We start from the raw sequence: 54929 nt of genomic DNA, 5'->3' as shown, positions 1-54929 counted from the left end.
GGCCGGGGGCTGGAGGGCCGATGCGGGCCGTGGCGCGGGAGGTTCGTCCTTCCGCGCCATGTCGATTGCGGTCACTGTCAAGGCAATCGCGACGAACACCACGGCCCCGAGCCGGGCCAGCATCTTGCCGTCCATGGCGAGCCTCCCGGTCAGTTGTTACCGTTGAACATCTGCGCGTTGCCCGGCTGGTAGCCGGTGCCCGGCGTCAGGAACCGCTCGCGCTGGATGCGGCCCTGTTCGGCGGCAGTCGCGCGCTCTGCCTCGGTCAGCGCATCGGCGCGGCCATTCGCCGAGATGACCGCGATCAGGTCGGAAAGCTGTTGCGACTGGAGCGCGAGAAGCTGATTGCCGGCCTGCGTGGCTTGCAGCGCGCCGGTTGCGCCCTGACTCTGGCCGACCAGCGCGGCCATCTCGGCACGGTTGCCGTCGATATTGCCGACCGCGCCCGCCTGAACGCGCATCGCGTCCTGCAAGCCGCCGACCGTGTTCTCCCAGCGGCTACGTGCATCGGCGACAAGCTGGGCGTCGGTCGTCGAAAGCGAGACGTTGCCATATTGCTGCTGGAACGCTTGGTCGATCTGGCCGACCTCGAAAGCGATGTTCTGCGCTTGGCCCAAAAGCTGTTGCGTGCGCTGGACGTTCTGCTGGAGCTGCTGGAGCGATGAATATGGCAGGCTCGCCAGATTGCGGGCCTGATTGATGAGCATCTGCGCCTCGTTCTGGAGGCTGGTGATCTGGTTGTTGATCTGCTCCAGCGTGCGCGCTGCCGTGAGCACGTTCTGCGCATAGTTGCTCGGGTCATAGACGATGCGGCCGAAGCCGAATTGCGCATGGGCCGGGCTTGCCAGCATGGGCGAAAGCGCGACGGGCACGGCGAGCGCCAGCGTAAGGGCCGAGGCACCGACGATCTTGGAATAGGTCATAGAAGAATCTCCTGTGTGGGGTGGTTATCGAGCCGGGCCGGCACGGCGGATTCCGGCCGGTCGGCGAGATTGGTGAGGTTGGGGATCAGGTCGGCCGCCCAATCGACGCCGCGCGCCTGTAGCCATGCGGCGAGGAAGCCATCGCGGCCGTGTTCGGCGACGATCTGCGCGATGAGCGTCTGGTCGGATTTGGCGGATGCGGCGCAGAGCGCGAGGCCGACTTCGGACAGGCCAAGCTCGAACAGGCGATTGCCCCTGCGGCTTTGGCAGTAGTAATCCCGTTTGGGCGTGGCCCTTGCGAGGATTTCGATCTGGCGGTCATTGAGGCCGAAGCGGCGATAGATGGCCGTGATCTGCGGTTCGATGGCCCGCTCGTTCGGCAGCAAGAGCCGCGTCGGACAGCTCTCGATAATCGCGGGCGCGATGTTGCTGCCGTCAATGTCGGACAGGCTTTGCGTGGCGAAGATGACGCTGGCGTTTTTCTTGCGCAGCGTTTTCAGCCATTCGCGGAGCTGGCCGGCAAAACCTTCATCGTCGAGCGCGAGCCAGCCTTCATCTATGATGAGAAGCGTGGGTCGGCCGTCGAGCCGGTCGCCGATGCGATGGAACAGGTAGGACAGCACGGCCGGGGCCGCGCCGGTCCCGACAAGCCCCTCGATCTCGAACGCCTGCACGTCCGCCGAGCCGAGGTGTTCCGCCTCGGCGTCGAGCAGCCGGCCATAGGCACCGCCGACGCAGAACGGTCGAAGCGCCTGTTTCAGATCGTTGGATTGCAGCAGCACCGCAAGGCCGGTGATGGTGCGTTCCTCGACCGGGGCCGAGGCCAGCGAAGTCAGCGCCGTCCAAAGATATTCCTTCACCTCGGGCGTGATGGCGACGCCTTCGCGCATGAGGATGGCGGCGATCCAGTCAGCCGCCCATGCGCGTTCATAGGTGTCATGGATGCGGGCGAGCGGCTGGAGTGAAACGAACGCCTCGTCCCCTTCTGTCAGCCCGCCGCCGAGGTCGTGCCAGTCGCCGCCCATGGCGAGCGCGGCGGCGCGGATCGAGCCGCCGAAGTCGAAGGCGAAGATTTGGCTGCGTTCATAGCGGCGGAACTGCAAGGCCATGAGGGCGAGCAGCACGGATTTGCCCGCGCCGGTCGGGCCGACGACTAGGGTATGGCCGACATCGCCGACATGGAGACTTAGCCGGAACGGGGTTGAGCCTTCGGTCTTTCCAAAGAGCAAAGGGGGCGCACCGAAATGCTCGTCCCGTTCCGGCCCCGCCCACACCGCCGAAAGCGGGATCATGTGGGCGAGATTCAAAGTGCTGATGGGCGGCTGGCGGACATTCGCGTAGGCGTGTCCGGGCAGGCTGCCAAGCCATGCGTCAACTGCGTTGAGGGTCTCGGCCATGGCGATGAAGTCGCGGCCCTGAACGATCTTCTCGATCAGGCGCAGCTTCTCTTGCGCCACGCGCGGGTCGGCATCCCAAACGGTGACGGTCGCCGTGACATAGGCCATGCCCGCCACGTCCGCGCCGAGTTCCTGCAACGCCATGTCGGCGTCGAGCGCCTTGTTGGCGGCGTCGGTGTCCACAAGCGCGGACGCCTCGTTGGTCATCACCTCTTTCAAGATCGCCGCTACGGACTTGCGCTTGGCAAACCACTGGCGACGGATGCGGGTCAGCAGCCGGGTCGCATCGGTCTTGTCGAGCAGGATCGCGCGCGTGCTCCACCTGTAGGAGAACGGCAGCCGGTTCATTTCGTCGAGCAGGCCCGGCGTCGTCGCGGTGGGGAAGCCCACGATGGTCAGGACGCGCAGATGTGCATCGCCAAGGCGCGGCTCCAGCCCGCCGGTCAAAGGCTGGTCGGCGAGCAGCGCGTCGAGGTGCATCGGCACCTCGGGCACGCGCACGCGATGGCGGTTGGTCGAGATGGTGGAATGAAGATAGGTCAACGTCGCACCGTCATCCATCCAACGGCATTCGGGCATGAAGCCGTCGAGCAAGGCCAGCACGCGGTCGGTACGGTCGATGAAGCCGCGCAGCAGTTCCCACGGGTCCACGCCCGCTTTCTCCCGGCCCTCGTAGAGCCATGCCTCAGTGCGGGCGGCTTCCTCGGCCGGGGGCAGCCAGAGGAAGGTCAGGAAGTAGCCGGACACGAAATGCGCGCCCGCTTCCTCGAAACCGGCCTTGCGCTCGGCATCGACCAGCGCCGACGCGGGATCGGGAAAGGTGCTGTCGGGATAGGTCGCGGCCTCGCTGCGCTGCGCCTCAACGAAGATGCTCCAGCCGGAGCCGAGGCGGCGCACGGCATTGTTGATGCGGCCGGCGACGGCGACTAGCTCGGCGGCGACGGCGGAATCCAGATCGGGACCGCGAAACTTCGCCGTCCTCTGAAAACTGCCGTCCTTGTTCAAGACGACGCCCGAGCCGACCAGCGTGGCCCATGGGAGATAGTCGGCGAGCCGGGATGCGGTGCGGCGGTATTCGGTAAGGTTCATCATGGCCGCGCCCTCACACCGCCAGAAAAGCCGGGATGCGGATATGTCGCCGCCCGACCTCGACGAATTGGGGGTCGCGCTTCGCCGCCCACACGGCCGCGAAATGCCCGATGGCCCATAGCGCGATGCCCACCAGCCAGAGGCGCAGGCCGAGGCCCACGGCCCCGGCCAGCGTTCCGTTCATGATGGCGATGGCGCGCGGTGCGCCGCCGAGCAGGATATGCTCGGTCAACGCCCGGTGGACCGGGATCGAGAATCCCGGCACCGCGTCGAGCTGTTCGAGGCCGCCCGCCATCAAACGAGCGCCCCGCCGCCGAACGAGAAGAACGACAGGAAGAAGCTCGACGCCGCGAAGGCGATGCTGAGGCCGAACACGATCTGGATCAGCCTGCGGAACCCGCCGCTGGTATCGCCGAAAGCCAACGTGAGGCCGGTGGCGATGATGATGATGACGGCGACGATCTTGGCAACCGGCCCCTCGATGGACTGAAGGATTTGCTGAAGCGGCTGCTCCCACGGCATCGACGATCCCGACGCATGGGCGGCCGGGGCGAGCATGAGACTGATGGCAAGGATGGATGCGGCGGTCGCCATGCGGCGATAGCCGCGCGAAATCGTGCGGATCATGAAGATTCTCCTGTGTTGGTGGGGATTGCCGAAGGGATGGGATGCGTGATGCGGTAGTCGCCGTCCGGCCCCAGCCCTTCGACGCGGGCAAGCTCGGCAAGCCGGCGCGCGGAACCACGCCCGGAAAGGACGGCAACAAGGTCGATTGTCTCGGCGATCAGGGCGCGCGGGACGGTGACGACAGCCTCTTGAATGAGCTGTTCAAGGCGACGGAGCGCGCCGATGCCGGTGCCGGCATGGATGGTGCCGATCCCGCCCGGATGGCCGGTGCCCCACGCTTTCAGAAGGTCGAGGGCTTCCGATCCGCGCACCTCGCCAATGGGGATGCGATCCGGGCGCAGGCGTAGCGAGGAACGGACCAGATCGGAAAGCGTTGCCACGCCGTCTTTCGTCCGCATGGCGACAAGGTTCGGCGCGGCGCATTGCAGCTCGCGCGTGTCCTCGATGATGACGACGCGATCCGCCGTCTTCGCCACCTCGGCGAGCAGCGCATTGGTCAACGTGGTCTTGCCGGTGCTGGTGCCGCCCGCCACGAGGATGTTGGCGCGGGAAGAAACGGCCGCGCATAGCGTCGCGGCCTGATCGGCGGACATGATGCCCGCCGCCACATAGTCGTCGAGGCTGAACACCGCGACTGCGGGCTTGCGGATGGCGAAGGTCGGGGCGGCGACCACCGGCGGCAACAGGCCCTCGAACCGCTCCCCGTTCTCCGGCAACTCGGCCGAGACGCGCGGGCTGCGGGCGTGAACCTCCGCGCCGACATGATGCGCGACCAGCCGCACGATGCGTTCGCCATCGGCGGCGGACAGCCGTTCGCCCGTATCGGAAAGCCCTTCGGACAGCCGGTCCACCCAAAGGCGGCCGTCCGGGTTCAACATCACCTCGGCCACGGCCGGGTCTTCGAGCAGCCGGGCAATGACGGGGCCGAGCGCGGTGCGCAACATGCGCGCGCCGCGCTGGACCGCTTCCTGCCTGTGGTGGTTGGTGGTCATGTCGGCCCCGCTTCTTCATGGGGCGCGACATGCGATCCCCGGATCGGGGTCGATTAAAAAAGCCCGGAATTGGGCTGGTTCAACAAGTATCTAGCTGCGTGCGGTGATCGGCGGCGAACGGCGGCAAATAGGATGGGTCCGAATACTTACTCTTGATCGCCGTTGCTCTCGGACTCGTCCGGCAACGGATCGTCGGGAAGTGAGTCGAGGTCACGCGACAGCTCTTTGAGGAACCTGTCGCCCGTCGCCAGACGCCGGCCGATATTTTGCATGAAGCCCTCGAACCGCTCCGCGCCTTTGGCGCGGGCAGCGGATTGTGCGGCTCCCGTGAGCGGCGGCGTGATGGTCATCCAGAAATGGATGAACTGCGCGACTGTCTCGCCGAGAACGGCGAGATCTAGGTCGAGCGTGTCGATCTGCCGGCCGAGCTTGTCCAATCGGCGCGACATGGCGGCTTCAAGCTGGTCGGCGGAATCGCCGGACAGGTAGGACATGACAGCCGCCTCCACGATGGCGGATTTCGAGACATTGCGGCGCAGGGCCACCGAGCGGCGCAGCGCCATCGCTTCGATCTGCGGAATGAGCGCGGGGTCGAAATAGAGATTCAGGCGGGTTCTGGTTGCCATGGGCGTGTCCTCAAAGGTCGATTCCATCATCGGGGTTCAGCGCCACCTGCCGCGCCACCATCCTCATGCGCTGGCGCATGGCGCGGGCCTTGGCCGCGTCAACGTCTGGCTCGTCGCCCAGGAACTCGAACTCCTGTTCGGGCGATGGCGGCGGGGTGACGATTTCCTCTTGGCTTGGCAATTCCGGCTCGCGGCGGATGCCGGCATTGGCCGGGTCGCCCTCGGCCTCGTCTGCGGCGGCCGTCGCGGAACGGCTATCCGCCGCGACCACGCGGCCGGACCAGTCATCGGCGGATGGGCTGGGCGCCAGCGGAGCGGCGACCAGATCGGGCGGGGTCAGGATGCGTTCCTGAAACCGCGCATCCTCGAAATAGCGGGCTTTGGTCGCGCGGATCGGCGGCGTGCCGGCGACCATCACGATTTCGTCCGTGGGCGGAAGCTGCATGATCTCGCCCGGCGTGAGCAGCGGCCGCGCCGTCTCCTGCCGTGACACCATCAAGTGACCTAACCACGGGGCTAGGCGGTGCCCTGCGTAGTTGGTGGAGTCGCGCAGCTCGGTCGCGGTGCCTAGTGCGTCTGAAACACGCTTCGCCGTCCTTTCGTCGTTCGTGGCGAAGCTGACGCGGACATGGCAGTTGTCGAGGATCGCGTTGTTCGGCCCATAGGCGCGCTCGATCTGGTTGAGGCTCTGTGCGATCAGGAAGCCTTTGATTCCATACCCCGCCATGAAGGCGAGCGCCGATTCAAAGAAGTCGAGGCGACCGAGTGCTGGAAACTCGTCCAGCATCAACAGCAGCCGATGGCGCTTGCCGGAGGTGGTCAATTCCTCGGTCAACCGCCTGCCGATCTGGTTGAGGATCAGGCGAATAAGCGGCTTGGTGCGGTTTATGTCGGATGGCGGCACGACCAGATAGAGCGTGACGGGCTGGCGGCTGCCGACCAGATCGGCAATGCGCCAGTCGCACCGCGCCGTCACCCGCGCCACCACGGGATCGCGGTAGAGGCCGAGAAACGACATGGCGGTGGAGAGCACGCCCGACCGTTCGTTCTCGGATTTGTTCAACAGCTCGCGCGCCGACGATGCGATGACGGGATGAACGCCGCTCGGCCCAAGATGCGGCGTGTCCATCATCGCGCGCAAGGTCGCCTCGACCGGGCGGCGCGGGTCGGACAGGAAGTTGGCGACGCCCGCCAAGGTCTTGTCCTTCTCCGCATAGAGAACATGCAGGATCGCGCCGACCAGCAAGCTATGGCTGGTCTTTTCCCAATGGTTGCGCTTGTCGAGACTGCCTTCGGGATCGACCAGAATATCCGCGATGTTCTGCACGTCGCGGACTTCCCATTCCCCTTGCCGGACCTCCAGCAGCGGGTTGTAGGCGGATGATACAGCATTGGTCGGATCGAACAGCAGCACGCGGCCATGCTTCGCGCGAAAGCCCGCTGTCAGCGTCCAGTTCTCGCCTTTTATGTCGTGGACAATGCAGCTTCCCGGCCATGTCAGCAGCGTCGGTACCACCAGCCCGACACCTTTGCCGCTGCGAGTCGGGGCGAAGCACAACACATGCTCCGGCCCGTCATGGCGCAGATAGTGCCGGTCGTATCTGCCGAGCACCACGCCATCGGGGCCGAGCAGACCGGCGGCGCGGATTTCGCGATCCTCCGCCCATCGCGCCGAACCATAGGTGGCGACGTTGCGCGCCTCCCGTGCCCGGATGATCGACATGAGGATGGCGGCGGCGATGGCGATGAAACCGCCGGACGCCGCGATGATGGCTCCTTCGACGAAGATTGCGGGCGCATAGGCGTCAAACGAAAACCACCACCAGAAGAAGGCCGGCGGATAATAGACCGGCCAGCCCGCCAGCTCGAACCACGGATTGCCAAGCTGGAGCTGGAAGCGGAGGCGGAACGCCGTCCATTGCGTCGCTGCCCACACCATCACCAGAACGATGGCGAAGACGACAGCGATCTGACCCCAAAGGATTCGGCCTCCGCGCAATGCAGCCTCCAGTCGGCAAAAGAGACGGAGCCGAACAGAGAGTAGTCAGAATCGGGATGGGCAACAGGAAAGAGGATGCCGGAGGGCTGCCGGATACTATCGGCGGCAAATAGGACGGGTTCCCTTCACGTTATCCGGCCGAGTGGTCGCCATCGCGCAACTGGCCGGGCGAATCGCCGAAACGCCTCATATTGTTTGCAAGGTTGAGCAGGTTTTTCAGCGCGGCGCTGCGATTGAACGGCAACCAGACAGCGGTAAAGGCAACCGGCTCTGGTTCATCCGCAAAAGGTAGGAAGACGATTCCGGTCGTCGGCAGCAGCGCCGTGGCCGCGCCGACGATGGTGATGCCGAAACCCTGTCCGACCATGGACAACATTGTTCCACGCTCCACATCGAAGCGCAGGATCGACGGCGCAGGCCAGCGTCCGGCATGGCGCAGCACGATATGGTCGTGGACTTGCGGGCCAGTGCCGCCATAGCGGACAAGGAAGGTCTCGCCGGCCAGATCGGCCCATGTGATAGCCGCCTGCCCGGCAAGGCGATGCTGTTCCGGCAGCACCGCCACCAGCGGTTCAGTCCAGATCGGGCGGGCATGGCAGTCGGGCAATTCAAGCTTGCCGGCGACGAACGCCACGTCGAGCCGGTCGGCGCGAAGCTGCATCACCGCGTCGCGGGCCGTGCCTTCGATCATCTCGATCTCGATGCCGGGATGGTCTTCCCGGTATTGTGCGATCAGATCAGCATGGAAGCTGCCGGGGATCAGGGCATGGATACCGATGCGCAGACGACCCCATTTCCCTGCCGCCGTCATGCCTGCGGTCTTCACCGCATGGTCGAGCTGATCGACGCCGGCCGCTATCCGCTCGACGAAGTGGCGTCCGGCCTCAGTCAGTCGCACGCCCCGAGCATGCCGCTCGAACAGAAGGATGCCAAGGTCTTCCTCCAGCGCCTTTACGCGCGCGCTGACGCTGGATTGCGCCACGCCGAGCGCATTGGCCGCGTGGCGGAAGTTCAGATACTCAGCGACGGCAAGCGTCTGGATCAGCGATGCGAGGGGGATACGCGATCCGAGCGTGGTCGGCACGCCCCATGGGCAACCATTCATCGGTGCTGATCGCCGCCGTCGCATCGCTCAAATGCCACTACAGTGCTTCATTGCACGCCGTAGCGGACGCAGTTGCTTGGCTTCCTTAGAATGACGCATTGGATTGCCCCTCCCTCTATGTCGCCTACTACGCACAAGTGACTTGCATGATGGAAGTTACACCATTATGGATGTGTCATGCAACGAACAAGCTTTCTGTCATTAGAGTGTCCCGCAGCCCGAGCGCTGGAAAGCGTCGGTGACTGGTGGAGCATCTTGATCCTGCGGGACGCCTTCCAAGGGTTGAGCAAATTCGATGAATTCGAGAAGAATCTCGGTATTTCCGCGAACATTTTGGCGAGGCGATTGAAACATCTCACAGCCGAAGGGTTGTTTGAAAGGCAACGATACAATGATCATCCGCCTCGATTTGAATACGTCCTTACCGACAAAGGGCGAGATTTCTATCCGGTAGCAATCGCCCTGTTCGCATGGGGAAACCGGAACCTTGCGCCCAATGAAATAGCCATGCGCCTTGGCGACAGGGAAACTGGTAGGGAACGAAACGCCATCATAGTCGATGCGGATACTGGAGAAAAAATCACTCCTGAAAACACGGTTCTTCTAGCAGGCCCAGCGGCAACGGAAGAAACGATGCGCGTCATAAACCGCGTGAAGCGGATAAGCTCAGAAAAAGGAGCGGAATAATCCAATGCGTCGAATTGTTGTGACCGGCATGGGTTTAGTCGGCCCTCTTGGTTCCGGGGCTGAAATAAGCTGGAACAGACTCCTTGATGGAAAATCAGGCATTAGAACATTGCCTGATGAAATTTCCAGCAATCTACCAGTGAAAATCGGGGGACTCGTTCCTAGCCTGATTGAAGATTCCGAAGCCGGTTTCGATCCCGATTTGATCGTTGACACAAAGGATCAACGAAAAATGGATCGCTTCATTCTGTTTGCACTTGCGGCCGCAAAGGAGGCTCTTGAAACGGCGGGATGGCATCCCGCGAGCGACTACGAATTTGAGCGCACAGCAACGATTATTGCTTCTGGTATAGGCGGGTTTCCCGCTATCGCTTCGGCAGTTCGCATAACCGACACTCGGGGGCCACGGAGGCTATCACCGTTTACCGTACCATCGTTTCTTGCCAACCTCGCGGCGGGACAGGTTACCATCAGGTATGGATTTACAGGCCCAATTGGCACGCCTGTAACCGCCTGCGCTGCCAGCGTTCAGGCCATCGGCGACGCCGCGCGGCTGATACGCTCCAACGAAGCCGACATCGCTCTGTGCGGCGGGGCAGAAGCGTGCATTGATACGGTTAGTCTCGGGGCATTTGCTGCCGCGCGAGCACTATCCATGGGGTACAATACTACGCCGGAAATGGCGTCGAGGCCGTTCGACACCGAGCGCGATGGTTTCGTAATGTCCGAAGGGGCGGGTCTGATCGTCATAGAGGAATTGGAACATGCCCTGGCTCGGGGTGCCACGCCCATAGCCGAATTGGTGGGATACGGCACAAGCGCTGATGCACACCATATGACTGCCGGTCCAGAGGACGGTCGAGGTGCGGCCCGTGCGATGAAAATCGCGCTCCAGAGTGCCGGGTTGAAGCCAATCGATATTCAACATTTGAACGCTCATTCCACCTCCACTCCCGTAGGAGATCGAGGAGAAATTGCCGCGATAAAATCCGTGTTTGGCAATCATGATGTGGCCGTAAGCGCCACGAAATCGGCGACGGGGCACCTACTTGGTGCCGCAGGTGGTATTGAGGCAATCTTCACGATACTCGCCCTACGGGATCAAATCGCTCCCCCCACGAGAAACTTAGAAAACCCCGATCCTGTTGCCGCAGGTATCGACCTAGTTCACCGATCTGCGCGGCCCGTTCTCATGGAACATGCCATTTCCAACGGATTCGGCTTTGGCGGCGTTAATGCAAGTGTCGCTTTCCGGCGATGGCAATAACAGTCCCGGACGGTGCTTCCGCGACCACTTCGGCTCACGCCCTCGCTATCCGTGGCGGTACTGAATTCGTGCAGACCTGCCGGCCCATGTCGCTGGCGACCGTGAGCAGGTTGCGCAGCGCGGCGCTGCGGTTGGACGGCGACCAGACAGCCGAGAAGGCGACCGGCTCGGGCTCATCGGCGAAGGGCAGGAAGACAATGCCGGTTGTCGGCAACAGCGCCGAGGCGGCCCCGACGATGGTGATGCCGAAGCCCTGTCCGACCATGGACAGCAGCGCGCCGCGCCCCACGTCGAAGCGCAGGATCGACGGCGCGGGCCAGCGTCCGGCATGGCGCAGCACGATATGGCTATGAACCTGCGGGCCGGTGCCGCCATGCCGAACAAGGAACGTCTCGCCCGCCAGATCGGCCCATGTAACGGCCGACCGCTCGGCGAGCGGATGCTGCTCCGGTAACACCGCCAAGAGCGGTTCGGTCCATATGCGGCGGGAATGGCAGTCGGGCAACTCGGGCGTGCCGGCGACGAACACCACGTCCAGCCGGTCGGCGCGAAGCTGCATCACCGCTTCGCGGGCTGTGCCTTCGGTCATTTCGACTTCAACGCCGGGGTGGTCTTCGCGGTATTGGCCGATCAGCTTTGCGAGGAAGCTGCGAGGGATCAGGGCATGGATACCGATGCGAAGCCGGCCGCTTTCTCCGGCTGCCGCCATGCCGGCGGTCTTCACCGCATGGTCGAGTTGGTCGATGCCTGCGGCTATCCGCTCGACGAAGTGGCGTCCAGCCTCGGTCAACCGAACACCCCGCGCATGGCGCTCGAACAGAAGGATGCCAAGGTCTTCTTCCAGCGCCTTCACGCGGGCGCTGACGCTGGATTGCGCCACGCCGAGCGCATTGGCGGCGTGGCGGAAGTTCAGATATTCGGCGACGGCGAGAGTGTGAACTAAGGTCATCATCGGCACTCGCCCCGAGAGGAGATGATGGCTCAACGGATTTAATCCGTCATTCCTCGTAAGTCTACGCATACCAATTCGCCATGACTCAATCACAATGAAGTTGCGAAAGGTCTGAGTAGTATTGGCAGACATATTAAATAGAGGATCGCGCCGACAATCCAAACCCAACCGTTCCATGCTCCTATGGTGGCAGAATAGAGTGCCGTGAAGCCAAGCGGTCCCGCGATAGAGCTTAGATTGGTGAGGCTTGTAAGCGTTCCCTGTAAAGCTCCTTGCTTGTTACTGCTGACATTGTTTGAAAGCATTGCCTGCAAGGCCGGCATGCCAACACCTCCGGCGGCAAGCAGCAACAAAATCGGGAACACCATCCATCCCTGCGTGGCAAAAGCCAGAAGAATGAAGCCAGTCGCATCCGCAGCCATGCCAAAGAGTAGCGTGCGCCGCTCTCCAAGCCGGCTTGAAAGCGGGCCGGTAACAAACGCTTGGAAGATCGCATGTGTTGCTCCAAATGCCGCAAGCGACAAACCAACAGTCGTGGTGTCCCACTGAAAACGGTCCTCGCCATAGATGACCCATAGGGCCGCAGGCACTTGGCCGATCAGTTGAATAATGAAGAAGACTGCGAAAAGCGCAGCTAGCCCGCGCAATGCATCATCCAGCCGGAACAGAACGAATGGTTTGATGCGAACCGGCTTTCCGGTCCCGCCATGGCTGTGATGAGTCTCCTTGAGAAAAATGCAGGCAAGCAGGAACGCGAAGCCGTTGAGAAGGGCAGCGGCGATAAACGGAGCATGGGCAGAAATACCACCGAGCATGCCACCAAGTGCTGGCCCGGCAATCATGCCTGCTCCATAACAGGCCCCCATGTAGCCGAACCAGCGTGCGCGAGAACCTTCCCCCGTCGAATCGGCAATGGTTGAGGCAGCTACGGCTCCGGTTGCTCCCGTGACGCCAGAAACGAGTCGGCCGATATAGAGAACCCATAAGACCGGCGCTGATGCCATAATCGTGTAATCGACTGCGGCCCCCGCAAGAGAAGCCAGAAGCACCGGACGCCGGCCGTAAGCATCTGAAAATTTTCCAAGCACGGGCGCGAAGACGACCTGCATCAACGCATAGAGTGACAGCAAAGCACCATAGTGACCAGCGACCTGTTCCGCCGGCACAAGCTCGCGCAGAAGCGTCGGAAGGACCGGCATGATGAGGCCGAGTCCCATGGCGTCGAGACTGACGATCAGCAGGGCGATGATGGCAGAGCTGCGCACCTGAAACTCCAGCGCCGCTCAATGCGAGCGACTTTATCAATGATAAGAACATAGACATAGAAATTATCGTTGATAAATTGTCAAGCACTGGCAGAGGAACGTGAATGACCAAACTGGACAAAGGCACCGTGATCGCAGCGGCGCTGGAGCTGCTGAACGAGGTTGGCATGGACAACCTGACGACGCGAAAGCTCGCTGAACGCCTCAAGGTTCAGCAGCCTGCGCTTTACTGGCATTTCCAGAGCAAGCGCGCGCTGCTTGACGCACTTGCGGAGGCGATGTTGACGGAACGCCACACCCGCTCGCTACCCGAAGAGAACGAAGACTGGCGGCTATTCCTGAAAGAGAACGCCCAGAGTTTCAGAACGGCGTTGCTCTATTATCGCGACGGGGCGCGCATCCATGCCGGCACTCGACCGACAGAACCGAATTTTGGCACTGCCGAGACACAAATACGCTTTCTCTGCGCGGCGGGCTTTGGTCCGAAGCACGCTGTTTGGGCGCTCCGGGCGGTCAGTCACTATGTGGTCGGTTCCGTTCTCGAGCAGCAGGCATCTGATGCCGATGAGAGAATGTCGGACAGATCAGATGTGTCCGGGCAGGCAGCATCGTCCTTCCTGCACGATCTGTTTCACGAGTTGGAAACAGAAGGCATAGATGCTGCGTTCAACTTCGGACTTGACAGCCTCATCACCGGTTTCGAGCGGCTACGTTCATCTACAACAGATTAGAGGCTTATCCCCCTCTGCCGCGCGAGTTGCCACGATTCCGATCCGCCCTGCACGACGCCCATGACCTCGCGGCCGAGCTGGCGGTCGATGACCGGCCGCCAGCGGTGCCCTCCGTGATTTCGATGTCGAGATTGGGATGGTCCTTCCGATACTGGCCGACCAGCTCTGCAAGGAAGCTGCCCGGAATCAGGGCATAGACACCGATGCGTAGCCGGCCGCATTCGCCTTGCGCTGTCATGTCGGCGGTCTTGACGGCGTGATCGAGCTGATCGACGCCCACCGCGACCAGCTCCATGAAATGTCTGCCTGCATCCGTTAGCCGGACGCATCGCGCATGGCGCTCGAACAGCAGGACACCAAGATTTTCTCCAGCGCCTTCACGCGCGCGCTGACGCTCGACTGACTGACGCCGAGCGCGTTGGCCGCGTGCCGAAAATTCAGATGCTCGGCAACGGCCATGAACTGAACAAGGGAAATGAGCGGTATCCTGCCGGACAGGATACCGCCATTCATGAAGCTGCGATGACGGGTGCGCCGCATGGGTGCCGACCGTCCTGCCAGTCGCCGGTCAGACGACCGGCGACCTCTCGGCGTGAACGTCACGGAATCGAAGTAGCGCAAGACCCGTCGAAACTAGCATCGCCATCGTCGTGGCGTAACAGATCACGGGCCAAGCCGTATCTCCGTTCAACAGCGTTACCGCTAGTGTCCCGACGATGCTGACGATCAGGCTTTGGACGCAGAAATAGAAGGCGACTGCCGATCCTGCGATGTCGTCGAACTGTGCGAGAGCACCATTGGCGGTGACGGACACCGTGAAGACAATACCGACTGCCATTACCCACATTGGCAGGATGAAGCTGAGGAACGATGGTGAGCCGAAAAATTCACCGATTCCCAACAGAATCGCCCCGCAAACGAGCAACGCCATCCCACGCGCCGCGCATCCCGCAATGCCCCATCTGGCTACAAAGGACTTCGCGAAACGGGTTGTCACAATCATGGCGAGTGCGACAGTGGCGAAAGCCAAACTGAACCCGATTTCGGAATAATCGGCTTGGCCTATGAGCACTCGGGGGGCTGTCGAGAAGAAGACGAAGAAGGTGCCCATGCCAGCGCTAAAGCCGACCGTGTAAACCCAAAAGGTTGGACTCACGAAGATAGGCAAAACGGAACGGCGTGTGTTTACTTCATCCGAGGGGCGGGTTTCGTGCCATCTGAAACCGGCGTTCAAGAGTGCAGGCAACGCAAGTGCAGCCAGCGTGACGAATATCGCCCGCCATCCGAAAAACTCGCCGATCAGTGCTCCGGCGATGGGGCCAAGGGCGGGCACGAAGGCCAGCATCGAACTGAAAAGACCGTAGATGACGACACCCTCGGGGCGGCTGGCATAAACGTCGCGAACCGTCGCGAACGTCGCTACCAACGCCGCCGACGCGCCGACCGCTTGTAGCAGGCGAAAAGCGACGAAGGCTGCGGCCGTTGACGACCATGCCGCTCCGAGAGAAGCGACGATGAAAAGCGCCCCACCCGCAAGCAAGATCGGCCGTCGCCCGATGCGATCCGATATTGGGCCAAAGATCACCTGTCCCACGCCGAGCATGACCATGTAGAGGCTCAACGTGAGCTGGATCATGGATGGCGTCGTGTTTAGGATGCCGGGCATCGCTGGGACGACGGGGAGATAAATATCCATCGCCAGTGACGCGAGGATGTCGAAGGGAGCCATCAGCAGCAGGGCTGCCGGCAACGTATAGGCCCACGCGGGGCGTGTGATAGTCATGACGAATCAACCGCTCGATTAAAGATTCCGGGCGGCGTCTGCTCGTCAACAATCAGATTGGGATTGATCTTACAGAACGCCGCAACAACAGTGCTTGTTGTTGCGGCTTACTTGTCTGCTGACTTAGCGTTTCCCATGCTGATAGCTCCACACTTGGCAATACGAATATCTATCTCCTATCCGAATAGCGCCGGTGTCGCAACGCCGTTTCAGGTGCTCTAAAGTCCCAACCCCCTTTGCCGCCCTAGCTGCCACAACACCGATCCGCCCTGCACGACGCCCATGACCTCGCGGCCGAGCTGGCGGTCGATGACTGGCCGCCAAGGGACAAGGGTGAACTCATGAGATTGCTCGACCACCGCGAACTTGCCGCTCGATAGCTGCACGGTGCCGGTGAACTTGCCGCTGACGTTCTCGCCGTCCGTGGCGGCGCGGAACGGCAGCCCCTTCCTTTCGGCCATCTCCGCGCCGACGCGGGCGACCTCCCGCTCGCGCAAGGTGGCGAGAAGGCTGCGCCGATAGAAGATGCGGCCGTTCCGCGCTCGGGCAGCGTCGCCCTCTTCGATGTGATGCTCGCGGCGCTGGTCCATCGCCTCACGCACTTGCTGTCCGAAGCCGGCCGGCGCAAGATCGTCCGTTTCGCTATGGACCAATCGCCGGTCCAGCCAGGTCGCGCCATCCGATCCGACCTGCTTGCCTAGATCGAACGGGGACAGGACGCGAACGCTGGCCTGCCGGTCGCGGCCGGCGTCATGGACGGCGGCGCGGCTGACCAGATCATCGGGAATGCGCCATTGATCTGCGTCGATGCGTTCGACGATCCCGGCCCGGCGTAGCGCCTCCAGTCGGCGGACATGGGCATCGACATAGCCCTCATAGTCGCCGCTCGGAACGCGGCCCTCAAACTTCGCCTGCTCCAGATGGCGGCTCGGCCGATAGATGCCGTCCTCGGCGATGGCTGTGATGGAGCGGTCGGACGGTCGGGCCGTGGCCTCGGCCGGGCCGACCTCAATGACGCTGCCGATGCGGACATCCTCCAGCCGCTCGGGCGCGATGCCGGCGATGTGGTGCGTGCGGCCGTCGATCCCGTCCACCACAACGGTCAGGTTCTCCCCCAGCTCGTCGGACAGGTGCTTGTCCACGACGCGACCGACGATAGGCGTCTCGGGCGCTCCGTCATGGATTTGGAAGCTCATGGGATCGCGTTCGCCTCCCTGCGGGCCGAGCGCCTTCTGCATGGTGCGGATAATGTCGCCACGCTCGCCTAGCTCGCGCAGGGCAGGCTCCATGTCCTTGCTCAATTCCCAAACGGCGGGCGCGTGCTCGGTCGCCAGCCCCATCTTCTCCAGCTTGCCGAGCCTGCGCAAACGCAGCGTCCGCTCGAACTGCCGCTTCGGCTCCGCCGGTTCATGGCGCAGGTCGAGGAAACGGGCATCGGCTTCCTCGACCATGGCGCGGTCGATGCGGGTGAAACGGTCTTGGTCGATTTCGGCGGACAGCTTGCGGGTCTGCTCGATCTCGGTGACGGGGCCGAGTTCCAGACTGGCAAGCTCGCTGGCGCGTTCGCGCAGGCCAGCGGACAGATAGTCGCCATTGATGACTAGATCCCCGCCCGTATCGTCGCGGCCGTTGACAATGACATGCACATGGGAATGGCCGGTGTTGTAGTGATTGACGGCGACCCAATCGAGTTTCGTGCCGAGGTCGGCTTCCACCTGTTTCATGAAATCGCGGGTGTAGGCCGTGAGGTCCGACAACTCCGCGCCGTCCTCGGGCGAGACGATGAATCTGAACTGGTGGCGGTCGTCCTTGCCGCGATCAAGGAAGGCGTCGCCATCGGCGCGGTCCTCGGTCGCCGAATAGAGCCTGCCGCGCTCGCCATCGCGTGACGTGCCGTCGCGCTGGACATAGCGCAGATGTGCGCGGGCGCGGCCGCCCTTCCATGCGGCCCGGATGCTGCGCTGCTTGACGATCACGCGGCGGCTGCCCGGCTGGCGATGATGCCAGTGGCCGGAGATGTTCCGGGCGCGCACGAAGCTCGTGCCACGCCCGCGCTTCACGCCCTTGCCGCTGGCGACCATGGCGCGGGACCGCCCCGGCGATGACGGGCGAGCGGATGACGGCATGGAAGGATCGCGGGAGGCTGCCGCCTGATGCTGGCGGGTGATCTTCTTGACCTGCGTGAAAAAGCTCTTGGTCTTGCCGGCCTTCGGCGTGTCGGATCGGATGCGGCCGGGCTTCGGACGGAAGCGGTTTTCGTCGTCGGCGCTCACGGGCGCGACTCCTGACGAAACCGCCGAAAAACGGCCGATATCGGCCTATGGTGCCGCTCGAAACCCTGCAAAGCCAAGGCTTTGCGCGAAATCGCGGCACGCGGCCCCTCAAAACCATGGTGCCGGAACCGGCAACCTAACCAGTGTGCAGACAACAATAATTTCCAGAAGCGGCCCGATATGGTGCCGTCTTCTTTAATCTTGCCCTCCGCCCTTTCTGCCTTTCTGCCCCACCTGCCGGGAATCCAGCCGGGCGCAAACCTGCCCGACTGGATGCCGAAAACAGCGCCGCCGAGCGCGGGAACGCCGCCCTCATGGCGTTCCCCCGTCGCTGGCGCTCGCCACGAAAATGCTGCCGTCCTGCGGCTCCGCACGGGCGGGGTCGTGCGCCGGAACGGCAGCGCGGCCGTCGCCAGATTGCGCCTCGGACGGCGGCGCACTGGCAGCCCGCGTGTCGGCCGGGCGCATGACGAATAGTGGTGCCTCGCGCCAATCGGGCGGCGGTGCCGGTGGTTGCAACGGCGCATCCGATGGAGCCGCGCCGCCAAGGATCGGGGCGAGCGCGGCGACATAGGCGCGTGTCTCGGCGGGAAGCGGTCGGCCCGTCGCGCGGTGCTCGTCGTAGCGGCCGGGACCGGCATTATAGGCCGCAAGCATCGCGCCGACATTGCCGTAGCGGTCGAACATCTCGCGCAGATAGGCCGTGCCTGCCATGATGTTGTCGCGCGGGTCGTAGGGATCGCGGCCGAGGCCACAGCGGACGCGCTGGCCCGCCCATGTGTCGGGCATCACCTGCATCAATCCCATCGCGCCGGCCATTGAGACCGCGCGCACATCGCCCGCGCTCTCGGCGCGCAGCACGGCGCGAATCCAGTGCTCGGGGATGCCGAAACGCTGCGACGCCTCGGCGATGTGCGCCGCATAGGGATGGGCGACAGCCGGGCGCTCAACCGACGCGGATTGCGCGACAGCGACGCCCGATCCGGTGCAGACGGAAAGCGCCCCCGCCAGCAGCAGGACGGCATAATGCCATACCGGCCTGTCTCCGCTTCGCCGCCAGCCTGCCAGCGTGCTCGCTGCGGTCAAGGGCAAGGCGTAAGCGCCGGCCGATGACCGCCCCTGACCTTCGCTGCGCGCGCCGGCCGTCTGGTCGCCGAGCGGGACGAAGGGATGAGACGGCTTTTCCGCGAACAAAGGGATGCCGATCTTTGACCGGATGGCGGGCCGGACGCGCGCGGCCTTCATTCCTCGTCCTCGATCTTCCGGGGGTGCTTCCAGCGCAGGGTCCAGACCGAAGGATCGTCATTGGACTGGAACAGTTTGGCGCGGATCGGAGACGGGAAGATCGGCCCTTCCAGTCTCATAGAGACGAACTCGCCAGCGTTTTCGCTGGAGTCTTTCCATGCCGGGCCGGCGTCCGGGCCATCCTCGCTATCGAGACGCACGCGATAGTCGGGCGCGTTCTTCACATCGCTCGGTTTGGCCGGGACGATGAACAGCTTCTCGTGGAGGCCGAACGAATGAAGCTCTCCCGCATAGCCGGTTTCGGTGCGCGTGAAGGTGCCTATCTCTGCCATGAAAATCTCCTGCGGTTGGTTCTCGGGGGTGGTTTCAGTGCGTCTGCGCGCGCCATTCGTAGCGGCCGACGCCTTCCTCATCGGTCCAGAGCGGGACCGCTCGGCCGATGACGGAAGCTGCGGGGGTGCGTCCGAAATAGCGGCCGTCGAGGCTGTCGCGGACGTCCCAGTTCATGAGGAAAAGCTGGTCGTCGCCGATAACGCGGCAGCCCTGCCAGACAGGCAGATCGCGGCCGAGGCTGTCGCGCTCCAGCGCCTCGCCCATCTCGATCCCGTCAACGGTGATCGTGCGGCCGATGCGGCAGACCCGCTGCCCCGGCAGGCCGAGGACGCGCTTCAAGAGCGGGACGCCTCGCGCGATATAGCCGCGCTCGGCCATGAAGGCGGCGAGTGGTTCGGGCGGCATGACGGCGACCAGCTCGGGCACGTCGAGCGCGTCGGCCGGCTCGACGGTGTAGAAGCCGATGGGCGCGCTGGCCGTGGCGTTCCAGATGAGTTTCGCAGGCCAATCGACCATGCCTCCGGTGGCGACGCCGATGACGGCCAGCGCCGTCGCCGTGAGAGTGCGGCGGCGCGTCATGGGTCGATCCTTCGGCGATGAAGCCAAGCGGCGTGTCGCTCGGGGGTGTAGGCGTGCGGCTCCAGATTGGCGGTCAAACGGTTGTGGACGTGCCGCCAGTGGTCCGGCGAGGCGTCGGCCGGATCGAGGCCGAGTGCATCCACGGCGTCGATGGCTGCAAGCGCGCGCTGCACCTTGGGCCAGCTATCGAGGCGCAACAGGATTTCGCCACCGGGGCGCACAAACGGCAATGTCTGGAACGGCTCGCCCCGACCGATGGCGCGCACAATGTCGATGCGGGAAACGACCGTGCCATGCTCGCCAGATGCCCATCGGACGAAGGTGAAGACGCTGCCCGGCGCGAAGCCGACGACGCTGCGGCGGCGGTCGATGATCTGTTCGTAGCTCTTGCGGCCGAAGCGTATCCAGTGCTCGACCTTGCGTTTCTCGAAGGTCAGCTCGACCAATGTTGTGAAGGGCGCAGGCCCGTCCGGCAGCGGACGGCCGTGCGCGCTGCGATGGGCGCGACGGGTCATTGTTCGTCTCCGGTGATGTGCTGGGGGCCGCTCGGGCGCAGCGCGTCGAGCGCGGCCATCATGGCTCGCTCCTCCGGGCAGAACCGGCACCACGCTTCACCTGCGCGCGCGTCAAAGAAAAAGAGTTAGATTCTCTGTTAGATAAGTTAGCGGTCGGATTCCGCTTTTCAGGCCAAAGCGTTAGCTGCGGTTCGTGCGCCTGATCTGCCGATAGTGATGCGCCTGATGTGCCGATACCCCGTGCGCCTGATGTGCCGATGGTATTAACAGGGTTATCAACAGTGCCTGTTGATAAGTTTTCGGGGCGGATACGCAGCAGCTCGCGGCCGTCTCCCCGCTCGATCTGGAGGCGATAACCGGGGAGCGGCTGGCGGGCCGCTATCCGGCGCAGGTCCAGCGCGAAGTCGGACGGCCGCGCGAGACTGCCGGATTTCTGATGAAGGTGCGCGACCTCGAAAATCCAGCCGTGGCGCTGGTGCCCGGCGTGCTTTCGAGCGACGCGGTAAAGCCATCGCTCGATGCCGCCAGTCAGCCGGAAATAGGCCGGGTCTATGGTCAGGACCAGCGAATGGTCGATGACGCTATTGTAGAACCATTCGGGCAGGACGAACTCCATGCCCTCGACGCGGCCGGCGCGCGTCGTCATTTCCTCCCACTCGTTGATCCATGAGAATTGCCGGCGACGCCAATGCGGGCCGTTGCGGATCGTGGTGGCAATGACGGTCGATTGCAGCCGCGCCAGCGCGGCTTTCAGAAGCCGGTATTGGTGATTGCCGGTCGGCCGCCCGATGGCGCGCAACAGATGATAAGGCGTGAACCGGACGAAGCGCGAGGTGGTGAGGCCGTTGTTTTCGGCCGCGACGATCTGCGAGGCCGCCCATATCAGCACATCGGCATCCCAGATGGTCGCCATGCCGTGCTCGGGCATCCCGAACACTTGCACCTCTATGTCGGCGGCCTTGTAGAGAATCGGCTTGGTGCGCGGGGTCTTCGCCAGCGAGAAAAACGGCCGTTCCATCAAATCGCGCTGGTCGCGGGGCGGCGCGTCGCCCGTTGCGACCACGAAGGGGTCGAGGCGGCTGCGCTCGCTGTCCTCGGCCGGCCGCGCGGGGTCGTGATCGTCCTCGCGCAGCATCTAGCAGTCGCCCCGTTCTTCGGGCGTGAGCGGACGCGCGGGAAAAACGGTGCCGGCGGTCTTGTCGCGGGTGGATTTGCGCTCGCCCGTCGCGCTCCAGTCTTCCAGATCGCGGACGGTGTAGAGGACGCGGCCGCCGACCTTGCGATAGGTCGGCCCGGTGCCATAGGTGCGATGTTTCTCAAGGGTTCGGACGGATATGCCGAGGAAGCGCGCGGCTTCCTTGGTGCGCAACAGGCGCGGCGGCAGGCCCGCAAGCGGGTTGGGCATGGATCACCTCCAGTCGGAATTGGGCTGCCGGGGACGGCAGCGGACTGTGGCGAACCTTGGCGAGGGATCGGCGGCGCGTAGCGTGCCGCATTTGCGCCTATGCGCTGGCGGCACCCCCCTTCGGGGCGGTGCGCGGCCAATAGATGAGGGATTTCAGCGGCTCATCGCCTGCCGCGCTGAATAGGCGAAGACATTCGCACGCGGTTCGGCTAAGAATGTGGATGGAGCAGACGCGCTGCTCTGGGGCGTCGAAACCCCTCTGTTACCGGTTGGTGCCGGCCGTGACGGCACCAAACTCCTTGACCTTATGGTCGGGGAGCCTGTGGCGTATACAACAGGCTTTCCGAGCTAAAGGCCATGGGGCCGTGTAACAGCGGTTTCGAACTCCCCGATCACCAAGAGTCAGAGAGAATCGTTTGCGGGGGCGCACCGCAGACACAGCCTCTCGGATGCGGGGAATGACTATGAAGGTGCCCGTCGAACTCGATCCCGATGTGGACGATGAAGCGCCGACCGGCGACGCCATAACCGCCTATGACGAACGGCACTACGTTACCTATCTGCGCCTTCTCGATGCCAAGGCCGAGGACGCGGACTGGAAGGAAGTCGCGCGGATCGTGCTGCACCGTGATCCGGTGGTCGAGGAACTTCGGACGCGCCGTTGCTGGCAAAGTCATCTCGAACGTGCGCAATGGCTGTCGCGCGAGGGCTATCGGAAGATTCTGGAACAGGCGGCAGCCAACAAGGCGTGAGGTCAACAGCCGAGAACGATCAACGCTTGTCGGGCTTGATCGGATAGTGGAGCAGGAGGCGATAGCCCCCGCGCATCATCTTGATGCCGTGCGCGACCAGGCGGCGAGCTTTGTTCTTGCGCGGATCGCTCTCAAAATCCTCCTTGGTGCCACGAAAGCCGAGCAGGACTTCAGCGATGGTGCGATAGCTTTCGCCGCGCAACCGCGCGTCGAGCGCGCGCAGGGACAGGATGTGCCATTGCCGGAGCTGGGTGGGGATCGCCCGGAAGTCGGGACCGGGCGCACGGCCGTTGAGGGATCGCCAGAAACGGCGGACCGCGTGAACGCGCAGCTCAAGAAATGAATCCATCGGCAGCGTAGCGGCATAAAAAGCGCCCGCGCCCGGCGTTGCCTCGGGCAGCCAAAATTGGTGTTTGACGCCATCCACCTGCCAGATGCCGTGCCAGCCATCGGCAGCGCGGCGCAGGTCGAGGCCGTAGAGATGCGCCAGCGTCAATATTGGTTCGGTGTCGTCGTCCTTGTGATCGACCGGCGACAACATCACGGCTTGCGGTTGAAGGCGCGGATTCCAGATCGGCGATTGCCGATCATGCGGCGCGTCGGGATCGCAGGGGAAATCGCAAACCCCAGCGATGCGCGAACTCTTCAAGCTCGCGGGCAGCCGCCCCTCCGGTCAATGCGATGGTCTGGCAGTCCCGACGATATTCGTCGTTACGGCGCAGGTATTCCCAAGCGAAACCAGCGGCAGGGATGTGCTTTGTGTGCCCGTATGCCGCCGGAGATCGCCAATCGATGCTGAGCATGGCGTCACCTCCCCAAGCCGGGATGCTGAGCAGCGCCCGGCAAAAAGAGGTTCAAGGATCACTGCAGATATAGAAGCCGCTCAAAGCAGATACCTTGAGCGGCTAACCCGAACATCTTTTAGTATTTTTGGCTTGGCGACAGCCGGTGATTCCGCGACGCCTGCCCGTATGAGCACGGACAGGCAGTCATGTTCTCATCTGCTGGAAAACACATGCACCTCGCCGTGCGCCGTCTCGATGGTGAACAAGTCGCCGCTCATATCTGCGTCGCGCGCCATCGCTTCCCAATTGACATAGTAGCGCAGCGCCTCAGGGATGGTGATGCTCTCGGAGGTCAACTCCTCCATGTAATCGGCGAGGCTGGCGAACTGACCATGATAGCAGTCCTCCAAGGTGGATTCGGCTTGGTCCATGTCGCCGCTGAACTGCTCCAGCAGGCCCGCGCCAAGTGCGCCATGCTCTGCGATGAAAGCAGCCATCCGTGCCACGCTGTCGATGCCGGCATATTCGGAGATGCTGACGCCCTCGAAACCCTCATAGTCATGAATGGCGTATTCCTCCGCATCCTCGACGGGGGAACGGGCAAGTATCGCGGCAATCTCGTCCCTGATCTGGCCTGCGTCCTGATCCGCGTCGATCCACGCTCCATGCAGATAGCCGTTGTTGTAGGCGGCAAGGCAGGCAACATAGATGCGGGGGTTGCTGTCGGCTGGGCTGGTCATGTCTCTGTTCCTCGGGTCTGAAGGTCAGCGAAGCGGAACGCCGCGCCTGACCTTCTGGCCGTCGCCGAGACTGGGGTAGCAACGAGCAAGGGCGGCCGGGGTGGAGGGGGATCACCCGGTCTGCACAAGCGAAGCGCGGAAGGCTGGGGATACCGCCCCGGACGGTTTCACTTACCTTGCTGGCGCGAGGGCAAGGCCCTTAGCAAATTTGTTGATGGTCACGCGGCGGCAGCCGCGCCGGCCCGGAGGCGAATGGGCTTCCACATTGCGCTGTAGCTGTAGAGAGCCGGAGGGCAGTCAATGACAATGCCCCGACACGGAAGCGTGGAGGGATGGACATGCCAGAGCATATAGCCCGACAGGCGCGTATCCTTGCCGATCACGACACGATGGCGGTGGTCACCGCGACGAAAGACACGGCCAGCCGCCATGCCGACGCGCAAGGCGGTTTCCGCCGTCATCGCGCCTTCGTTGGCTTTGCCACGAATACCGTCTGTGCCGAAATATTTGCGCACCATAAGGTCGATTATCCTGTCGTCGGGTCGCCCTCAAAGGGGACATGCCTGCTGAACCGCGAATATAGAGAAATATCCCGAATGTGCAGTTAACGAATTCTTGCGGTTTCTTTCAGCGCCGCCAATACCGCCAGCCCGTCGCGCAAGGGGCGCGGCTCGTGTGTGCGGATGAAGTCAGCTCCACCTGCGGCGGCGGCAAGCTCTGCAGCGAGTGTCGCGGCCCCGACATCCCCCGGACCACGGCCTGTGAGCGCGCGCAGAAAGGATTTGCGCGAAACAGACAGAAGCACCGGCAAATCGAAGCGCAGCCGCAATTCATCGAACCGCGCCAGCACCGAGAGCGAGGTTTCGGGAGCAGCCCCCAGAAAAAACCCCATGCCGGGATCAAGGACAAGGCGGTTGCGTTTGATACCGGCACCCGTCAGCGCCGCGATGCGCGCGTCAAAGAACGCCGCAATGTGATCCATGATGTCGCCAGCGGGTGCCTCGCGCCGATCTGCCTGCCCGTCTTGCACCGAATGCATAACGACGAGTTTGGCAGATGATTTCGCCAATTGCGGATAGAACGCAGCGTCTGGAAAACCGCGAATATCATTGAGATAGGCCACACCACGCGACAAGGCATAGGCTTGCGTCGCGGGTTGATAACTGTCGAGCGAGACGGGAATGCCATCTGCCTTGAGCGCGTCCAGCACCGGCGCGATACGCGCGATTTCTGTGTCGGACGAAACAGGCGCGGCGTCGGGATTGCTGGATGCCGGACCGAGGTCGATCACATCTGCCCCCTCGGCCATCAGCTTACGCGCCTGCGCAATGGCTGCGTCTGGCGCCAGATACCGGCCTCCATCGGAGAAACTGTCCGAGGTTATGTTGACGATGCCGAAAATGATGAGCGATTTATTCATGGGGGCTTCTATAATAATAATAATCGAGCATGAGTCTCATCCTGCATTCCCCAAGTGGCGTGTCGTTTGAGGTGAAGATCGCCTGTATCCGAGCGCTAGACAAGGATTTTCTGCCGCAAGCGGCACCTGCGGTCGCGCAGACTGCTGGATCTGGACGGATCAGACCGCGAAGCCGCTGTTTCCTTGCCCAGGGGCGGCGTTTTTCAGCGCAGCGGACAGATCTGTCCAGCCGCTTTCGTTCAGTTTGAGCGTGGATCGCGATCATGCGCATAGCGGTGGCGCTCGCAATCGGCGGATAGCGGCGAGGATGGCGCGTACCATCGTGCCGGTGACAGCGACCTCGGCCAGCTGGAAGGTGATGGTGCGGGCGTGACGGACCACACGTGCCCCGATCTTGATCAGCTTCAGTTGCAGGCTGGTCAACGACCAGTCGGCCATGGCCTCGGGCAGCTCGATGCAGTGCAAGAAGGTGGCCAGGTTGTACGCCAGGGCGTGCAGTTGCAGCCGCACCTCATTGTCGCGGAACTTCCGGCACGACAGCCGCGTCCAGCGAAAGGCGTATTTGCCCTCTTTGATGTGCTGCTCGGCGGTGCCGCGCTGGTTGTAGAACCGCACCACCCAGTCCGGCTCCATCGGCAGGTTGGTGACGATGAAGCCGACACGCGGGAACAGTTCGCCCGGATGCCATTCGATCTTGGCGATCACCCGGCGTTCCTTGTCCCAGGACGCCGCCTGATACTCGAATTCCTCGAAGAACCGCTTGACCTTGGTCAGTGACGGCCGCCCGACAGGGCGCGTTAGCCGATGCGCGATCTTGTCCTTGAGGACCGCGTTTGCGGGCAGCCGGATGGCGTAGAAGAACCGCGCTTCTTCCAATCGCTCATAGATCGCCGGGATCGCGTAGGCAGCATCGGCCCGGAAGAACCTGCCACCAAGGTCGCGCTCCGCGTAGCGCGCAATGACGGGGTCGAGAACATCACGCCAGCCATCGGCGCTGTGGACGTTGCCATGGCGCAGGGCGCAGCGTTCCAGCATCCCGAACTGGTTGAACAGAAAGTTGGGGTGATAGCAGCTACAGTCGAAATGGCCATTCCAGGCGGACCCTTCCTGGTCGCCATGGGTCGGGCTGACCGAGCTGTCCATGTCCAGAACGATGTACTTCAGCCCGTTACGGTCATGGAACCGGTCGATCCATTGCCCGTTCAGGTCGGCCAGCGCGGCACGGTTCCCGGCCAGAGCCAGCGTCTCGGTCTCGAACCGTCCCATCTGCGATGCCGAGGCCGCTTGTGCATCGACCGCTCTGCCGCCGACAACTTGGCGCATGACCGGATCGCAGGCGAGACGGTTGGCGTCGTTGACATCCTCGTATCCGGCCAGCCGCCCAAAGACTGATTGCCGGAACAGGCCGTCGAGCCGATGGACCGTGTTCTTGCCAGAGCGAGTATCGCGCAGCGCCGCTGACGCCAAATCGGACAACCCGAGCGCGTCATCAAGCTCGCGCATCACCAGAAGGCCGCCGTCGGAACTGAGCTGCGTGCCGCGAAATTCCAGCCGCACGCGAGGGTCGAAATCCACACGATCTGCCCGTTGCAAGCCCGCACCCTCTGGGTGATCCATGAAACGCGCCCCTCGCAGCCTTCAACACCATGTTTTATATAGGAAATATAATGGTCAGGACAGCGAAATCAGCGCCTTACTTGGGAAATGTGGGGCCAGAATATTCTGGCATTTCTAGGGCACTGTCGCGATGGCGCTTGCTTCTCCGTGCAGGACGCAACAATAATATTTGCGACGATGACGGGAGGGGCATGATGAATCACGACGATTTCCCTGCGCTATTTCTAGACGCAGACAACGCTTCCAATATGTATCAAAGAACGTTTCTGCGGCTAATTCGTGGCGAATACATTGCGTTGTTTTTTGCAGCGATATTTTCCATGAGCTTCATGAATGATATCATCTACTACGTGCTTTACGCGGGAGTTTTCGTTGTTGGATTAGTCATCCTCATTGCTCGCGCGCACAGTAAACCGGAGCAGTGGTGGTATAGATGCCGCGCATTAGCTGAAAGCGTCAAAACATTGACTTGGCGGTATATGATGCACGCCGCACCTTTCGAGGGAGAAGATGCACAAGCAAGGACGCAGTTTCGAGGCCAACTGAATACAATTTTTCGCGAAAACATAGAAACCGCGAAACGCATCACGGACGATTGGTCTGGAAATGACCAAATCACCCGGGCCATGGACGCCGTGCGAGTTAAAACCCGCGAAGACAGAATGGCGTATTATCTAAAGAATCGTGTCGAGGATCAGCGGAGCTGGTATAGGCGGAAATCCAAGGCCAATCGCAATGCTTCCCGGATGTGGGTATGGATAAGTGGTGCCTGTTACGTCATCGCGGGTTCGATGGCCTTAAGTCGTATCGCTTTGCCAAGTTGGCAATATTGGCCAATCGAGCCGCTCATTGTCGTCGCAGCTTCCATCGTAGGCTGGATGCAAATTAAAAAGTTTAATGAGCTATCTGCCGCTTACACAGTAACCGCACATGAAATCGGCTTGATTAAAGCACTAACAGACGACATGAGATCTGATGAACAGTTCTCGGAATTTGTGAATGATGCGGAAAAAGCATTTTCAAGAGAACATACCTTGTGGCTTGCAAGGCAATCGGACTGAGGGGGAATAAATGTCTGGCGCTGCTTATGTCGTATTTGACGGCGACAATGATAAATGGGCGTATGCCTACATGAACGGCTGGAAGGCCAATAGAAATATAGATTTCACGTATCAAAATGCGCACGATCTGGACACAATGACAGGCCGCGCACAAGATGAGCAATACGTCAAATCGAAGCTGCGCGAGAGGATGAGGCATTCGTCTGCTGTTGTTGTCTTGGTAGGTGAAAAAACAAAAAATCTATACAAGTATGTGCGATGGGAATTGGAGCTTGCCCTTGAGCTTGGCCTGCCGATCATTGCGGCAAATTTGAATGAAACAAATCGACAAGATAGCAACAGATGTCCCGCAATCATTCGCGACAAGGGCTGTGTCGTTCACATCCCATATAAGCTTTCTGCATTGAAGCACGCGATGGCTAACTGGCCGAGCGAGTTTAGCCGGCTCAGCTATACCGATAGAAACGGTGGCGCTAGGCATTATACTCAGTTCGATGCAAGCTGATTGGATGAGGCAGGCCCCTACAAGAAGCGCGGAAGCTAGGCCCATTCCAAATTGCTTGGGGGAGCAATGTTTAATCTCTTGATGTTCAACGTCGATTGGCCCTCGGGCAGAGTCACCGTCCCTATGGGGCGGATGTTTGAATACACGGATGACCACATCACCGAGCAGTTTCGCGAAGGCGGCAACCCTCTTCTAGATCGTCTCACCGCTTTGCCGTGCTTGTTCTGCGAAGAAGGCACGACCGACGAAACCGCTTATATCGGTCAGATCAACCGTGCGCGCATTGTCGGCAGGGATGTGTCTCTTGAAGTCGGCTTCGACGCGGAGGTGCCACCGCTTCAGAACAGCATGATTCACGCGAACCGTGCAGAGTTGCACATGCCCCACGAATTCGAGTTTTCACGAAATCACTGGGCGGTGAAGGACGTTGACCTCTATAGATTCTTACTCCGCAACGTGCGCCCCCGCCGCCAGCGCCCGGCCGTGTTTCAAATCCCCGAACATGAAAACATCGAGCCTGCCTTAGCATCAGTGATGATGCCGTTCGATGCGGGCTTCAATGATGTTTATGCTGCCATCCAACTTGGCGCTGGCAATGCTGGCCTTCGTTGCAGGCGGGCGGACGACATTTGGGAGAACCCGGCAATCATTCAGGACGTGGTCTCCCTCATCGACCGTTCGCGCGTCGTCGTATGCGACTGCACCGGCAGAAACCCAAACGTGTTCTATGAGGCGGGCATTGCGCACACGCTTGGGCGTGAGGTGATTCTCATCACGCAGAGCGAGCACGACATTCCGTTCGATCTGCGGCACCTTCGCCATGTCCGTTACCTTAACAATGCCGAAGGGCGCGGTGCTCTAGCTGCTACGTTGCAAAGCAAGATGCAGACCATCCTCGGACACTAGATGAAAATCGATGGATAAGTTTGTCGAGAGCTATCCTAGATGGTAGCGATTTGAAGCTGGGGGTGTTGCAAGATGGCGTTCGATTTTTCTGTGCCTTTGCCGCTTGGGGAAGCAATTAACTTCAGTGTCGACGTTGGGCAGGCATTATATGTGCTTGGAGCGAATGGCACAGGTAAATCCAGTTTACTCCAACAATTCTACTCTCAACATCGGAAAAATGGCCGACGAATTTCAGCGCATCGCCAGACTTGGTTTCAATCAAATGCTCTAACCCTTTCAGCGCATGAAAAGAAGAATACAGAGACGTATATTTTAAATGATGATGCGAACCCACATTCGCGCTGGAAGGATGACTATTCTGCACAGAGAGCGAGCGTCGCAATATATGACCTAATTGACGCTGAAAATGTAAGGGCGCGTTCAATAGCGGGAGCTGTAGACGACAAGGATATGGATCTTGCGTTGGCGCTGTCGAAGAAAGACGCCCCCATCAAGATCATAAATGAACTTCTCCGCCTCTCGAACATCCCTGTGGAGATATCCGTTCAAGAATCCGAACAGGTCATGGCATCACGAAACGGGGGAACGAAATATAGTATATCCGAACTCTCGGATGGGGAGCGAAACGCGCTTCTGATCGCAGCAAACGTCCTAACGTGCAAGCCTGGATCAATCCTATTCATTGATGAACCAGAGCGGCACCTGCATCGGTCAATCATATCACCGCTGCTAACACTACTTTTCTCAAAACGGGTAGATTGCGCGTTTGTCATCTCCACGCACGATGTGATGCTTCCTCTAGATAATCGCGAAGCTAGAACACTCCTGATCCGTGGCTGCACGTACCGAGAGTCGAATGTCGTGAATTGGGATGCCGACCTGCTGGACGCGGACGGTGAGATTGATGATCAGTTGAAGCAGGACGTTCTCGGCAACCGCCGAAAGCTGCTCTTCATCGAAGGCACCGAAGCCAGCTTAGACCTGCCTCTCTATAGTCTTCTATTTCCTCAGGTGTCGGTGATCCCCAAGTCCACCTGCCGCGATGTTGAGCATGCAGTATCCAGCATCAGGGACGCGCATGAACTGCACTGGCTGAGAGCGTTTGGAATTGTAGATAACGACCGTCGACCGGAAGAGACAATTGCCGAACTAAAAGCAAAAGGTGTTTACGCGGTATCTGTCTTCGCTGTTGAGTCCATTTATTATAACACCTTGGTTCTTGAACGCCTTGCGGCTCGTCAAAACGAGATGACAGGGGCAGATACGAACCAATTGCTTGAGCAGGCTAAGGTTGCGGCGATCAACGCTGTTCGATCACACATTCAACGTCTCTCTGAGCGGGTGATAGAAGCGTCTGTTCGGCAGCAGTTGATGAGCAAACTGCCGAAGCGCTCAGATATCGCGGAAGCGCAGCCGATTGAGATTACGATTGATGTACCAACAGTTGTTGCGGAAGAGGTCGCGCGCCTAACACAAGCATGCGACGATGGCGATCTCAGCATGATAATCGCGAAATATCCTGTGCGTGAGACGCCGGCCCTTCGCGAGATCGCAATCAAGCTCGGTTTTCAAGGGAGAACCCAGTACGAAAACTCCGTGCGAAAAATGCTGATGGACGATCCCGAAGCCCTCGTCGAACTTCAGGCACTGTTCGGGACTCTCAAATCTGACATTGACGCTGCATGATCATCTACAGAGGTTTTTGTACGAATCGCAGGATAAAAATCCTCATTGCTTCAAGTAGTTAAATGTGATTTTCAGGTTTCATTTTGGAGGGGTATAGCGTAGGTGTAGTTCTCTGTTTCGTCGGCTTCGGCCCGCCACTTGCCTCCGCGAAAGTGTTCTCCCGATCCGCCTGCGGCCGGATTTCTTGTTGTTTTCGAGGGGTTATAGCGATGGGGCTGAACACTGGCTCAATCGCCAGGATGCTCGAACGTGCGCTCTCCCGCCCCTTATTCTCTGGACCTGATGACTAAGCCATTTTAGTGAATAGCCGTGTAGACCATTGAAACATAAGGGTTCTTGGCGGCGCATTTCCGATGTTCGATTCCCGTCGCGTTCGGTTGCTGATGGAGCTGGAGTCGAACTATCGCTGGTCTTTGCTTGGGTGCTTGTGAAATGTGTCGTTTTGATCGGTTTACTGTCCCGATGCTGTTCTGCTTTCGACCCATTGTCGCCGTTTCGTGTGGTTTCCCCATCGCCTGAAACTTGCCATTCATTCACTACTCTACGAACGGCAGATTCGGGGCCGGCAGCAGCCTGTCCGCTTTTGGTGATCGTCGAACGAAAGCCGACATCCTCCGAGTCCGACGGCATCAAGGGCCTCTTTGGGGCCGGTAGCCGACAGTCAACTTTTGGTGGCGGCCACCTTCGCGCCGGTCGATCCTGCCTCCATTATCCCAAAAGTAGCACTCACTGCGACGTGTCTTGGGAAGGCAAAGTGATCGAACTGCCACCTCAACATTCAAGCCCGGAGAGTAAGTTGGCCTTAGTGTCGGAGGTAAGCTCAAACGGGACCACCTCCCGCCCTTTTGGGTCTCGGCCTAAAAATTTGGGATCTATCGACCCTCTATCCGGCAGCTAGACTGCGCGCCAAGCGGTCGGCCGAGAATTTCAGGGTTATGGACTGCGATTCAAGGGTCACTCCGCCGATATGCGGGCTTATGACGACGCCCGGATGCTGCTGTGCCAGCTTTATCAACGGGTGCTGGTCAAGATCGGTGCGCCATTCGCCGTCGATCACATCAAGGCCCGCCGCTCCTACCTTGCCACTCTCCAGAGCCTCGACGAGCGCAGCCTCATCAATCAGGCCCCCACGACTGGTATTGATAAGCGTCACCCCTTCTTTCATGCGCGAAAAGGCCGCGCGGTCCAGCAGATGCCGTGTGCTTTCGTTGAGATGGACATGGAGGCTGATGATGTCGGCGCGTGCCAGCAGGGTGTCGAGGTCAACATAGTCCACGAAATCCAGCGTAAGGCGCGGGGCGGGGTCGCATCCCAGGACTTGCAGGCCAAATGCCTGTGCGTAGCGGGCCATCATTGCGCCCAGACGCCCAACGCCGACTATGCCAACGGTCTTGCCGCGTATCTGGGTGCCCCGAAATTCGTCTCTGGCCCATCGTCCCTCAAGGGCGGCATTGTGGGCTGCAGGTAGCTTGCGTGACGCGGCCAGGAGGAGCGCCCAAGCCAGTTCGGCTGTGGCTGAAACCTGATCGAGCAGGTCGTACTCGACCTTTATACTCTGCACCGCAATGCCGCGCTCCGAAAGCGCTGCGAGGTCGAGATGATCCAGCCCCGTGCTTGGGGTAACGACAGTCTTCATTCTGGTGGCCAGAGCGATGAGCTCGCGGTCCAATGGCACGCTGAGCGCCACCAGAATGGCGTCGTAGTTGCCGATAATTGCGGCTACCAGTTCCCGATCAGGCGGATGAATATCAACCTGAGCGACCGCTTTGAGCTGGTCGAGCACCGATGGAAACAGCGTGACATCCCACAGGCAGAGAACGCGATAGCCTTCGGTGTTCATGCCTGACCTCAGTAAGGGCCGTTGCCGGGCTTGGCGGCAGTAACAGTTACGCCTTCAACCACAGTCCGCGCCTGCGCCGATGCAGCAGCTGAAGAGGTCGCGAGAAAGCCGACATCGCCCCCGCTGATGATCAACTGATAGCCCAGTTCAAGGTTGAGATTGATCATGGCCGTGTCGAAGCCGAGGCCAACGGCCAGCTTGCCCTGATTGCGTGCTGCCGTGGCAATGCGCTCCATGTCGCTGCGCAGCAGGTCCGGTGAGCGCGGCTGGCTCATGGAAATGCCACGGCGCAACAACAGGTCGTCAGGTCCGATCATCAATGCATCAACACCGGGCAATGCTGCAATTTCCTCGGCAATATCGACGGCTGCGGGTGACTCGATCTGCACCACCAGCAGCTGATCGTGATTGGCCGTGTCGGCATAGGTGCGGCCATGCAGGTCGATCTGGCGGCGCGCGCCATAGGACCGGCGGCCATAGGGCGGGAATTTTGCCGCATCCACTGCCAGCTTTGCTTCTTCGATTGTGTCGATGCAGGGCACGATTACGCCATCGCAGCCCGCATCGAGGGCTTTGCCGATCGCGCCGGCCTCAAGCCAGGGAACGCGCACGAGCGAACCTGTTCCGGCAATCTCGCAGGCACGTATGGTTTCAAGAATGTCGCGATAATCCTGCTGCCCATGTTGGGAGTCGATCCAGACAAAATCCCAGTCCCGCCCGATCCGCTCAATGATGCCGGGAGAGGGATACATGGCGCAAAGACCGAGCTGGACCTTGCCGGCATCCAGACGCGAACGAAGACCTGTCATTTCGAATTCCTGTGTTGTTAGGGCGGGGTGCCCAAATCTGCTGTGATGGAGGGGCGAGAGGGTGCGGACTGCAATTCCTCCCAGAAATGGCAGGCGACTTGGACTTTACCAGCCGGGCGCAATTGGGGTCGTTCCTGGCTGCACCGCTCCCGCACGAAAACGCAGCGCGTACGGAAGCGGCATCCTGACGGCGGATCAGCCGGACTGGGAATTTCGCCCTTGAGGATTTGCCTGTTGCGCGATTTTTTGGGGTCGATCGCTGGAATGGCCGAGATCAGGGCCTGCGTATAGGGGTGCTTTGGCGTACTGAACACCTCTTCGCTCGGACCGATCTCCACGATGGAGCCAAGATACATCACAGCAGTTGCGTTGGAGACATGGCGCACGACATTGAGATCGTGAGCGATGAACAGATAGGAGATGCCAGCCCGCTCCTGCAATGTGCGCAGCAATTGCAGGATTTGAGCCTGAATGCTCATATCGAGAGCAGCGACCGGCTCATCGAGGATCAGCAGGCGTGGCTCGACGGCGAGAGCACGGGCTATGCCGACGCGCTGGCGCTGACCCCCCGAAAATTCATGCGGATGGCGCTCGGCTGCATCAAGCGGCAATCCCACGAGATCAAGCAATTCTCGTACACGCTCCGCACGGCCCTTGCGTGTGCCTATCCGGTTGATTTCAAGCGGCTCGGCAACAATGTCACCGATCTTCATGCGCTGGTTGAGGCTGCCATAGGGGTCTTGAAACACCATTTGGGTGGTCTGCCGCAGCTTCCTCAGAGCCTCTCTGTCACCCGAATTGACTTCCAGTCCGTCGATGAGAATCCGGCCCGCCGCCTTGGGCACCAGATGGATGATCGACCGCCCAATCGTACTTTTGCCGGACCCGGATTCCCCGACAAGGCCCAGCGTTTCGCCTGCGCCGATCGAGAGGGACACGCCATCGACAGCGCGTACGCGCCCATAGCGAACTTCAAGCCCCTCAACTTCGAGAAGTGATGATCCCGTACTCACGCTGAAACTCCCTGCTCAAAGGTGCCGGAGAAATGGCAGGCAGCGATATGGCTTTCACCCACTTCGCGCAGTCTCGGAGACTCGGAAAGGCAGCGCTCGACCGCATGGGCACAGCGCGGCGCGAAGGCGCATCCGGGTATCGGCTTTCCAAGGGCGGGAGGAATGCCCGGGATGGGAGTCAGGTCCATTCCCGTTGCCGATTCAAGATCGCGGAACGTCTTGAGGAGGGCGCGGGTATAAGGGTGCTGCGGATTGGAAAAAAGCTGCCGGGTCGGCGCCCGCTCAACGATCTGCCCGGCATACATGACATTGACCACGCTGGCCGTTTCGGCAACCACGCCGAGATCGTGCGAGATGAGCAACATAGCCATGCCCATTTCGGCCTGCAGGTGGGCGAGCAGTGCCATGATCTGTGCCTGCAATGTGACGTCGAGCGCTGTAGTCGGCTCGTCGGCAATCAGCAGGTCAGGATTGCAGGCCAGCGCGATTGCAATCATGGCGCGTTGCTGCATTCCGCCCGATAGCTGATGCGGATATTGCTTGAAGCGGCGCAAAGGGTCGGAAATCTCGACCAGTTGCATCAATTCGATTGCGCGGCTGCGTCCCACCCCACCCTTTAGACCAAGGTGGCGGTGAAGCGACTCGGTGATCTGCCGGCCAATGGTCAGCACCGGGTTCAGAGCGGACATCGGGTTCTGAAAAATCATCGATATGCGCCGACCCCGAATGGATGTCAGGGCTTTCTCGTCGAGCGCCATCAGATCGGCACCCTCGAGACCCAGCATATCGGCGCTCACCGAGGAGCCGTAAGGCGTCAGCCGCAGCAGGGCGAGTGAGGTCAGGCTTTTGCCCGAGCCGGATTCCCCCACCAGAGCAACGCTTTGACCGCGATGGATATCAAAACTGATGCCACGGACGGCAACCTTGTCGCCATCGGGGTGCTGAAACGTGACCTTGAGATTATCGACTTTGACCAATGGTCCGCTCATCGCATGATCCTCCGCCGGCGTGGATCAAGCACATCCTGTATGCCATCGGCGATCAGGGTCAGCGCCAGCACGAGACACGCAATGGCAATGATGGGGAACACCGCATTGTAGATGCTGTGCGAAAGGTACAGTTGGGCATCACTCACCAGCATACCCAGTGACGGATTAGGAGGCTGGCTGCCTAGTCCCAGATAGCTCAATGCTGCCTCTGCCACGACTGCCGCCGGGGCGCTGATGGCAAACTGCACGATCAATGGGTTGATGGTGAATGGCAGAATGTGGCGATGGATTACCCGCCCGCCCGAAGCGCCCATGGACTTGGCCACCTCGACATGGGTTGCATTGAGATTGGACAGCGTCACCGCTCGGACCACGCGGCCAAACACAGGCAATTCGCTGAGGGCAATGGCAATGACGACGCTGGTTGGCCCCGGCCCCACGATGAGAATGAGACCGATAGCGATAAAGATTGCTGGCCAAGCGACCAGTAGGTCGAAGATGCGGCTGACAATGGCGTCGAATACCCCACCGGCATAGCCAGCGGTTACGCCGATCAGTGTGCCGAGAACGGCGGCGAGACTGACCGCCATGACGCCCGACATCAGCGAAGGACGCAGCCCGTATATGAGGCGGCTCAGCGTATCGCGTCCCAGATGGTCAGTGCCCAGCAGATGCCCCCATGAGGGAGCCTGAAGACGGAGCTTGAGGTTCTGCTGGATCGGGCTGTATGGCGCAATCAGCGGGGCAAAAATGGCCAAAAGCACGATAATGGCAAGAACCAGCAAGCCGATGGCTAGCCGCTTATTGCGGCCCGCGATCTGTACAAAGCGGCGGAGATCCATTGCCGGGAGAGCAGAAGCAGAATTGCTCATTTTTTGTCTCCCGTCCGGATACGGGGGTCGATCAAGCCGTAGAGAAGATCAACGATGAACGTATTGATCAGGAACAGGGCAGCGGTCAGCAGCAATGCGGCCTGCACCACCGGGTAATCCAGTCCCTGCACGGCTTCTATGGTGAGCCTGCCGATGCCGGGATAGGAGAAGACGGTTTCTGTCACCGTTGCCCCTGCTAGCAGCGAGCCGATTTGCAGGCCCGCTACCGTCACTGTCGGTATCAGAGCATTGCGCAGGGCATGGCCGATGACTACGCCATTCATGGGAATGCCCTTGGCGCGCGCCGTGGTTATGTAGTCCTGAGACATGACCTCGATAAGCGTGCCGCGCATGAAGCGTGTAAGGATCATTGTGAAGGGTGTCGCCAAAGTAATGGCAGGCAAAGTGAGATAGCGCAGGGCGCTGAAAAATGACTGGCCGGAAGTGCCCACCCCGGATGGGGGAAGCCAGCGCAGGGTGATGGCAAAGATCACAATGAGAATGGTGCCCAATGCAAAGGCGGGAAGCGACAGGCCTATAGAACAGATTGCAGAGATGATGGAGTCGATCCGCCTGCCTCTGTTCAGCGCAGCAACGATCCCCAAAGTGGTCCCCAGGATCAGCGCGATCAGCGACGCATAGCCCGCCAGCTTCAGCGTATGGCCAAGGGCATCGGCAAGAACGCGAGTGACAGGAAGGCCTGAAGAGAAGGACACGCCGAGGTCGAGCCTCAGCGCGTCCGTCACCCATATGAGATATCGCTCCGGGAGCGAACGATTGAGGCCAAGCCTCTCACGCTCGATTTCCACCTGCTCGGGCATGGCGTCGAGGCCAAGCCGCATAAGAGCAGGATCGCCTGGCGCGTTCTGGATAACCGCAAAAACGAGGACAGATGCTATGACTAGCAGGAGTGCGAGTTGACCCAGACGCGACAGACAATAGCGGAGCATGGTGGAGATTATCCAACCTGGGCGATGTTGCCGAAGGACACGTTGCCGCCACGGTCGGCGGTCTGACCTTCAAACTTCTTGTCCCACACATAGACCTTGGTGTCTGACAGCATGGCGATGTTCCACGACTCGTCAAGCAGGACATGGCCGATCTGCAGGAACAGCTCGCGGCGCTTGGCCGGATCGATCTCCACTGCCGCACTGACCAGCAGCTCTTCAAATGCCGGATTGACGTAACCGAAGCGCTGGTTGACGGCGCGATAGAGGCTGTTGGCGGCAAAGAAGATCGACGGATCGATCAGTGAGCGCCCAACGGTCCAGGGCACGAAGTCAATTTCCGGCACCTTGCCCGCGCCCATATCGCGCCAGCGGGCGGCATCCACACGTTCGATCTGCAAGTCAACGCCAATTGCGGCCAGGTCGGACTGCCAGATCTCGCCATAGGTCCCGTAATTGGGGTTCGAATTCGGCGCCGGGTAGGTGAGCTTGAGGTCGCTGACGCCAGCTTCCGCAAGCAGCGCGGCGGCCCGGTCCAGATCGAAAGCGTGGGCATTCACCAGCTCTTCGGCATAGCCGATGCTGTTTGCGTCGTAGAATGGCGATGCCGTCGGCACCTCCAACCCGAAATGTGCAGCTTCCGAGAAGGCTTCGCGGTTCATCGAATAGGAAAGCGCTTGGCGCACCAGCGGATTGTCGAAAGGCGGCTTGGATGCGTTGACCATCAGCACATGGGCGCCAACTGGAACCTGCATGACGCTGAAATCGGGATTGGCGCGCAGCGCCTCCACCTCGGCCTGATTGGCTACGAGGATGCCGTTCACTTCGCCTGCAGTCAGGTTAGGCGAAACGTTGGAACCCTGCGCATAAAGGCTGAAGCGGAAGCCGTCGAGCTTGGCCTGGTCACCAAAATACTCTTCGTTCCTTGTGAATGTCGCATATTGGCCGGCCACATGCTCGCCGAACTTGAACGGACCCGTGCCGACCGGGCCATTCTGAAGCATGACGGTGTCTTCGGCGCTATCGAACCGAATTGCGTAGAAATACCCCAGGATCGCGGTGGCGTAGGGCACCGGGGCGGAGAATGAGATGACGACCGTGGATGCGTCCGGTGCCTCCACAGCGGTGACCGGTGCAAACAGAGACTTTATCTTGCCCACGCCCTGATCGCCTTCATAGGTGGGGTCGGAGAGATAGCTGTACATGGTCACGAAGTCGTCAGCGACCAGCGCCTTGCCGTCATGCCAGAGAACGCCAGGGCGCAGCTTCAGAGTGATGGCTTTGCCGTCATCGGAGAATGCCCAGGTTTCGGCGAGATCGCCAACCAGATTGCCGTCGAGGTCGGAATAGACCAGCCGTGAGAAGACCTGATTGGCGGTGGAGGACTGGGTCAGCACCTGCGCCCATGGGTTGAATGTGACGAACGATCCGGACTCGCCATAGGCCAGCACGGCCCCATCCTGTGCCCAGACGGCATTCGTGCCGCCCAATGCCGCAACGCCTACACCTGCGGCGGTCAGCATCATCATATGACGCCGGTTTATGGTCATTGTCATTTTGCGCTCCCTATTCTGCGGGGCCGACGGTTATCCACGCGCCCTTGAACATCGGTGACTATGCTGGGCAACCGGTTGCATGTCAACATGTGCAATTATGCAAAAATACAGGCCGTTCGGTTAGTGGTGGTGGGGTTGCGCTGCCCTATAAGGCATTGAAATTAATGTATTATATAACAAAACTGATACTTCATCGGTGCCTGGAACGTTAGAAAATAAAACTCACCGGTTCCATGGAATGCGGGATTTCAGGTTCGGTTTGATGCTGGTCCGGTGCTGGAGCGCTCGACCAGATGGGTGCCCAGAACGTGTCTCGCATCGCGTATTGCGTGCGTTCTGAGGCCGTCCATCAGCAATGTCACGGCAATCTCGCCTGTCAGCTCGCAGTGATTGGAAACCGTCGTGAGGGCTGGTGTTGTGGTTGATCCCAGAACGTCATCGCACCCTACGACGCTGAAATCCTTAGGGACATTGACGCCGACTTCGGCCAGGCCGGCCAGTATCCCCTGGGCGAGCAGGTCGTCAAAGGCTATGCAGGCCGTGGCATCCGTTGCGAGCAGCTTGCTCACCACCTTCTTGCCAATATCATATGTGGACTTGGCTGCCGGCACGGAGGTTACTTTCGCCCCCACACGGTCTGCTGCTCGGCGCAGGGCCAGTCGACGCTGCGCATTGGACCATGACCCCGTGGGGCCGCTCACATAGGCTATGCGCTTGTGTCCAAGGCCGTGCAGGTGCTCGACCGCGGCTTCCACGCCCTCGCCACTGTCGATCAGGACGCGCGGAATTGCCTCTACGTCACGGTTTACGAGAACCACGGGTACGCGGGCGGCACTGGCGCGGATTGCCTCGTCAGGCAAGCGCGATGAGACGATGACGATCCCTTCCACCTGGTTGGAAAAACGATCCAGAAGTTGCTGCTCACGGGCGGGGTCTTCATCAGAATCGCCCAGAAACAGACAGAATTCATGCTCTTCGGCCTTCCGTTGTGCAGCACGGATCAGGGGCGGAAAGAATGGGTTGGCGACGTCCGGTACGATGAGGGCGACATTGCGGGAGCGGCCGGTGCTCAGTGCCTGTGCGACCGGGTTGGGCGTGTAGCCGAGCCGTCTCGCAACGCTCAGCACGCGCTCCACCGTTTCAGTCGTCAGCCTTTCGGGCTGCGAGAAAGCACGGGAAACTGTCGAGCGCGCTACATTGGCGGCCAGGGCGACTTCGCCAATGGTTGGGCGTTTCCTTCTTCTGGCTGTCATTGTCGTGCCCCTACATTCGCAACTGGGACAATAGGCAAATGGCGGTCGGTTGCAACCTTTCATCCCGTTTCGTCATGACGACCTTGACAACCGGTTGCATACTTTATTAGCCAGTAGGGACGATCCGCTGCGGGCGCGTCCACTCTGCGCCGCCGCAGCCGGCATTACACCGATACGAAAGTCCCTTCGATGCATGAACTACCGATCGATATCAGGCTGCACGAAAGCCGCGCGGCAATGGATGTGTCTGCGGCGCGCGCTATCGGCGATGCCGTCCGCGATGTCCTTGCCGGGCAGGATAGTGCGAATGTGGTGTTCGCAGCAGCGCCAAGCCAGGCAGGGACGCTGACGGAACTCCTGAAGCTGGATGATGTGGACTGGTCGCGCGTCAACGCATTTCACATGGATGAATATGTCGGACTGCCCGCCGACCATCCGGCAGGGTTCGGCAATTGGCTGCGCCGTCACTTCTTCGATGCCAAGGCCTTTCGCAGCATCAATCTCATTTCGCCGGAAGGGAATGCTGATGACGTTGCCGCGGCCTATGCCAAGGATCTGAGTGCCCGGCCCATTGACCTTGTTTGCTTTGGCATTGGCGTAAATGGGCACATTGCATTCAACGACCCTCCCGTCGCCGATTTCAATGACCCAATGTTGGTGAAGCGGGTTACCCTTGACCTCGTCTGCCGCCAGCAGCAGGTGGACGACGGGTGTTTCGCGACTTTGGAAGATGTGCCAGCGGAAGCGCTGACGCTGACCATTCCGGCATTGCTGAAAGCCCGCCGCATGATCGGCGTTGTGCCGACCGCAGCCAAGCGCGATGCTGTAGAGCGTGCCCTCAGTGGACCGATTACTACAGAATGCCCCGCAAGCATTTTGCGCACCCATCCCAATTGCAGCCTGTTTCTCGAACCGGAGTCTCAGCCCAGATGAGTGAACGGGGCGAATTGGTCGGACGGGCACCAGAAAATGGCCAGCCCTTGCGGGTCACATATGACAATGGCCTCGTGACCACTGTTGAGGTGGCTCCCGCCTCCCCATGCCCGGATAATCTCTATATTGCGCCGGGCCTCATTGACCTGCAGGTCAACGGCTATGCCGGGGTCGACATCAATGCCGCCGGCGTCACCTCCCAGAACGTGATCGATCTCGTCAGGGTACAGCGGCAGGTCGGCACATTGTGTTTTCTGCCAACGCTGGTCACTGCCTCGCGTGAGGATCTGCTAGCGGGATTGTCGTCCGTAGCCGAAGCCCGAAGAGCCGATCCGCAAGTCGCTCACGCCATTCCGGCAATCCATGTGGAAGGTCCATGGATTTCCCCCCAAGACGGCCCACGGGGCGCCCATCCCATAGACCATGTCAGGCCCCCATCTATCGAGGAATTTGATGCCTGGCAGGCTGCAAGCGGCGGCCTGGTCGGGCTTGTGACGCTATCGCCGCATTGGACAAATTCGGCCGAAATCATCGCCTATATGGTCGCGCGCGGCGTCATTGTCTCCATTGGCCATACCGCTGCCAGCGAGGAAGATATTCAGCGTGCTGCTGATGCCGGCGCTACAATGTCGACCCATCTTGGCAATGGCATAGCGCTCAATCTGCCGCGTCACCCCAACCCCATCTGGGCCCAACTGGACGACGACCGCCTGACGGCCTGCCTGATTGCCGATGGCTTCCATATTCCCGGCTCGGTGTTCCGCTCAATGCTGCGTGCAAAACAGCAAGAGAGGGTCGTCCTCGTGTCCGATTCGGTCGCATCTGCTGGTCTCAAGCCGGGCCGCTACCGTGGCGTCGGCGGCGAGCTTGAGCTGACGCCCGAGGGTCGTCTCGGCATAGTGGGCACCAGCTATCTGGCCGGATCGGGCATGAATCTGGCGCAATGCGTCGCCATCGCCACGCAAATGGCCGCCATCGCGCTGGACGAAGCACTTGCTCTCGCCACGCGTAATCCCGGCCACCTATTGGGCCAGCCCGGTCGCATTGCCGTGGGTTCACCTGCAGACCTCATCACATTCAACTGGCAAGCCGGTGCAACAAATCTGGACATTCAGAACATCGTTGCAAATGGAAAGCGCTTCCAATGACGCATCACACGCCACCCGCTTTTATTGACGCGGCAATCGCCCGGTATGCGGATATGAACCGCCGCGCGCTTGCGTGGACCTTGAGCCGCGACACTGCCCGCGCGCCTTTCATCGAGTTGAAAATCAACAGCATCACCATGCAGGACTTCACCGATGCGGACGGTTTGCGAGCGCCCGGCTATATCTATGGCTGGATACAGGGGCGCGGGCTGGAAGCGCTGATTGCCCATGCGCAATGGCTGCCCGAAGGCTCGGAGATGGCGGCACAGGCCATGGATCGTGCAAAGGTGCTTTATGGCGTATTGGCCGATCTGGTTGAGCGCGATGGCGGCGTCTATTTCATATATGACAAGACGATGGTTCCCTCCTGGTCGCCAGATGGCATCAACCTCCTGCCACAACATCTCGGCACCGGTTTCCGCTCCTATTCCGATATTTTCGCAGCCAAGGGCCTGATTGCTGGAGCCCATGCCTTTGATCCGCAAAGGCTGAACACATGGCTCGATTATCTCGATGACTGCATTGCCGCCATTGAAGGCGACCGTTTCATCATGGCTGAAAAGCAGGCATTCAACTCATCCACCTGCGCCGCTCAGGCGACCAATTACGGCCCCCGCATGATCGCTCTGGGCGCAGCCCCGCTTCTGCACCGGCTGAATCTGGGTGAACATACGGCCTTTGGCAGCCGTTTTGTCCGTCAGGTGCTGGACAATCATTTGAACACATCGCGTCAGGTGTTGAGCGATGAGATTGGTGGAGACTTTGCCAATCCCGGTCATGCCATCGAGTTTGTGGGCTTTGCGCTGGCCCATTGTCGTGCAGCAGGTGAAACCAGTGCTGTTCCGGAGCTGCTCGAACTGCTTGCCGGCTGCACCGCCTTTGGTTTCCGCGGCCCCGGCGTCTCCATCGGCGCTTCAATTGCAACTGGCGAAACCCTCATCCCCACCTATCCATGGTGGACATTACCCGAAACCATTCGGTCTGCCGCCTATGCCTATGCCATGAGCGGCGAGCAGCGATTTCTGGACATTTGGGCCGAGGCCGACCAGCGCTTCACGACCAGCTATTGGCGGGGCCAGCCGCCATATTCCATTCAGAACCGCGATCTGTCTGGTCCCGTGGACATAACGCCAGCAACACCTGATCTCGATCCGCTCTATCACACCGCATTGAGCCTGCTGGGTGCTATCGCCGCCACCGGGGCAAGCAATTGATGCAAACCAAATGGCGCATTGCTCTATTTGGTGTCGGTCACTGGCACGCAGCAATGCATCTCGATGCTGCCCTGCACGCTGGTGCTCATGTCATTGGCGTCTGGGATGAGGATCAGGCGGTCGCCATTTCCTTTGCCGAACAACACGGCTTGGAAGCGCTGTCTTTTGAGGCCCTGCTTGCCGCTGCGCCTGACATCGCCATTCTGATGGGGCATCCACTCCATGTGCCGCAGCAGGCAATGCGCATTGTCGAGACCGTGCCCACATTGGTGCTGGAAAAACCAGCCGTGCCGACCAGTTCAGATCTGGACACTATAGCCGCGGCGGCGGAACGCCATGGGTGCCATATTGCCATCCCGTTCGGGCATCGGCTGAGCCCGGTTCTGGAACGACGCAGTCAGCTCGAGGCGGAGGGGCGCTCCGGTCGTCTTGTTCAACTGCACTTCCGCATCGTCAATGGCAGTCCGCGACGCTATCGCGATCAAGGCGTTGGCTGGCTGCTCGACCCGGAAATCAGTGGCGGCGGTGCTCTGAGAAATATTGGCATTCACGGCGTTGACCTGATCCTTGCTCATGCAACCGGCCCGCTTGAAATCATCAGCGCCCAGATCCTCAACACCATTCATGATGAGCCAGTCGAGGACTACGCCCATGTTGTCTTGCGCGATGCGGCAGGAGTGCTGTTCACCCTCGAAGCCGGCTACACATTTCCAACGCTAGCCCCCGGTGGTGATTTCGAGCTTCGCCTGGTCACCACCAATGCAGTTCTGCACGACCATGGCTCAATCTCGCGCTGCGCAACGCTTGACGATGGCCGGAACGACGAAATCCACTCGCCGCCACCCGGCCTGCGCTATCGTGATTTCCTGCGCGACACGCTCAACCGCATCGAAGCGGGGCAAGGTGCCGGGGTCACATTGCATGATTACCGCACAGCGATGGACCTGATCGATCGCATCTACGAAAGGGCAAAGACGTGATCCGCGTAGGAATTATCGGTGCAGGTTATTTTGGGGCAGCTCATGCCATTGCGATAGCCGATGCACAAGGCGTTGAACTGGTGGCTGCCTGTCGCAATGACGCCGATGCAATCGCCGAGTTTGCAAGGCAATTCAGCTGTCGCGCCTATCTAGACTATCACGATCTGCTCGCTGATCCGGAAATTGATGCTGTCGTCATTGCCTCACCGCACCATTTGCATGAAAAAATGGCGATCGAAGCCGCCCGCAACGGCAAGCATCTGCTTATCGAAAAGCCCCTCGGGCACAATGCCGCTTCCTGTGCGGCAATCAATGACGTGATTGCCGAAACCGGCGCTACCATGGCGGTCGGCCATGTCATGCATTTCATGCGACACATCATGACGGCTCAAAACATCATCGCTTCAGGACGATATGGCAGGCCAGTTGCAGGCAATGCCCGGATGATCAAGACTTGGATGCAAGGCAATCGCCGCGATTGGCACCTCTTGCCCGAAACTGGCGGCGGAATGCTTATGACAGCGGGCATTCACATGCTGGATGCACTGGTGTGGCTCATGGGCTCACGCGTAAACGGCGTCAGTGCGCTCAGTGCCAGCCTGCAGCATCAGCAAGCCGTTGATGACACGGCTTTGATCTCTCTGCGCTTCGCCAATGGGGCTTTCGGTCAGGTGCAGAGCATCGGCTACACGAATGGAGCACCCACCGTCGATATCGACATCATCTGCGAAGGCGCAACACTCAAACTGGATGCAGATCGCGGCGTAATGATCGGCCAAAACGACAAATGGGAGCATGTTCCCGATTCATCGGAACCCAATGCCCAGCACCACGCATTGGTCCGCCAGTGGGAATCCCTGCGTGCCGCCATAAAAACCGCCGCCCCCGTCGCCATCGATGGCCAATATGCCGCTCACTTAATTGATATTGTTGAGGCCGTGAGCTTGGCAAATCTGAACCGCAGAGAATATGCAATCTAAGCTGTTCTCCGTCTGCACCCACAGATTTGAGGAGCGTTTGGGTTTAGTCATGAGCGAAGGACCCATGATGGTCAAGAAAGCCTGGAACCCAAGACCTGCAGAACACATAGCTATCGATACCACCGATTTCCCGAGTGGCGCGAGGTATCTCTCTGACAAGATGCGCGCCAGAATTGGTCTAAAGCTTGCGGCTCCCGCCCGATACAATTCCGCCCCACATATCCAGCAGTTGGAATGGCGCGCGGTTCCCTGGCTTGCGAACACAGCCTGACGGTCCGCTTTGAGAGTTTACCGGAGTCGCGTGAACGTCTTAATGGGGTGCATTCGCGAGACGCTGCCCTGACCTTGCAACCAGTAATACCCATCCGCGAATATCGATATCCCAGTCGAAACGACTGGAATGGGGCGCTTCGCCGACGGTCTTAAAGTGGCGGTCGGCGAAGACGGTGATAGCTATATTTCCGTTGCCTCGGAAAGCGATAGGGCGTCGTCGACGTCCACGCCGAGGTAGCGAACCGTGTTCTCGATCTTGCTGTGACCAAGCAGGATTTGAATGGCCCGCAAATTCCCTGTGTGTGTTTCGGCATGCAAATTTGACCCCTTACCGGGGGTAATCGGCGTCCAATATTGACCCCCCATTTTGTGTTTTAGGCAGACTGTCCGTCCTTTGGTTTGGGATAGGCGGTTGGGGGATGAAGTGCGTGGATACGATTGCACGGGTTCGTCGGGCATATTTTGTGCAGGGCAAGTCCATCAAGCAGATTGAGCGGGAGTTGCATGTTGCGCGCAACACGGTGCGCAAGATCATCCGGTCGGGTGAGACGAGCTTTTCCTATGAGCGTGAGAAGCAGCCGCTGCCCCGGATCGGTCCGTGGCAGGGGGATCTGGATAAGCTATTGCTGGCCAATGAAGGGAAGGCTGCGCGTGAGCGGCTGACGCTGATCCGGGTGTTCGAGGAACTCACGGGACTGGGCTATTCGGGCAGCTACGATGCAGTTCGTCGCTATGCCCGGAACTGGGATCAGGATCGCTCCGCTACGGTTGCATCCGCCTTCGTGCCGCTGAGCTTTGCGCCGGGCGAGGCCTACCAGTTCGACTGGAGCCACGACGTGGTGCTGATCAACGGCACCACGGTGACGGTCAAGGTCGCCCATGTCCGGCTCTGCCATAGCCGGATGCTGTTCGTGCGGGCCTATCCACGCGAGACCCAGGAGATGGTGTTCGACGCTCATGATCGGGCCTTCGCCTTCTTCAAGGGCACCTGCACGCGCGGCATCTACGACAACATGAAGACGGCGGTCGATACGATCCTGGTGGGCAAGGATCGAGTCTACAATCGCCGGTTCCTGCAGATGTGCGGGCATTATCTGATCGACCCTGTGGCCTGCACACCCGCCTCAGGTTGGGAGAAGGGCCAGGTCGAGAACCAGGTCGGGCTGGTGCGGGAGCGCTTCTTCACGCCCCGCCTGCGCGTGAGCAGCTATGACGAGCTCAATGCCCTGCTGCTGGACAAGACCATTGCCTATGCCCGGGCGCATCGCCATCCCGAGTTCCGCGACCAGACCATCTGGGAAGCCTTCGAGGCAGAGCGCGGCAGTCTGGTGCCTTATGCCGGCCGGTTCGACGGCTTCCATGCGGTGACGGCCTCGGTCTCCAAGACCTGCCTGGTTCGGTTCGATAACAACAAGTACTCGGTGATGGCCAGTGCGGTGGGGCGACCGGTCGAGATCCGGGCCTATGCCGATCGGATCGAGCTGCGTCAGGACGGCAGGCCAGTGGGTGAACATCCCCGCATCTTCGGTCGCGACCAGACCGTCTATGACCCCTGGCATTACGTGCCGGTGCTGGCGCGCAAGCCCGGCGCCTGGCGCAATGGCGCGCCCTTCAAGGACTGGGTGCTGCCGGCCAGCATCGAGAAGATCCGGCGCCGGTTGGGCTCGGCAACCGATGGGGGCCGGCAGATGGTCACCATCCTGACCGCCGTGCTCAGCGATGGCTTGCCGGCGGTCGAGGCGGCCTGTGCCGAGGCGCTGCGTGAAGGGGTCTGCTCCGCCGATATCGTGCTCAACATCCTGGCCCGGCAGCGCGAACCCCGCAGCCCGGTCACCATCCTCAATACCCCACAGGCCCTCCGGCTCCGCGTCGAGCCCATGGCCGACTGTTCCCGCTACGACAGCCTGAGGAGGGCAATATGATGGAACGCTCCGAGATCCTGACCACCATGAACACGCTCAAGCTCTATGGCATGAAGAGCGCCTATGACGAGATCATCGCCACGGCGATCAAACGCGAGCATCAGCCCGCTCGCATCGTCTCGGACCTGCTCACCTCCGAGATCGCCGAGAAGCAGGCCCGCTCGATCAAGTACCAGATGACCATCGCCAAGCTGCCCCTGGCCAAGGACATCGACGACTTCACCTTCGAAGGCACTGGCATCAACGAGACCCTGGTGCGCGATCTGGCCGCCGGCAACTTCCTGGCCATGCAGCGTAACCTGGTGCTGGTCGGTGGTACCGGAACTGGCAAGACCCATCTGGCGATCGCCATTGCCCGGGCCTGCATCCGCAACGGCGCGCGAGGCCGCTTCTTCAACGTCGTCGATCTGGTCAACCGGCTCGAGGCAGAGACCCGCGCCGGTCGGCAGGGGCGCCTGGCCGACTATATGGGCCGCAAGGACGTCGTCGTGCTCGATGAACTGGGCTATCTGCCCTTCGCCCAGTCAGGAGGCCAGTTGCTGTTCCACCTGATCAGCCGCCTCTACGAGCAGACCTCGGTCATCGTCACCACCAACCTCACCTTCGGGGAATGGCCGTCCGTCTTCGGCGACGCCAAGATGACCACGGCGCTGCTCGACCGGCTCACCCATCACTGCGATATCGTCGAAACCGGCAACGACAGCTGGCGCTTCAAAAACCGTATCTGACATCCTGCCCCCGCGGGCCGGATAGCGCCGCAACCCTGACCAGCTCTGCCATCCGCCCCGCTCCACAGCCATCCAATAAGGGGGTCAATATTGGGCGCCGATAAGGGGTCAAAGTTCGGTGCCGATTGACATTCGAAGGGAAAGTGATAGCGCGTAGTCTGCATCACGCCTCGCGCCGGTGAACCTCTGCGCTCACGTGCAATAAGCCCCTCACGTTCGAGGATGTTCAGGCAGTTGTTGACGGTGCCCCTCGACACCACCGCTTCATTGGCCAAACGCGCCTGCGAGATGTAACACCCTGTCTCATGGCGGTGATGCAGTGCCAGGCATTCGAGAAGACGTCTGGCGGTTGGCTTGAGCCGCACTTCGCCTTTAGGCAGTCCGTTAAGCCAGATCAACGCTTCCTGACTCATCGATTGCCCTCCTTGCGGACACGGCCCCCCAACCAGTTTTCCACCTCCGAGCGGCGCCAGCCGATGGCGCGTTGGCCAAGCTGCAGGGGAGCGGGGAAACGGCCAGCCGCGACTTCCTCGTAGAGCCAGCTCCGGCTCATCCCGATTACCGCCATGACGCGGCGGAGCCGCCAGATCTCATCGGTCATTGTCGAATTACTTCCAGTCGGATCGTTCACCAACGGACGTAACTGGATCGGACCGGGGCTGTCACACGCAGTAAATCAGGGGGCGTTTCTTGCGTGTCTTGCGGAGCAGGTTCGCACCCTTCAAGAGGGCGAGTTGCTGCCGATACAGCTTGTCATTGGAACGCACCCCATTTTGACCGGACAGGCGGCCTAGCCGATAAGGCATAGGCATGCGCCCATGAGTACGACTATGTCCAAGAGTTCCGATGACCAGCGCCCCACCTATGGCTATCGCCGCGTGACGGCATTGCTCAACCGGCAGCGGCGCAAAGAGGGCAAGCCCACCGTCAACACCAAGCGCGTCCTCAGGGTCATGCAGCAGAACGGGCTCACCCTTCAAAAGAACACGGCGCTGCGGCCCGCGCGGACCCATGACGGTGTCGTTGTTGCTTTGCGCTCCAATATCCGCTGGTGTTCCGATCATCTCGAGATCCATGCCCGCAATGGCGAGGTGGTGCGCATCGTCTTCGTCATCGACGCCTGTGACCGGGAGATCATCGCCTGGTCGGCTGCGGCCAATGCCGGCATCTCCGGCGAAATGGTCTGTGATCTGATGATCGCGGCCGTTGAACGCCGCTTCCAGGCACTCAAGGTTCCACACCGGTTGGAATGGCTCTCGGACAATGGCAGTGCCTATATCGCCAGGCAGACCGCACAGGTGGCCGCGGCACTGGGCATTGACCTGCTCTTTACCCCGGTACGAAGCCCGCAAAGCAATGGCATGTCCGAGGCCTTCGTCAAAACCCTGAAAAGGGACTATGCCTCCACCGTCATCCTTCCTGACGCCGAGACCATCCTGGCCTTGCTGCCCGAATGGATCGACGATTACTGTGAGGTCCACCCGCACTCCGGGCTCAAGTACCGCTCACCACGCGAGTTCCTGCGCCTCAGTGCTTAAACCAAACCGCCGACTGTCCGGTCAAATGGGGTCCACTCCAGTCAGGGCCCAACAGGAGCAGAGCTGATCGGGACAGGATAAGTACGAGAGAGCAGAACAGGCAGGGCTGAAATGAGGAAGTTCACGAAAAGTAACGGTGCATGGCAGACCCCATGGTTGGCGGCCGCATCAGCTCATGAAACGCTCAATCGCGCTTGCCACGCCTGGACGCAAACCATGCCTTCTCGACTGCCGAAAATGAGCGCGGCGGCTGACCGAGTTCCTTCATGGCCTGCGCCACAATTGCGCACGCACTTCCTTCATTCTCGGAAGCTACATTGCCAACGGCCTTGATGCCATGCTTCTCGACCAACTCTGCTACAACCTGAGCGAGCATCAGGTCAGACAGAACAGTTTTCCGCGTTCGTCCAGGTGGACGGGGACGCATCAGCTTGCCACCCAGGTGGTCGCATACGAACCGACGGAGCGGAACGGACAAACGCTGATCTTCCGCAATTCTTGCTGCTGCATGAAAAGCAAGGGCGTCGAACGCTGCCGGGTCTGCAGAGCATCGGCGACCAAGCTCCTCAAGCTTCTCAAGGTATGCGTGACTCGGAAGAGCACTGGCTCCATCAGGCGCTAGTCCCCGCCGCCAGGCGTTTGCGAGGTCAACGCTGGAAAGACTTTGACCTTGTCCAGAATGAGGGGGCTTGTCATGATCAAATTCCTGGCAGAGTTCCTCGAGATGCTCGAGCAGATCGGCCACTCTGCGTTCCAGCGCTGGCAAGTCAACCCGACCTACCAACGCGCCCAGATCGACCAGGCGCGCTTTGGCGATTTCGACGAGCTCGGAATGAGAGTGCTGCATGACAGGAACATGCTAGACGACAACGAACCATAATCAACGTGCCTGACCACTACTGGACACGTTGAAGGTGAGAAAACACTCACCTTCCCCCCCCATGATGCATGGACGAGCAGACGCCAGCGGGGCGAACTTGAGGCTTTCGGTTACAGGCAGAGACAACAAGGTAACGATCAGCCAATTTCAGGATGGGACCTGATCGTCACGTTGAACAGGTTACGAAACCCAGCCTCTGTCAGTGGCGGTATTTCGCGGCCATCGATTGCAGCTGTGGTCAAGGACTACCTTCGCAGTACCGCAGCAAACAAATCGGGCGTATCGGCGTCGTGCTTCTTTGACAGCCCCTCGCCGAGGTGCAGACATGGGTGCTTGATGCGCGACAAACCTTTCGCGCCCTCGAAGTGCGCCCAGCCACCATTGGGCATGTTCACGCTGATGACCAGAGCACCACATCTCGGGCACTCATGACGATAGCGTGTCAATCGGCACTGAAGTTCACCCCCTTATGCGCCCCCGCGGTTCCTGTCACTTTGGCCCTCAAACAGTTCGAGTGGAACGACCCGGCGGACGGTGCCGAGCGGATATAGTTGCTCATAGCCAGGCACGGTCGCCAAGAGTGATTCCGCCAGTGCGATACCGAGTTCTCGCAGAGACAACGTGAAGCAGGTCAGTTTAGGAACTAGGAAATGCGCCTGCGGGCTATCGCGGCCAATGACCGCGATAGCCTGGCCCGGCGGTAGACCAACTTCATAAAGGCCATTGTAGAGGCCGAGTGACAGGGCTTCGTTGGCCAGCAGGAAGCCGGTTGGTCGCCGTTCCTTCGGCATTGCTGCGATCGCATGGGCAATGGCATGACCGCCACGCTCGTTGGGATAGCCGCGAAATACGAGGTCGGGGTCGAAGTCAATACCATGCCGGTTCAGTACGTCGCGATAGGCACTTATGAGTATGAAGCCGAGATTAGCGTCGTCGAGCGGAGCAAAGATGCCAATGCGACGGTGACCTTTCTCGACCAATCGGGTGATACCCGTTTCGGCCATGCCCTCGAAGTCGAGGTCAAGCCAGGGGTGGCCGGCGTCGGTCTCGGAACGGCCCAGTGCGATAAACGGAATTTTCCGATTGGCGAGGAAATCGATCCGGTGGTCTTCGCGTTTAGTGGCAGAAATGATCAGTGCATCGGCAAAGCCGCGGGCCACCACCCGATGAAGATAGGCGTCCGGATCTTCCTGGGATGAGCAGAGCAAGGCGACAAGGTCGAGCTGATGCCGAGCAAAGACGGTCTGAACGCCGTCGAAGACACTCATGAAGAACATGTCGCCCTCGCCAGTGATTTCAGAACCAGTCTGCATCATGAAGCCGACCACGCCCGTCGAGCCTTTGCGCAAGGCCCGGCCCGCCTGATTGGGCACATAACCCATCGCGTCGGCGGCATCTAAAACGCGCTTGCGTGTCTCCTCGTTGACGTCCGGCTTACCGTTGAGCGCCCGCGAGACCGTGCCGATCGAGAGGTTCAACCGCTGCGCCAAGTCCCTGATGCCGACCATTTTATTCTTCCCTTCTACGGCGGCAAGCTGCATCCGAAAACGTTTACGAAATTCTATTGACAGCAGCAAGGCTGTAAATATAGCGTCGTAAACGTTTACGAGACTGACTGCCCAAGGTCGCAAAAGACGGCAGGGGCGCGCAAAGTCCAGTGGGAGGAAATCTTGGTCTATTCTGCGGTTCTCGCCGGATGCGGAGCCATGTCCAAGGGCTGGCTGTCGGCGCTTTGCGAGCATCCGCTGCTCAAGGGGCGCGTGAACATCGTCGGGCTGGTCGATCTGGATCGGGCCAAGGTTGAGGCACGCGCTGCCGAATTCGGCCTTCAGGATGCACTCATCGGCACAGTCCTGGATGCCGTCCTCTCCCAAACAAAGCCCGACCTTCTCTTCGATGTTGTGGTGCCAGCGGCTCGCGCCGACCTGGTCGAAACCGGGCTGCGCTATGGTTGCCACGTGCTGACCGAAAAGCCCATGGCCACCACTCTTGCAGCCGCTAAGGCGATGGTTGCTCATGCCAAGGCCGCCGGAAGAGTGCATGCCGTGGTGCAGAACCGCCGCTTCATTTCCGGCATCCGACGTATTCGTCGTCTTATAGAAAGCGGCGCGCTAGGTGAGATCACCAGCCTCAATTGCGACTTTTTCATCGGTGCGCATTTTGGCGGCTTCCGCGAAGATATGGACAATGTCCTGCTGCTCGACATGGCCATCCACACGCTTGATGCTGCCCGCTTCATGGCCGGCAAGGCGCCGCGCGCCGTCTATTGCCTCGAAACCAATCCGCGCGGTTCCTGGTATCGCCATGGGGCCGCGGCCAACGCGATCTTCGAATTCGAGGATGATATTGTCTTCAACTATCGCGGCTCCTGGGCTGCCGAAGGCGCCAATACCAGTTGGGAAAGTGTCTGGCGCATCATCGGCACCAACGGCACGCTGATCTGGGACGGCGAGGATCGTTTCGAGGCGCGTGTGGTTGCAGGCGAGACCGGCTTCTTCCGCGATCTCAAGGACATTGAGATCCCTTCACCGGCCGATGAAGACCAGACCCATGGTCATGCCAGCGTCATCGCGGAATTCCTGTCGGCCATCGAATCCGGGCGCGCGCCGGAAACGGCCGGCAGCGACAATATCAACAGCCTCGCCATGGTTCTTGCCGCAATAGAAAGCGCTCGGACCGGCCAGCGCGTCACCATTTCAGTTTGAGGACTTTTTCCAAGATGAGCGATCCTGCCAAATTCATTCGCATCGGCACGATGATTTCGGCCTCCGCAGGCAGGGCTGCCGAGCGCATCGGCGAAATCGCCGATGCCGGGTTTGAAAGCTTCGAGCCCTTCTTCTGGCAGACCACCAATGGTCAGGACATTGCCGAACTGGGCAAGCGCTGTCTGGACGCCATCGGCGACCGCGATATCACCATCTCGACCCTCGGCATGTTCGGCAATCCGCTCGAAGACCAGGAAATTGATCGCCAGACCCTGCAGGGCTGGAAAGATTGCATCGACAATGCCCATCATTTCGGCGCGACCTGCGTGGCAGGCTTTACCGGCCGCATTCGCAACAGACCGCTACCCGAAAGCCTGCCGCAATACAAAAAGGTCTGGTCGGAACTGGCCAAGCGCGCTGCCGACAAGGGTGTCAAAATCGCCTTCGAGAACTGCGCCATGGATGGCAATTGGCAGACTGGCGACTGGAATATCGCTCACAATCCCGATGCCTGGGAGCTGATGTTCAACGAGACGCCGGACGACAATATCGGGCTTGAATGGGAGCCCTGCCACCAGATGGTCTACCTCATCGACCCACTGCCGCAGATCCGCAAATGGGCACACAAGTTCTTTCACGTGCACGGCAAGGATGCGACCATCCGCTGGGACGTGATCAAGGAACACGGCATTTTCGGCAAGGAGAAGTTTGTGTTCATGCGGACGCCCGGTTTCGGCGACAGCAATTGGACCAACATCATCTCCGAACTTCGCCTCGCGGGCTGGTCCGGCTCAATCGACATCGAGGGCTGGCACGATCCTGTCTATCGCGATGCACTAGAGATGACCGGGCAGATGCATGCTCTGAACCACCTCAAGGCGGCCCGCGGCGGTACCTACGTGAATATATAAGTATGACTATTGACCGTAATTGAGAAACCGTTTTATCAAGGGTGAGAAAAGGGTTTACCAGTGAGGTACGCTGACTTGGCCAAGGCAGAGCGCATTCGCATCTACGATGTCGCCCGCGTTGCTGGCGTCAGCGTGGCCACGGCTTCGAAAGCGCTCAACGATACCGGACGAAT

The 54929-nt window shown here is 60.5% G+C and carries 55 protein-coding genes and 4 pseudogenes (2 of these 59 cut by a window edge); 20 read left to right on the top strand and 39 right to left on the bottom strand.

Annotation, left to right across the window (positions count from 1 at the left end; genetic code table 11):
- From trbK-alt to O9Z70_RS11605, 9 genes are all read right to left on the bottom strand, one after another.
- Window positions 1-135 carry the beginning of a putative entry exclusion protein TrbK-alt gene (trbK-alt, locus tag O9Z70_RS11645; protein WP_023514517.1) on the bottom strand. The gene continues 153 nt to the left of window position 1, outside the view, so the window shows 135 of its 288 coding nt (coding positions 1-135); it begins with the start codon at window positions 133-135; its stop codon lies beyond the left edge, outside the window.
- 14 nt (window positions 136-149) lie between these two features.
- Window positions 150-923 carry a P-type conjugative transfer protein TrbJ gene (gene trbJ, locus O9Z70_RS11640; protein ID WP_023514518.1) on the bottom strand — a complete coding sequence of 258 codons (774 nt, stop codon included), beginning with the start codon at window positions 921-923 and terminating at the stop codon, window positions 150-152.
- On the bottom strand, window positions 920-3412 hold the full coding sequence (gene trbE, locus O9Z70_RS11635) for a conjugal transfer protein TrbE (protein WP_023514519.1): 2493 nt from the start codon (window positions 3410-3412) through the stop codon (window positions 920-922). Before trbE ends, trbJ begins: the two co-directional genes overlap by 4 nt.
- A gap of 10 nt (window positions 3413-3422) precedes the next feature.
- Entirely contained in the window at window positions 3423-3704 is a 282-nt protein-coding gene (locus O9Z70_RS11630; RefSeq protein ID WP_023514520.1) for a VirB3 family type IV secretion system protein, read from the bottom strand.
- Window positions 3704-4036 carry a TrbC/VirB2 family type IV secretion system protein gene (locus O9Z70_RS11625; RefSeq protein ID WP_023514521.1) on the bottom strand — a complete coding sequence of 111 codons (333 nt, stop codon included), beginning with the start codon at window positions 4034-4036 and terminating at the stop codon, window positions 3704-3706. Before O9Z70_RS11625 ends, O9Z70_RS11630 begins: the two co-directional genes overlap by 1 nt.
- Window positions 4033-5028 (bottom strand): P-type conjugative transfer ATPase TrbB, encoded by a 996-nt coding sequence (gene trbB, locus O9Z70_RS11620; RefSeq protein WP_023514522.1) that lies wholly within the window; start codon window positions 5026-5028, stop codon window positions 4033-4035. The genes O9Z70_RS11625 and trbB overlap by 4 nt, the downstream gene beginning before the upstream one ends.
- A gap of 146 nt (window positions 5029-5174) precedes the next feature.
- Window positions 5175-5654: a hypothetical protein gene (locus tag O9Z70_RS11615; protein ID WP_023514523.1), complete on the bottom strand. Its 480-nt coding sequence runs from the start codon at window positions 5652-5654 to the stop codon at window positions 5175-5177.
- A gap of 10 nt (window positions 5655-5664) precedes the next feature.
- Window positions 5665-7653, bottom strand: a complete 1989-nt coding sequence (locus O9Z70_RS11610) for a conjugal transfer protein TraG (RefSeq protein WP_023514524.1) — start codon at window positions 7651-7653, stop codon at window positions 5665-5667.
- 130 nt (window positions 7654-7783) lie between these two features.
- A complete protein-coding gene (locus O9Z70_RS11605; RefSeq protein WP_023514525.1) occupies window positions 7784-8758 on the bottom strand; it encodes a LysR family transcriptional regulator in 975 nt (324 codons plus the stop codon).
- Window positions 8759-8935: 177 nt separating this feature from the next.
- On the opposite strand from O9Z70_RS11605, the gene O9Z70_RS11600 reads away from it, so the two are divergent.
- Window positions 8936-9445 carry a winged helix-turn-helix transcriptional regulator gene (locus O9Z70_RS11600; RefSeq protein WP_037405040.1) on the top strand — a complete coding sequence of 170 codons (510 nt, stop codon included), beginning with the start codon at window positions 8936-8938 and terminating at the stop codon, window positions 9443-9445.
- A gap of 4 nt (window positions 9446-9449) precedes the next feature.
- Complete coding sequence (gene fabF / locus O9Z70_RS11595; protein ID WP_037405038.1) at window positions 9450-10712, top strand: beta-ketoacyl-ACP synthase II; 1263 nt, start codon at window positions 9450-9452, stop codon at window positions 10710-10712.
- A gap of 34 nt (window positions 10713-10746) precedes the next feature.
- On the opposite strand, the gene O9Z70_RS11590 is transcribed toward fabF, so the two are convergent.
- Complete coding sequence (locus O9Z70_RS11590) at window positions 10747-11664, bottom strand: LysR family transcriptional regulator (protein ID WP_024269982.1); 918 nt, start codon at window positions 11662-11664, stop codon at window positions 10747-10749.
- A gap of 89 nt (window positions 11665-11753) precedes the next feature.
- On the bottom strand, window positions 11754-12929 hold the full coding sequence (gene tet(G), locus O9Z70_RS11585) for a tetracycline efflux MFS transporter Tet(G) (RefSeq protein WP_024269981.1): 1176 nt from the start codon (window positions 12927-12929) through the stop codon (window positions 11754-11756).
- A gap of 104 nt (window positions 12930-13033) precedes the next feature.
- Here tet(G) and tetR point away from each other — a divergent pair, with 104 nt between their 5' ends.
- Window positions 13034-13660: a tetracycline resistance transcriptional repressor TetR gene (tetR, locus tag O9Z70_RS11580; protein ID WP_023517523.1), complete on the top strand. Its 627-nt coding sequence runs from the start codon at window positions 13034-13036 to the stop codon at window positions 13658-13660.
- Here the strand turns inward: tetR and O9Z70_RS11575 are convergent.
- The 10 genes and pseudogenes from O9Z70_RS11575 to O9Z70_RS11530 form a co-directional block, all read right to left on the bottom strand.
- Window positions 13657-13761, bottom strand: a pseudogene (locus O9Z70_RS11575) (DUF3363 domain-containing protein); the annotation flags it as partial. The gene tetR and the pseudogene O9Z70_RS11575 sit on opposite strands and share 4 nt — an antisense overlap.
- A 214-nt stretch (window positions 13762-13975) precedes the next feature.
- Entirely contained in the window at window positions 13976-14200 is a 225-nt protein-coding gene (locus O9Z70_RS16335) for a helix-turn-helix domain-containing protein (RefSeq protein ID WP_023517525.1), read from the bottom strand.
- Window positions 14201-14228: 28 nt separating this feature from the next.
- Window positions 14229-15443, bottom strand: coding sequence for a chloramphenicol/florfenicol efflux MFS transporter FloR (floR, locus tag O9Z70_RS11565; protein WP_024269980.1), 1215 nt, complete (start codon window positions 15441-15443; stop codon window positions 14229-14231).
- 218 nt (window positions 15444-15661) lie between these two features.
- Window positions 15662-17167, bottom strand: a complete 1506-nt coding sequence (locus tag O9Z70_RS11560) for a DUF3363 domain-containing protein (protein WP_502870197.1) — start codon at window positions 17165-17167, stop codon at window positions 15662-15664.
- A gap of 861 nt (window positions 17168-18028) precedes the next feature.
- Complete coding sequence (locus O9Z70_RS11555) at window positions 18029-18961, bottom strand: lytic transglycosylase domain-containing protein (RefSeq protein WP_099547417.1); 933 nt, start codon at window positions 18959-18961, stop codon at window positions 18029-18031.
- Window positions 18958-19293 (bottom strand): DUF736 domain-containing protein, encoded by a 336-nt coding sequence (locus O9Z70_RS11550; RefSeq protein WP_099547416.1) that lies wholly within the window; start codon window positions 19291-19293, stop codon window positions 18958-18960. The genes O9Z70_RS11555 and O9Z70_RS11550 overlap by 4 nt, the downstream gene beginning before the upstream one ends.
- Window positions 19294-19327: 34 nt before the next feature.
- Window positions 19328-19873 carry a S26 family signal peptidase gene (locus O9Z70_RS11545; RefSeq protein ID WP_099547415.1) on the bottom strand — a complete coding sequence of 182 codons (546 nt, stop codon included), beginning with the start codon at window positions 19871-19873 and terminating at the stop codon, window positions 19328-19330.
- Window positions 19870-20388 (bottom strand): DUF2840 domain-containing protein, encoded by a 519-nt coding sequence (locus tag O9Z70_RS11540; protein ID WP_099547414.1) that lies wholly within the window; start codon window positions 20386-20388, stop codon window positions 19870-19872. Before O9Z70_RS11540 ends, O9Z70_RS11545 begins: the two co-directional genes overlap by 4 nt.
- A 58-nt stretch (window positions 20389-20446) precedes the next feature.
- Window positions 20447-21523, bottom strand: a complete 1077-nt coding sequence (locus O9Z70_RS11535) for a replication initiator protein A (protein WP_099547413.1) — start codon at window positions 21521-21523, stop codon at window positions 20447-20449.
- The gene (locus tag O9Z70_RS11530) at window positions 21524-21793 is read right to left on the bottom strand and encodes a helix-turn-helix transcriptional regulator (protein ID WP_099547412.1); all 270 of its coding nucleotides are present in this window, start codon (window positions 21791-21793) and stop codon (window positions 21524-21526) included.
- A 464-nt stretch (window positions 21794-22257) separates the two neighbouring features.
- Here O9Z70_RS11530 and O9Z70_RS11525 point away from each other — a divergent pair, with 464 nt between their 5' ends.
- Window positions 22258-22545 carry a DNA -binding domain-containing protein gene (locus tag O9Z70_RS11525; protein ID WP_099547411.1) on the top strand — a complete coding sequence of 96 codons (288 nt, stop codon included), beginning with the start codon at window positions 22258-22260 and terminating at the stop codon, window positions 22543-22545.
- Window positions 22546-22564: 19 nt separating this feature from the next.
- Here O9Z70_RS11525 and O9Z70_RS11520 read toward each other — a convergent pair whose 3' ends face one another.
- The 6 genes and pseudogenes from O9Z70_RS11520 to O9Z70_RS11495 all read right to left on the bottom strand — a co-directional run bounded on the left by O9Z70_RS11520 (window position 22565) and on the right by O9Z70_RS11495 (window position 27107).
- A complete protein-coding gene (locus O9Z70_RS11520) occupies window positions 22565-23194 on the bottom strand; it encodes a DUF2285 domain-containing protein (RefSeq protein ID WP_199122727.1) in 630 nt (209 codons plus the stop codon).
- Window positions 23133-23348, bottom strand: coding sequence for a transcriptional regulator domain-containing protein (locus tag O9Z70_RS11515; protein WP_099547409.1), 216 nt, complete (start codon window positions 23346-23348; stop codon window positions 23133-23135). The genes O9Z70_RS11520 and O9Z70_RS11515 overlap by 62 nt, the downstream gene beginning before the upstream one ends.
- A gap of 194 nt (window positions 23349-23542) precedes the next feature.
- Window positions 23543-24070, bottom strand: coding sequence for an antirestriction protein ArdA (locus tag O9Z70_RS11510; protein ID WP_099547408.1), 528 nt, complete (start codon window positions 24068-24070; stop codon window positions 23543-23545).
- Between the two features lie 344 nt (window positions 24071-24414).
- Window positions 24415-24588, bottom strand: a pseudogene (locus O9Z70_RS11505) (phosphoglucosamine mutase); the annotation flags it as partial.
- An 86-nt stretch (window positions 24589-24674) separates the two neighbouring features.
- Complete coding sequence (gene sul2 / locus O9Z70_RS11500; protein WP_001043260.1) at window positions 24675-25490, bottom strand: sulfonamide-resistant dihydropteroate synthase Sul2; 816 nt, start codon at window positions 25488-25490, stop codon at window positions 24675-24677.
- A gap of 261 nt (window positions 25491-25751) precedes the next feature.
- Window positions 25752-27107 (bottom strand): IS1380-like element IS1247 family transposase, encoded by a 1356-nt coding sequence (locus O9Z70_RS11495; protein WP_078527637.1) that lies wholly within the window; start codon window positions 27105-27107, stop codon window positions 25752-25754.
- Between the two features lie 191 nt (window positions 27108-27298).
- On the opposite strand from O9Z70_RS11495, the gene O9Z70_RS11490 reads away from it, so the two are divergent.
- From O9Z70_RS11490 to O9Z70_RS11475, 4 genes are all read left to right on the top strand, one after another.
- Window positions 27299-28168, top strand: coding sequence for a DUF4231 domain-containing protein (locus O9Z70_RS11490; RefSeq protein WP_286019358.1), 870 nt, complete (start codon window positions 27299-27301; stop codon window positions 28166-28168).
- Window positions 28169-28178: 10 nt separating this feature from the next.
- On the top strand, window positions 28179-28673 hold the full coding sequence (locus O9Z70_RS11485; protein ID WP_099547407.1) for a TIR domain-containing protein: 495 nt from the start codon (window positions 28179-28181) through the stop codon (window positions 28671-28673).
- Between the two features lie 66 nt (window positions 28674-28739).
- The gene (locus O9Z70_RS11480; protein ID WP_099547406.1) at window positions 28740-29579 is read left to right on the top strand and encodes a hypothetical protein; all 840 of its coding nucleotides are present in this window, start codon (window positions 28740-28742) and stop codon (window positions 29577-29579) included.
- Between the two features lie 72 nt (window positions 29580-29651).
- Window positions 29652-31265, top strand: a complete 1614-nt coding sequence (locus tag O9Z70_RS11475; protein WP_099547405.1) for an AAA family ATPase — start codon at window positions 29652-29654, stop codon at window positions 31263-31265.
- An 883-nt stretch (window positions 31266-32148) separates the two neighbouring features.
- Here O9Z70_RS11475 and O9Z70_RS11470 read toward each other — a convergent pair.
- The 8 genes from O9Z70_RS11470 to O9Z70_RS11435 all read right to left on the bottom strand — a co-directional run bounded on the left by O9Z70_RS11470 (window position 32149) and on the right by O9Z70_RS11435 (window position 40544).
- A complete protein-coding gene (locus O9Z70_RS11470; protein ID WP_286019332.1) occupies window positions 32149-33105 on the bottom strand; it encodes an NAD(P)-dependent oxidoreductase in 957 nt (318 codons plus the stop codon).
- Window positions 33106-33113: 8 nt separating this feature from the next.
- Window positions 33114-33914 (bottom strand): HpcH/HpaI aldolase family protein, encoded by an 801-nt coding sequence (locus O9Z70_RS11465; protein WP_286019325.1) that lies wholly within the window; start codon window positions 33912-33914, stop codon window positions 33114-33116.
- A gap of 17 nt (window positions 33915-33931) precedes the next feature.
- Window positions 33932-34852, bottom strand: a complete 921-nt coding sequence (locus O9Z70_RS11460) for an ABC transporter ATP-binding protein (protein WP_286019310.1) — start codon at window positions 34850-34852, stop codon at window positions 33932-33934.
- 71 nt (window positions 34853-34923) lie between these two features.
- Window positions 34924-35916, bottom strand: coding sequence for an ABC transporter ATP-binding protein (locus O9Z70_RS11455; RefSeq protein WP_286019304.1), 993 nt, complete (start codon window positions 35914-35916; stop codon window positions 34924-34926).
- Window positions 35913-36788 (bottom strand): ABC transporter permease, encoded by an 876-nt coding sequence (locus tag O9Z70_RS11450; RefSeq protein ID WP_286019289.1) that lies wholly within the window; start codon window positions 36786-36788, stop codon window positions 35913-35915. The genes O9Z70_RS11455 and O9Z70_RS11450 overlap by 4 nt, the downstream gene beginning before the upstream one ends.
- Window positions 36785-37738 carry an ABC transporter permease gene (locus O9Z70_RS11445; RefSeq protein ID WP_286019282.1) on the bottom strand — a complete coding sequence of 318 codons (954 nt, stop codon included), beginning with the start codon at window positions 37736-37738 and terminating at the stop codon, window positions 36785-36787. The genes O9Z70_RS11450 and O9Z70_RS11445 overlap by 4 nt, the downstream gene beginning before the upstream one ends.
- Before the next feature lie 8 nt (window positions 37739-37746).
- Window positions 37747-39291 (bottom strand): ABC transporter substrate-binding protein, encoded by a 1545-nt coding sequence (locus tag O9Z70_RS11440; protein WP_286019276.1) that lies wholly within the window; start codon window positions 39289-39291, stop codon window positions 37747-37749.
- A gap of 248 nt (window positions 39292-39539) precedes the next feature.
- Entirely contained in the window at window positions 39540-40544 is a 1005-nt protein-coding gene (locus O9Z70_RS11435; protein WP_286019269.1) for a LacI family DNA-binding transcriptional regulator, read from the bottom strand.
- Between the two features lie 189 nt (window positions 40545-40733).
- On the opposite strand from O9Z70_RS11435, the gene O9Z70_RS11430 reads away from it, so the two are divergent.
- The 5 genes from O9Z70_RS11430 to O9Z70_RS11410 are packed head-to-tail and all read left to right on the top strand — an operon-like array spanning window position 40734 to window position 45799.
- Window positions 40734-41477 carry a glucosamine-6-phosphate deaminase gene (locus O9Z70_RS11430; RefSeq protein ID WP_286019263.1) on the top strand — a complete coding sequence of 248 codons (744 nt, stop codon included), beginning with the start codon at window positions 40734-40736 and terminating at the stop codon, window positions 41475-41477.
- The gene (locus O9Z70_RS11425) at window positions 41405-42625 is read left to right on the top strand and encodes an N-acetylglucosamine-6-phosphate deacetylase (RefSeq protein WP_286019256.1); all 1221 of its coding nucleotides are present in this window, start codon (window positions 41405-41407) and stop codon (window positions 42623-42625) included. The genes O9Z70_RS11430 and O9Z70_RS11425 overlap by 73 nt, the downstream gene beginning before the upstream one ends.
- On the top strand, window positions 42622-43839 hold the full coding sequence (locus O9Z70_RS11420) for an AGE family epimerase/isomerase (RefSeq protein ID WP_286019251.1): 1218 nt from the start codon (window positions 42622-42624) through the stop codon (window positions 43837-43839). Before O9Z70_RS11425 ends, O9Z70_RS11420 begins: the two co-directional genes overlap by 4 nt.
- A complete protein-coding gene (locus O9Z70_RS11415; RefSeq protein ID WP_286022001.1) occupies window positions 43839-44819 on the top strand; it encodes a Gfo/Idh/MocA family protein in 981 nt (326 codons plus the stop codon). The genes O9Z70_RS11420 and O9Z70_RS11415 overlap by 1 nt, the downstream gene beginning before the upstream one ends.
- A complete protein-coding gene (locus tag O9Z70_RS11410) occupies window positions 44816-45799 on the top strand; it encodes a Gfo/Idh/MocA family protein (protein ID WP_286019246.1) in 984 nt (327 codons plus the stop codon). The genes O9Z70_RS11415 and O9Z70_RS11410 overlap by 4 nt, the downstream gene beginning before the upstream one ends.
- A 453-nt stretch (window positions 45800-46252) precedes the next feature.
- On the opposite strand, the pseudogene O9Z70_RS11405 reads toward O9Z70_RS11410, so the two are convergent.
- Window positions 46253-46372 (bottom strand): annotated as a pseudogene (locus tag O9Z70_RS11405) (integrase); the annotation flags it as partial.
- A 119-nt stretch (window positions 46373-46491) separates the two neighbouring features.
- Between O9Z70_RS11405 and istA the strand changes: the two are divergent.
- Window positions 46492-47994 (top strand): IS21 family transposase, encoded by a 1503-nt coding sequence (gene istA, locus O9Z70_RS11400; protein ID WP_286018323.1) that lies wholly within the window; start codon window positions 46492-46494, stop codon window positions 47992-47994.
- Window positions 47994-48722, top strand: a complete 729-nt coding sequence (gene istB / locus O9Z70_RS11395; protein WP_286021956.1) for an IS21-like element helper ATPase IstB — start codon at window positions 47994-47996, stop codon at window positions 48720-48722. The genes istA and istB overlap by 1 nt, the downstream gene beginning before the upstream one ends.
- On the opposite strand, the gene O9Z70_RS16275 is transcribed toward istB, so the two are convergent.
- On the bottom strand, window positions 48665-49135 hold the full coding sequence (locus O9Z70_RS16275) for a helix-turn-helix domain-containing protein (RefSeq protein ID WP_353057796.1): 471 nt from the start codon (window positions 49133-49135) through the stop codon (window positions 48665-48667). The two genes, istB and O9Z70_RS16275, sit on opposite strands and share 58 nt — an antisense overlap.
- Entirely contained in the window at window positions 49132-49323 is a 192-nt protein-coding gene (locus O9Z70_RS11390) for a helix-turn-helix transcriptional regulator (RefSeq protein ID WP_286019241.1), read from the bottom strand. The genes O9Z70_RS16275 and O9Z70_RS11390 overlap by 4 nt, the downstream gene beginning before the upstream one ends.
- A gap of 253 nt (window positions 49324-49576) precedes the next feature.
- Here O9Z70_RS11390 and O9Z70_RS11385 point away from each other — a divergent pair.
- Window positions 49577-50260, top strand: a pseudogene (locus O9Z70_RS11385) (IS3 family transposase); the annotation flags it as partial.
- Window positions 50261-50954: 694 nt separating this feature from the next.
- Entirely contained in the window at window positions 50955-51140 is a 186-nt protein-coding gene (locus O9Z70_RS11380) for a hypothetical protein (protein WP_286019229.1), read from the top strand.
- Window positions 51141-51607: 467 nt separating this feature from the next.
- On the opposite strand, the gene O9Z70_RS11375 is transcribed toward O9Z70_RS11380, so the two are convergent.
- Window positions 51608-52648, bottom strand: a complete 1041-nt coding sequence (locus O9Z70_RS11375) for a LacI family DNA-binding transcriptional regulator (RefSeq protein WP_286022000.1) — start codon at window positions 52646-52648, stop codon at window positions 51608-51610.
- A gap of 162 nt (window positions 52649-52810) precedes the next feature.
- On the opposite strand from O9Z70_RS11375, the gene O9Z70_RS11370 reads away from it, so the two are divergent.
- The 3 genes in view from O9Z70_RS11370 to O9Z70_RS11360 are tightly spaced (at most 60 nt apart) and all read left to right on the top strand, a layout consistent with a single transcriptional unit that may run on beyond the window.
- Complete coding sequence (locus O9Z70_RS11370) at window positions 52811-53845, top strand: Gfo/Idh/MocA family protein (protein WP_286019224.1); 1035 nt, start codon at window positions 52811-52813, stop codon at window positions 53843-53845.
- A 14-nt stretch (window positions 53846-53859) separates the two neighbouring features.
- Window positions 53860-54756 (top strand): sugar phosphate isomerase/epimerase family protein, encoded by an 897-nt coding sequence (locus tag O9Z70_RS11365; RefSeq protein WP_286019218.1) that lies wholly within the window; start codon window positions 53860-53862, stop codon window positions 54754-54756.
- Between the two features lie 60 nt (window positions 54757-54816).
- A protein-coding gene (locus O9Z70_RS11360) for a LacI family DNA-binding transcriptional regulator (protein WP_286019212.1) crosses the window boundary here: on the top strand, window positions 54817-54929 show its 5' end (the start). The gene runs 937 nt beyond the window's last position; the window shows 113 of its 1050 coding nt (coding positions 1-113); it begins with the start codon at window positions 54817-54819; its stop codon lies beyond the right edge, outside the window.

Origin of the sequence: Devosia sp. YIM 151766, assembly GCF_030285925.1 — a bacterium.
Lineage (GTDB): Bacteria > Pseudomonadota > Alphaproteobacteria > Rhizobiales > Devosiaceae > Devosia.
The sequence above is the reverse complement of the archived record's forward strand: the minus strand, read 5'-3'. Positions and strand labels throughout refer to the sequence as shown.

What these genes read in the sequence shown, in the direction of transcription:
- istB (WP_286021956.1), top strand. Translation starts at nt 47,994, where the DNA reads ATGGAACGCTCCGAGATCCTGACCACCATGAACACGCTCAAGCTCTAT.
- O9Z70_RS11375 (WP_286022000.1), bottom strand. Translation starts at nt 52,648, where the DNA reads ATGGTCGGCATCAGGGACTTGGCGCAGCGGTTGAACCTCTCGATCGGC.
- O9Z70_RS11600 (WP_037405040.1), top strand. Translation starts at nt 8,936, where the DNA reads ATGCAACGAACAAGCTTTCTGTCATTAGAGTGTCCCGCAGCCCGAGCG.
- O9Z70_RS11545 (WP_099547415.1), bottom strand. Translation starts at nt 19,873, where the DNA reads ATGACGCGCCGCCGCACTCTCACGGCGACGGCGCTGGCCGTCATCGGC.
- O9Z70_RS11590 (WP_024269982.1), bottom strand. Translation starts at nt 11,664, where the DNA reads ATGATGACCTTAGTTCACACTCTCGCCGTCGCCGAATATCTGAACTTC.
- O9Z70_RS11450 (WP_286019289.1), bottom strand. Translation starts at nt 36,788, where the DNA reads ATGAGCAATTCTGCTTCTGCTCTCCCGGCAATGGATCTCCGCCGCTTT.
- O9Z70_RS11455 (WP_286019304.1), bottom strand. Translation starts at nt 35,916, where the DNA reads ATGAGCGGACCATTGGTCAAAGTCGATAATCTCAAGGTCACGTTTCAG.
- trbB (WP_023514522.1), bottom strand. Translation starts at nt 5,028, where the DNA reads ATGACCACCAACCACCACAGGCAGGAAGCGGTCCAGCGCGGCGCGCGC.
- O9Z70_RS11630 (WP_023514520.1), bottom strand. Translation starts at nt 3,704, where the DNA reads ATGGCGGGCGGCCTCGAACAGCTCGACGCGGTGCCGGGATTCTCGATC.
- O9Z70_RS11530 (WP_099547412.1), bottom strand. Translation starts at nt 21,793, where the DNA reads ATGCCCAACCCGCTTGCGGGCCTGCCGCCGCGCCTGTTGCGCACCAAG.
- O9Z70_RS11430 (WP_286019263.1), top strand. Translation starts at nt 40,734, where the DNA reads ATGCATGAACTACCGATCGATATCAGGCTGCACGAAAGCCGCGCGGCA.
- O9Z70_RS11440 (WP_286019276.1), bottom strand. Translation starts at nt 39,291, where the DNA reads ATGACAATGACCATAAACCGGCGTCATATGATGATGCTGACCGCCGCA.
- O9Z70_RS11425 (WP_286019256.1), top strand. Translation starts at nt 41,405, where the DNA reads ATGCCCCGCAAGCATTTTGCGCACCCATCCCAATTGCAGCCTGTTTCT.
- sul2 (WP_001043260.1), bottom strand. Translation starts at nt 25,490, where the DNA reads ATGAATAAATCGCTCATCATTTTCGGCATCGTCAACATAACCTCGGAC.
- O9Z70_RS11445 (WP_286019282.1), bottom strand. Translation starts at nt 37,738, where the DNA reads ATGCTCCGCTATTGTCTGTCGCGTCTGGGTCAACTCGCACTCCTGCTA.
- O9Z70_RS11605 (WP_023514525.1), bottom strand. Translation starts at nt 8,758, where the DNA reads ATGAATGGTTGCCCATGGGGCGTGCCGACCACGCTCGGATCGCGTATC.
- O9Z70_RS11510 (WP_099547408.1), bottom strand. Translation starts at nt 24,070, where the DNA reads ATGACCAGCCCAGCCGACAGCAACCCCCGCATCTATGTTGCCTGCCTT.
- O9Z70_RS11380 (WP_286019229.1), top strand. Translation starts at nt 50,955, where the DNA reads ATGATCAAATTCCTGGCAGAGTTCCTCGAGATGCTCGAGCAGATCGGC.
- O9Z70_RS11415 (WP_286022001.1), top strand. Translation starts at nt 43,839, where the DNA reads ATGCAAACCAAATGGCGCATTGCTCTATTTGGTGTCGGTCACTGGCAC.
- O9Z70_RS11560 (WP_502870197.1), bottom strand. Translation starts at nt 17,167, where the DNA reads ATGAAACAGGTGGAAGCCGACCTCGGCACGAAACTCGATTGGGTCGCC.
- O9Z70_RS11535 (WP_099547413.1), bottom strand. Translation starts at nt 21,523, where the DNA reads ATGCTGCGCGAGGACGATCACGACCCCGCGCGGCCGGCCGAGGACAGC.
- O9Z70_RS11540 (WP_099547414.1), bottom strand. Translation starts at nt 20,388, where the DNA reads ATGACCCGTCGCGCCCATCGCAGCGCGCACGGCCGTCCGCTGCCGGAC.
- O9Z70_RS11365 (WP_286019218.1), top strand. Translation starts at nt 53,860, where the DNA reads ATGAGCGATCCTGCCAAATTCATTCGCATCGGCACGATGATTTCGGCC.
- O9Z70_RS11390 (WP_286019241.1), bottom strand. Translation starts at nt 49,323, where the DNA reads ATGACCGATGAGATCTGGCGGCTCCGCCGCGTCATGGCGGTAATCGGG.
- O9Z70_RS11550 (WP_099547416.1), bottom strand. Translation starts at nt 19,293, where the DNA reads ATGGCAGAGATAGGCACCTTCACGCGCACCGAAACCGGCTATGCGGGA.
- O9Z70_RS11470 (WP_286019332.1), bottom strand. Translation starts at nt 33,105, where the DNA reads ATGAACACCGAAGGCTATCGCGTTCTCTGCCTGTGGGATGTCACGCTG.
- O9Z70_RS11475 (WP_099547405.1), top strand. Translation starts at nt 29,652, where the DNA reads ATGGCGTTCGATTTTTCTGTGCCTTTGCCGCTTGGGGAAGCAATTAAC.
- O9Z70_RS11465 (WP_286019325.1), bottom strand. Translation starts at nt 33,914, where the DNA reads ATGACAGGTCTTCGTTCGCGTCTGGATGCCGGCAAGGTCCAGCTCGGT.
- trbE (WP_023514519.1), bottom strand. Translation starts at nt 3,412, where the DNA reads ATGATGAACCTTACCGAATACCGCCGCACCGCATCCCGGCTCGCCGAC.
- O9Z70_RS11420 (WP_286019251.1), top strand. Translation starts at nt 42,622, where the DNA reads ATGACGCATCACACGCCACCCGCTTTTATTGACGCGGCAATCGCCCGG.
- O9Z70_RS11555 (WP_099547417.1), bottom strand. Translation starts at nt 18,961, where the DNA reads ATGAAGGCCGCGCGCGTCCGGCCCGCCATCCGGTCAAAGATCGGCATC.
- O9Z70_RS11485 (WP_099547407.1), top strand. Translation starts at nt 28,179, where the DNA reads ATGTCTGGCGCTGCTTATGTCGTATTTGACGGCGACAATGATAAATGG.
- O9Z70_RS11480 (WP_099547406.1), top strand. Translation starts at nt 28,740, where the DNA reads ATGTTTAATCTCTTGATGTTCAACGTCGATTGGCCCTCGGGCAGAGTC.
- trbJ (WP_023514518.1), bottom strand. Translation starts at nt 923, where the DNA reads ATGACCTATTCCAAGATCGTCGGTGCCTCGGCCCTTACGCTGGCGCTC.
- O9Z70_RS11515 (WP_099547409.1), bottom strand. Translation starts at nt 23,348, where the DNA reads ATGCTCAGCATCGATTGGCGATCTCCGGCGGCATACGGGCACACAAAG.
- O9Z70_RS11495 (WP_078527637.1), bottom strand. Translation starts at nt 27,107, where the DNA reads ATGGATCACCCAGAGGGTGCGGGCTTGCAACGGGCAGATCGTGTGGAT.
- O9Z70_RS11625 (WP_023514521.1), bottom strand. Translation starts at nt 4,036, where the DNA reads ATGATCCGCACGATTTCGCGCGGCTATCGCCGCATGGCGACCGCCGCA.
- O9Z70_RS11525 (WP_099547411.1), top strand. Translation starts at nt 22,258, where the DNA reads ATGAAGGTGCCCGTCGAACTCGATCCCGATGTGGACGATGAAGCGCCG.
- floR (WP_024269980.1), bottom strand. Translation starts at nt 15,443, where the DNA reads ATGACTATCACACGCCCCGCGTGGGCCTATACGTTGCCGGCAGCCCTG.
- fabF (WP_037405038.1), top strand. Translation starts at nt 9,450, where the DNA reads ATGCGTCGAATTGTTGTGACCGGCATGGGTTTAGTCGGCCCTCTTGGT.
- O9Z70_RS11490 (WP_286019358.1), top strand. Translation starts at nt 27,299, where the DNA reads ATGATGAATCACGACGATTTCCCTGCGCTATTTCTAGACGCAGACAAC.
- istA (WP_286018323.1), top strand. Translation starts at nt 46,492, where the DNA reads ATGAAGTGCGTGGATACGATTGCACGGGTTCGTCGGGCATATTTTGTG.
- O9Z70_RS11435 (WP_286019269.1), bottom strand. Translation starts at nt 40,544, where the DNA reads ATGACAGCCAGAAGAAGGAAACGCCCAACCATTGGCGAAGTCGCCCTG.
- O9Z70_RS16275 (WP_353057796.1), bottom strand. Translation starts at nt 49,135, where the DNA reads ATGAGTCAGGAAGCGTTGATCTGGCTTAACGGACTGCCTAAAGGCGAA.
- O9Z70_RS11615 (WP_023514523.1), bottom strand. Translation starts at nt 5,654, where the DNA reads ATGGCAACCAGAACCCGCCTGAATCTCTATTTCGACCCCGCGCTCATT.
- tetR (WP_023517523.1), top strand. Translation starts at nt 13,034, where the DNA reads ATGACCAAACTGGACAAAGGCACCGTGATCGCAGCGGCGCTGGAGCTG.
- O9Z70_RS16335 (WP_023517525.1), bottom strand. Translation starts at nt 14,200, where the DNA reads ATGCGGCGCACCCGTCATCGCAGCTTCATGAATGGCGGTATCCTGTCC.